Below are 57,122 nucleotides of genomic sequence, written 5' to 3'. Positions count from 1 at the left end.
TCAGCGCGTGGATCTCTCCGGACTCGACGGTCAGGTCGACCCCGCGAAGAATGCGTTCGCCGTCCTCTTCAGCTACCCGCGCGTGGAGATCGTTGATTTCGAGAGTTGCCATATGTATTCTCGTGCCTCGTGTCCGTACACTGGTCTCTCGGCGGGTTAATGGTTACGCATCTCCCGTAGAATATCCCGAAATCGAAAAGAAATTTTCTCAACGATCGAAAAGCGGTTTCAAGAACTCGGGCCCGCCGCCGTTCCGGCTCACATGAACGATCCGAGCCCGGTCTGCTCTTGGCCCGTCTTCACTTCCTCCCACGACATCCCGAGCGCCTCGATGACGCGCTCGATCGGTCCCTGAAGCGTCTTGTCCAACATCTTCTCCCAGTCGACCTCGAACTCGTCGGGGACCTGATCGGCGTACTCGAAGCAGATCACGTCCGGATCGCGTTTGAACTCCCCGTACAGGTGGTCGCGCTGCGGGTCGAGCCCCTCCTCCGCTTCCATCCGCGCCCAGAAGTCGGGGTGGACCTTCTCGATGTAGAGCCGCTTCGGCTTCGACCCGCTGCCGAAGTTGGTCCCGAGCATGAGGTTGGCGTACTTCGCGCCGCGCACCTGTGCGGTCGGCGTCTCGTAGGCGTCGAGCTTCTTGCCGATCCCGCCGGGAATGCCGATCTCCTCGACGTCCACGTCGCCGTCGAGCACCCGCGCGATCACGTCCACCAGGTACGACTTCACCTCCTCGAGGTCCTCGTCGATGTCGTCGCCCGTGACGATCGTCTCGATGACGTTCTGCTGGACCTCCTTGGTGATCCCGGCGATGTCCGACCGCTTGTACTCGAACCCGGTGATGTCGATGTCGTCGACGTCTTTCCCCTCTTTCCAGACGATGTGGCCCGCGTACCGCTTCTTCTTGCCCGCCTGGAAGAAGCGCCGGTAGAGCTTCTCGAACTCGATCTGGAAGCGGTGATCCTCGGCGTTCAGCTCCTCGCGCGCGAAGTCGTCGTAGCGGTCGTTGATGTGGTCCTCTATCTCGAAGGAGGTGTCGATGGCCTCTTCTTTCGACAAATCACCGAGAGAGAGCATGACGCTGTCAGTATCTCCATATGTAACTTCCCTGTCAAGTTCGTCGGTCACGTCCGCGGTGAACGCGATCACCTCGCGGTTGGTGGAGGTGACGCCCGCGCTCATTTCGCGGTCGTACAGGCGGAATCGATCCCACCCGAACACGCCGTACAAACTGTTCATCAGAACCTTGACAGCTCCCTGCTGCCGGTCGTACTGTTCGTACGCTTCCGTCCCCGGATCGTGCTCGTTTCGGAGCGCCTTCTTCTCCTCGCGCTCGTCGAGCAGCTCGTTCACCATCTCCCGGATGATCCCGTCGGGCTCCTTCCGGAAGTGGACGCCCGTCGGGGTCCGGTACGTCTCGCCGTCGTACTCCTCGGGGTCGACCTTCGTCTCCGGCGAGGCGTTGATCGTCACCATCGACATGGGGTAGAGGCTCTTCAGGTCGAGCACGCTCACCATCTCGCGGACGCCGGAGATCGGGTCGAACACCGCGCCGCCCTCGAACTCCTCGGCCTCTTGCTGGCCCTTCGAGGGGAGCGCGAAGTTGCCGTACGCCATGTGGAGCACGTACATGTCGACCGCGTCGCCGGGCGTCGTCGCGTCCTCCAGCTTGCAGCCGACGATCTTCCGGGCGTCGTCCCAGAAGGCGATCACGTCCTGCGCGCGGTCGATCTCGACGCACAGCTCCACGTCGCGGATGCTGTACTCCAGCAGCCGCTCGGGGTCTTGCTCCCAGAGGTCGCCGATGTCGCCCGTGTAACGCTCCTTGCCCACGCCCAGCTCGCGCTCGCCGACGGCGTCGAGCCGGTACGACTCCAGCTCCGTGAACATCGTGCGCTTGTAGGCGTACAGCAGGTCGAAGACGACCCGGCCCTTGATGTCCGGGCCGCCCCAGCCGGAGCGCCACACCTCGCCGATCCGGGAGAGCCGGTCGACGGAGAGGTCGTACTGGCTCCCGTCGTCGAGCACCTCCAGCCGGTCGAGGACGTACGGCGCGTCGAAGTCCTCGAAGTTCCACCCGGTCAGCAGGTCCGGGTCGGTCTCGTCGAGGTACGCGACGAACGCGTCGAGCATCGCGGCCTCCTCGTCGAAGGTCCGGACCTCGAAGTCGAGATTGGCGCCCTCGTCGACGATCCCCTCGTAGTCCGGGAGGTCCTCGGGCGGCGGAATCTCGGCCTCCGGCGCGTCGTACAGCCAGACGACGTACTCGTCGTCGTAGGAGTCGTGGCTGGTGAGACAGATGATCGGCTCCTCGCCGTCCTCGGGGAAGCCGCGTCGGTCGTCGACCTCGATGTCGAAGGTGTTCACCCGCATCTCGGCGTCGACCGCGGCGGGTTCGAGCATCCCCTCGTGGACCTGGATCGTCCCGTCCCCGTCGTCGAGCCGGCGCTCCTCCACGCGGATGCCCCCGTTGAGCCCGTTGTCGATCAGAAAGCGGTTCGGGAACAGGATGTCCGCCTCGAACGTCGTCGCGAAGTCGTCGCGGATGCTCCCCACGTCGCGGGGGGTTCGGGTGACGATCCGGGTGAGCGGCTCGCCGCGGATGCTCTCGTACGGCTCGCCCTCGGCGTTCTCCTCGCGGGTGCCGATCACCACGTCGTACTCCTCGACCGGGTCGCGGTCGAGGTCGGCCGTGGGGACGTAGAAGTACGGCTCGACGCCGAGCACGCGGAGGTGTTCGACGGTGTCGTGGTCGGCCCCCTCGGCGTTCTCCGCCGGCCGCCGGCCGAACACGTGCACGACCGGGTACTCGTCGTTCCCGTACCCCTCGACGGCGTAGTCGATCTGGGTGATCATCAGCTCGACGGTCCCGGTCGACTCCGGGAACTTCGCCTCGTCGACGTCGACCACGTCGCTGACGTGGCCGCGCCCGCCGCCGGCGACGACGGCCGCCTCCTGTGCGGCCAGCTCCTCCCGTTCGGCTTCCGTGCCGTCCTCCGCCCCGTCGCCCGACTCTCCGGACGACGAGAAGTCAGACAGCCCCGACTGAGTCATACCAGTGCTTCGGCGCACCCGGCTAAAAAACTCGGCTTTCGGGTGCGGCGAGGTCTCCCGCCACGGAAAGGCATATAATGTGTGATGACTTACCACGGTCCATGCCTTCGGACCCACGTTCCGAACCCCAGGTGGCTCGCCCGGCCGATCGCGACGAGGTCGACGCCGAGGTGGAGGTGTACGAAGACGACGGGAACGTGGTGCTTTTCGACGCCGCGAACCCCCTCGCGTGGGTCGAGGCGAGCCGAACGGTGCGGCTCGCCGACGCGCTCTGAGGCGGCGGTTCCTTCCGTTCCGTTTCCCGCAGCTCCGTAGCCGCCGCTCGCGGATCGGGCGGGACGGAACCCCTTTGCCCCGCCCCCTCGTACGTGCGGGCGTGTTCAGCCTCGACGAGGACGACGAGGGCGAGATCTCCGTCGGCGAGAGCTCCGACGCCGAGCGGGAGATGACGCCCGACATCCCGAAGGCGCCCTCGGTGAAGCGGTTCGACGACGACGGCGACTTCGAGGGCGCGAGCGACGTCGACTCGGGGACGCTCCGCGCGTTCGTCGTCGCGGTCATCTACGCCAACGCCGCCGTGCTCCTCGTCGCGCTCGGCCCGATGCTGTGGTTCTTCGAAGGCCGGTCGCGACTCGGTCCGGCCCTGTTCGTCGCCGGCCTCCTCGCGGGTGTCCGGACCTACCAGACGTATCGGTCGTGGGAGCGATCGCGGGACGACGAGGAGTCGGATTCCGACGACGACGGGGACGAATCGTCCTCCGCCGCCGAAGCCGGACCCGACGACCCTGAGTCCGACGCCGACCCCGAGTCCGACGCCGAGCCCCCGGAAGCGTAATGGCCCCGCGACCGCTCTCTCCGATCCATGCAGACGGTTCGTGACGCGGCCGGCGAGACGTACCTCCTCGTGAAACGCTCCGCGGAGTCGAGTCGGGTGCGCGATCCGGCCACCGGCGAGGAGCGGTACGTCGACAACGAGGAGCTCTCGGTCGTCGACGGCGAGTCGCCGCTCGCGACCGCGGCCTCGGGGGTTCCGGCGCCGGTCCGCCGGACCCTCGGCGCGGTCCGCGACGACCGGTCGCTCGGCCTCCTCGCCGTGGTCGTCGACGAGGGGCCGATCGCCGCGATCGACCTCCTCGACGCGACCGACATGTGCGAGTCCGACATCCACGGCGCGATCACCGAGTTCCGGGCCGCCGGCCTGATCGACGAGGTCGATGTCGCGGGGCGGCGCGGCTACGAGGCGACTCCGGTCGCGGTCGACGCGATGGAGCTGTTGCGTGCCGGGACTACAGACGGCGAGTAATTGGGCAGTAAGCGCGCTCCGCAGTCTTCGCGGCCCTTCGCATCTCACACCCCCAATCTACCGAGCGTGTGCCTCGCGCCTCCCCATCCTCGTCGGTCGCCTTCCGCGTTGCTCCAGGCGACCGACTCCAGCGAGAATCGGAGATTCTCTGGCAGCCGGCGGCAGAGCCGCCGGCGACCTCGCGGGCGCGCCGACGCGGACTGTCGGGTCCACAAATGGCGCCGGTGAAGCGGTCGCCCGATCAGTCGTCGGCGAGTTCAGCGACGTCGAGCGCGGCGGCGTCCTCCCGACGCACCGTCGACCGGTTCGAGCGCGGGTCCTTCTCGACGGTCACCAGCTCGTCGGCCGCGCCCACCAGCTCGTCGTCGTGGCTGACGATGAGGATCTGGCGCACGCCGAACCCGCGCATCTCCTCGACGAGCCGGACGAGCCGGGAGACGTGGCCCGAGTCGAGGAAGACGGTCGGCTCGTCGAGGATGAGCGGCGGGGTCGGCGCCGCGCCCTCGATCCCCTCGGAGAGCAGCCGGTAGATCGCACACCGCAGCGAGAGGTTGAACAGGGCGCGCTCGCCGCCGGAGAGCTGCTCGGGGTCGAGCGGCTCGCCGTCCTTCTGGTAGACGGTGAGGACGTACTCGCCGTCGAGCTCGATGTGCGAGTAGGCATCGTTGCCGTAGACGAGCTCGAACGTCTCGTTGAGGGTGCGCTCCAGCTCGGCGACGTTGCGCTGGCGGAGCTCCGCCCGGAGATCGCCGTACATCGCCTCCAGCTCGCTCGTCTCCTCGTGGAGGTCTTCGAGCGCCGCGACCGTATCGGCCAGCTCGTCTCGCTCTTCGCGGAGGTTCTCTAACTCCCGGATCTCGCCGTTGACTCCCCCGATCGCGTTCTGGAGCTCCGTCTGCCGCTCCGCGAGCCGGTCGAGCTCGTCCTCGACTTTCTCGAGATACTCCTCGGCCCGCTCCTTCTTCGCTCTCGCCTCCTCGACCGCGTCCTCGTCGACGGCGTCGGCGAGATCGTCGCGCCGCTCGCGCTTGTCGGCCAGCCGGTCGCGCCGCTCGTCGTTCACCTCCGCCAGATTCTCCCGCTTCTCGCGGCGCCGTTCGATATCGTCTTCCGCGTCCGCGATCGCCGATAGTCGCTCCTCGATCGCGGTCACCGCCTCCCGCGCGTCCTCGACCCCCGCGAGCGCGTCTTCCAGCTCCTCCACGCGCGCTGCGGCCGCCTCGGCCTCCTCGCGCTTCTGGGCGGCGACCTCGCGCGTCTCCTCGGCCTCCTCGCGGAGATCGGCGGCCCGCTCGCGCTTCTCCGCCGCCGCCTCCCGCTTCCGCTCCGCCTCCGTGCGCTGCTCTTCGGCCCGCTCTTCGAGGGCCTCGATCCGCTCGTCGATCTCGTCGAGCCGGTCCGCCGCGCTCGCGAGCTCGTCCAGCTCCGCGATCCGGTCGTCGAGGTCGCTCTCGCGCTCCCGGGCGTCCGAGAGCTCCGTCTCCAGCTCGGCGACGCGCTCGCGGTCCTCCTCGATCCCGCTCGCGTGCGGGGAGTCCTCGACCGGCTGGCCGCACTCGGGACACTTCCCCGCCGCGAGCAGCTCCTCGGCCTCCTCGACGCGCTCGCGGGCGTTCTTCAGCTCCGCGGACAGCTCCGCGATCCGCTCGCGGACCTCGCCGCGCCGCTCGCGGAGCGCCTCTCGCTCGTCCGCCGCGCCGTCGCGGTCGACATCGGCGTCCGCGGCCGCGAACCGCTCGCGCAGGCCCTCGGCCTCCTCGCGGAGCTCCTCGATCGAGGACTCGCGCTCTTCGGCCCCGTCTTCGGCCGCCTCGGCCTCGTCGGCGAGATCGTCGGCCTCCGCCTCGACCTCCGCGGCGCGCTCGATCCGGTCGTCGGCCTTCCCGGCGAGGTTCGTCGCCTGGTTGCGGAACGCCTCGGCGCTCACCCGCTCGTCGTCGAGCTCCTCGCGGATCTCGCTCTCCCGGTCGTCAAGCTCGGCGCGCCGGGTCGCGATGGCCTCGTCGCTCGCCGCGTCGAGTCCGGCGTCGTCGAGCCGCTCGTCGATTCGGGACTCTATCTCCGCGATCCGCTCGCGGGCCTCCCGGATCGCGTCGCGGTGGTCGTCGCGCTCGCGCTCGGTCCCGCGGATCGCTTCCTCGATCTCGTCGATCTCCGACTCGACCGACTCCAGCCGCTCGCGTTTCTCCGCGTGGGTCGTCAGCGTCTCCGCGGCGGCCTGGCGGGTCTCCTTCGCCTGCTCCCGCTGCGCCTCGTAGCGGTCGATCTCGTCTTCGACCTCCGAGAGGTCGCTTTCCAGCGCGTTGAGCCGGTCGTGGAGGTCCTTTTCCTCCTTCTCCGCGATCTGGTCATCGAGCTGGTCGAACCGCCCGCGGCGGTTCTCCAGCACGTCCTCGACGCCGAGCCGCGCGTCGCCGGCGCGCTCGCGGTACTCCTCGAGCTTCCCGAGCTGGAGCAGGTCGTCGATCGTGTCCTGTCGCTCGCGCGGCGTGGCGTTGATCAGCTTGTTCACCTCCCCCTGCCGGACGTACGCGCAGTTGACGAACGCCTCGGCGTCCATCCGGAGGAGCTCGGTGACGAACTCCCGCACCGCCCGGGCGCCGTCGCGGGTCACGTCGCTGCCGTCCGTCGCCTCGAGCGTGCACTGGTGGTCGATCCGCCCGTCGTACTCCTTGAGGCGTCGCTCGACGTGGTAGGAGACGCCGTCGTGGGTGAACCACAGGTCGACTTCGGTCTCCTCCTCGCCGTTCGTGATCACGTCTCCGAGGGTGCCGTCGAGCGCCTTCGACCCGTAGAGCGCGAAGAAGCAGGCCTCCAACAGCGAGGACTTCCCGCTGCCGTTGAGCCCGTGGATGACCGTGACGCCCTCGGTCAGTCGGAGGTCGGCGTCGCCGTACGGCTTGAAGTTCGTGAGCCGGATGCGGTCGAAGTTCACAGGTAGTCCTCCATGGAGACCTGTCCGTCGGTCTCGTCGTCGGTCGTTTCGTCGCCGGTCCCGTCACCAGTCGCTTCGCCGTCTGCCACCTCGTCGTCTGCGCCTCCGGATTCGCTGTCGTCGTCGGCTTCGGACTCGGTCTCCTCGGCTTCCCGGTCACCCGCGTCGTCGCCGCCGGCCGCGCCTCCGGCCTCGCCCGGGTCAAACGCGCCGAGGTCGTCGAGGTCGTCCACCCGCTCCTCGATCCGGCGCTTCACGGTCTCCCTGACGTTCGTGTCGGGGATCGTGTCGGCGCGGACCGCCTCCTCGACGTCGAGCGCGGCCTCCGAGAGCCCCATCTCCTCGACGCGCTCCCGGACCGCGTCCTCGGGGTCCGCGAAGCTCACGTCGACCTCGGCGTCCGTCTCCACCTCGCGGCGGTCGGTCACGCGGGCGATCAGGGCCCCCTGGTCGGTCGCGAACTCCTCGATCGCGGCCGGCGTGACGGGATCGCCCTCGCCGGTCACGTCGACGAGGACGACGGCGTCGTCGAGGTCGTGCTGGCGGACCGCCTCGCGCACCCGCGCCGCGCCCTCGCCCTCGCGGAGGTCGGCCTCAACGAAGACGAACGGGCGGGTGTCGAGCGCGCGTCGCCGGATCTCCACGCGGTCGTCGCCGCCGGCGGCGTCGGCGTCGAAGGTGACGAGGTTGTACCCGCGCCCCTCGCGCTCGCTCGCGCTCGCGCGCTCGGTCGAGCCCGGGTACGTGACCCACGTGCCCGCGACCTCGGCGGAGTCCGGGGTGTGGTTGTCGCCGAGGAGCATCGCGTCGAACGCCACGTCGCTCTCCGCGAGCACCTCCTCCGTGTCCCAGTCCGCGTAGCCGAACGGCTCGAAGAGGCCGTGCGCGACGAGCGCGGCGTACTCCGCGTCGTGCTCGGCGAACGCGTAGTCGAGGTCGTCGCGGCGCGAGACGGGCACGTGATCGAGCCCGTAGAAGGAGGTGTCGCCGACGACGGTCGGCTCGTCGTCGAGCCGCGTCGCGAGCCCGAGCCGCTCGAACAGGTCGAGCCACTGGCCGCCCCGGGTCGACTCGTGGTTCCCGACCACGGCGAGGAAGGGGATCCCGGCGTCGTCGAGCCGGCGGAGGACCGAGATCGTTCCCATCAGGTCGTCGAGTTCCGGCCGCCGGTCGTGGAAGAGGTCGCCGGCGTGGACCACCGCGTCGACCTCCCCGTCGATCGCGTCGTCGATCACGGCCGCGAACGCGTCGAGGAAGTCCTGCCGTCGGACCGGCGAGTGGTACTGCGCGTACCCCACGTGGGTGTCGCCGGTGTGGATCACCCGTGTCATCTGGCCGGGTCTTGGCCGGTATCGGGTTTAGGGGTTCCGGGGGCGGGGCGGAAGTGGTCCGGCGGGTTACTCGGTGGTGTCGCCAGCGACGCCGGCGGCTCGCCCGTCGCCACCCTCGCCCGAGCCGCCGTCGGCGGCCGCCTCGCGGAACCGTCGGAACGCCGCGCGCGCCTCCCGCCCGCGCTCAGCGACGGCCTCGTCGCCGTCGCGCTCGGCGGCGGCGATCGCGTCGTCCAGTCGGTCGAGGCCGTCGGCGTCGACGAACGCCGCGGCCCGCCGGAGGTCGGCGCGCGCGGCGTCCGCCTCGTCGATCACGGCGACGGACGGTCGGGTCGCGGTGTCGGTGCGGCTCGCCAGCGCGGAGAGCGCCCGCTTGACGGCGACGGTCGAGACCATGGGCGGGCTGGGGTCGCTATCGCTGATAAGCGGTGGCTCCGCGGAGGGAGAGAAAACGAGGGGGACGTGACGGCTTCGGCCCGGAGTCTACACCGAGAGGGTGTACAGCCGCTTCCGAGCGTCGGCGAAGGAGAACCGGGAGTCGACGACGTCCTCTTCCTCCAGCCGCGAGAGCGCGTACCGGACGGTCCGGGGCGGGAGCAGGGTCTCCTCGGCCAGCTCGCTCTGCGTGAGCGTGTCGTTGTAGTCGAGGACCTTCGCGACGAGCTTCGCGCTCGGCGGCAGGTCTCGGACGGCGCTCCAGCGATCCGTGATGTCCTCGTCGGCGGTGACGGCGTCGGTGGCACTCATGCGTGGTTCCTCCTTATTCATGCCGTTAGATAATATTTACTATCCTGTTTTATTACTACTAGGTATCAAGTAGACGCATGCACCCCGGTATCTCTCCCCCACCCGAAACCTCTTACCCGCGAGACGCTTTATTACGCACAATGACAGACACCGTCGACGACGTCGAGCTGCCCTACGACGAGGGGTCGGCGTCGAGACAGGAGAAGATCGAGTCTCTCCAGGAAGAGCTCGACGAGCTCGAGTCCCAAAACGAGGAGATGCGCGACAAGCTCCTCGACGCGAACGCCGAGAACAACAAGTACCAGCAGAAGCTCGAACGGCTCACCCACGAGAACAAGAAGCTGAAGCAGTCCCCGCTGTTCGTGGCGACGGTCCAGGAGATCACGCCCGACGGCGCCGTCATCAAACAGCACGGGAACAACCAGGAGGCGCTCACGGAGATCACCGCCGAGATGCGCGAGAAGCTCGACCCGGACGACCGGGTCGCGGTGAACAACTCGCTGTCCGTCGTCAAGAAGCTGGAGAAGGAGACGGACGTGCGCGCCCGCGTGATGCAGGTCGAGCACTCCCCCGACGTCACGTACGCCGACATCGGCGGGCTCGAAGACCAGATGCAGGAGGTTCGCGAGACCGTCGAGATGCCGCTCGAACACCCCGACATGTTCGAGGACGTGGGCATCCAGCCGCCGAGCGGCGTCCTGCTGTACGGGCCGCCGGGCACCGGGAAGACGATGCTCGCGAAGGCGGTCGCCAACGAGACGGACGCCACCTTCATCAAGATGGCCGGCTCCGAGCTCGTCCACAAGTTCATCGGCGAGGGCGCGAAGCTGGTCCGGGACCTGTTCGAGGTCGCGCGCGAGAACCAGCCCGCGGTCCTCTTCATCGACGAGATCGACGCGATCGCCTCGAAGCGGACGGACTCGAAGACCTCGGGCGACGCCGAGGTCCAGCGGACGATGATGCAGCTGCTCTCCGAGATGGACGGCTTCGACGAGCGCGGCGAGGTCCGGATCATCGCCGCGACCAACCGCTTCGACATGCTCGATCCCGCCATCCTCCGCCCGGGCCGCTTCGACCGCCTCATCGAGGTGCCCAAGCCGAACACCGAGGGCCGCGAGATCATCTTCCAGATCCACACCCGGAAGATGAACCTCGCGAGCGACATCGACTTCACCGAGCTCGCCGAGATGACCCCGGACGCCTCCGGCGCCGACATCAAGGCCATCTGCACGGAGGCCGGGATGTTCGCGATCCGCGACGACCGCACCGAGGTCACCCTCGACGACTTCCTCGGCGCCCACGAGAAGCTCCAGACGGACGACGAGTCCGGCGCCGACGACTCGCTGGCGTTCGCCTGACGCGGCCCGTCGTCCCCGACCTCCGAGTTACCGGGTTTTGATTTTCTGCGCGTTCGCCGGTCGTTCGAACTCGTCGCTAATCGCCAGTCACTACAGCGCTCGCAGCACCAGGTACGGCGCGACGAAGAGCAGCGCGAAGATCAGTCCGGTCGCGATCGCGTAGCCGACGCCGACGCCGGCGAGCGCGCGCCAGCCGTCGTCGGTGGGTAGGTTCCGGAGCGGGATGTCGGGGCTCATACCCGTGGCTTCGCCGCCGTCGACTTAACTTTCGGTGGCCGATCCGTCGGATCGCTCCTGTCCGATCGGCTGCCCGCCGGTTACACGTCGCCCGCCGGTCACACGTCGCCCGCCATCGCGCTGAACAGGTCGTCGGCGAGCGCGTCGCGGTCCACGCTCTCCGGTCCCTCCTCGCCGGTCGGGTCGATCGTCGGACCGATCGTCCCGCCCCCCATGCGCGAGTGGCCGCCGCCGTTGCCGTTGTCGCGGTCGGAGAGGACGGCGTCGATGGCGTTGCCCATGTGGACGCGGTCGTCCCGCGACCGACCGGAGAGGTGGATCGTCCCGTCGCGCTCCCCGATCACCACAACGGCGCTGACCCCCTCCAGCTGGATCAGCTCGTCGGCCGCTTGGGGGATCGCGTCGACGTTGTTCACGCCGCCCACGTCGGCCACCGCGAACGACCCCTCGACCCGACGGCCGGCGATGGCCCGCGCCTTCACCTCCAACACCTCCGCGTCGACCGCGGGGTTGGCGATCCGGTCGAGCCGGTCCTGGTCGACGCCGGGGTAGACGTACGCCGCGGCCGCGAAGTCGGGCTCGCTCGCGCCGACGGTGAGGTGTTTGGTGTCGGTGAGGATCCCGTACAAGAGCCCGGTCGCCGTGTCGGTCGGAAGCGTGAGGTCGCTGTCCGTCTCGCTCGCGTGCTTGTCCGGTGGGACCGGCGTGGCGTCGTTCTGCTGGAAGTACTCCGCGACCACCGAGGCGGTCGCGCCGTAGTCGGTCCGCACGTCGGTGAACGCCTCCCCGGCGCCGTCGCCGGGGTGGTGGTCGATGACCGCAAGCGGGAGCACGCCGTCGGCGCCGGCGAACCCCCGCGGCTCGTTGTGGTCGACGAGCACGACCGACTCGGCGGCCAGATCCGTCACGTGTTCGATCGGGTCCAGCTCCAGGTCGAGCACCGTGCGGAACGCCCGGTTCTCCTGGTGGCGGATCTGCCCCGGGTACTGGACCGTCGCCTCGACGTCGAGCTGCTCCGCGAGCGAGGCGACGCCGAGCGCCGCCGACATCGCGTCCGGGTCCGGGTTCGGGTGCATCAACACCGCGATCTCGTCGCGGTCGGCCAGCAGCCGTCGGAACCTGACGCCGGGCGTCCTGCGCGCGCGGAACAGCACGTACGCGCCGACGGCCGCGACCAGCGCGACGATCGCGGCCACGACGGCGAGCTCCGGATTCTCCCGGGCCAGCGCCTCGGCCTGCGAGAGCCGGTCGTCGGCCACGCTCAGGGACCACATACGTGCCGGTCGACTCGCTCCCGGTACATCAAGGTTCGTTACCGTTCCGTCCCGGCGACAACGACGCGTCGGACATCTCCCGACCGATCCGGATCGGCGGCGACCTCACTCGCTCGTCGCCCGAAACGCCCGCACTGCGTCGCGATACCCCTCGCGAAAGGTCGGGTAGGCGAACGCGTAGCCGAGCGCCCGCAGGCGGTCGTTCGAGCAGCGCTTGCTGGTCCGGATCCGGCGTTCGGCCGCCGCGGAGAGGTCGCCGGCCGCGATCCGGTCGGCCTTCGACCGCTTCTCCGGACGCGGCACGCCGCATGCGTCGGCCAGCCAGTCGGCGAACGCGTGCTTATCGACCGGCTCGTCGTCAACGACGAGAACGGCCTCGCTGCGGGCGCGGTCGGCTTCGAGGAGGTACCGCACCGCCCCGGCGGCGTCGTCGCGGTGGACCATGTTGAGATAGCCGGCCGTGACCGGGCCCGCCAGGTAGCGGTCGAGTCGGTAGCGATCCGGGCCGTACAGCCCTGCGAAGCGCGCGACCGTCCCGTCGATCCCGAACTCCGCCGCCGTCTCCAGCGCGGTCCGCTCCGCCTCGGCGAGGACGCGGGTCTTCTCGGTCGTGGGCTCGATCGGCGTCTCCTCGTCGACCCACGCGCCGTCGTGGTCGCCGTACACGCCCGTCGACGAGGTGTAGACGAGCCTGTCCGGCGTCGCCGTCCGCGAGCCGTACGCCTCGATCACGTTCCGGAGCCCGTCGACGTACACCTCGCGGGCGGCCGCGGCGCCGCGGCCGCCGGAGCTGGCCGCGAACACGACCGCGTCCGCGTCGGGGAGCGCGTCGAGCGACGCCGGCTCCGTCGCGTCCGCGCGGACCGCGTCCACCTTGCCGTCAGAGATCCCTTCCCCGACCGACTCGATCGCGTCCAGTCCCGCGTCGGACCGCCGCACTCCCGTCACGTCGTGGCCGCGCTCGGCGAGCTGGCGGGCGAGTTCGAGGCCGACGTAACCGCAGCCGACGACGACGACCCTCATGGTTTCCGCCGCTCGATGACCGCCATGATCTCCGCGAGCTGGCCGAGCGTCATCGGCGCGCGCCCCTCCAGGGCCTGCTGGACCTCCTGTCCCGTGAGGTCCGCGTCGATCGCGGCGGCGATCGCGTCGACGTCGAGCACCGCGGTCGCCATCCCCATCAGCAGGTGGTCGCGGACCTCGGCGACGACGGCGTCGCCGCCGCGGTCGGTCGGGACGGCGACGATCGCGGCCCCGTCCTCGAGCCGGATCCCCGCTGCGTTGCCGTCGGCGACGGCGTCGAGGACGGCGCCGTCGACCCCGGTCTCCTCGGTGATCCGATCTCGTCCGACCTCGGCGAGCGCCTCGCTCACCAGCGCGTCGAACGACGCCAGCAGCGCCGCCGCGGTCACCTCGTCCGCGTCGCGTTCGGCTCCCGTCGCGCCGTCGGCGACGACCTCGTGAAACATGGTCGCCCTCGGTCGCGGCGTCTCAAAACGGCTGCGGTCGGGTCACGATTCTCGACACTCGCCCTCGCCGCCCGCGGTCGCTTCCCCCATCGCACCGGGGCACGGCCAGCCGCCGGACCGCTCGTCGCGGGTCCCGTCCACGTCGCCGACGCCGGGCGGTCCGGCCGGGACCGCGACGGCGACCACCGTCTCGGTCTCGAACGCCACCGGTTCGGTCTCGCCCAGCCGCACTGTCTCCCCGCCGACGCCGACGGTCACGTCGCCCTCGCTCCGGACGTACGCGAAGCGCTCTCCGGGCGCGCCGATGTCGGCCCGTAGCGCGAACCGCGGATACTCCCCCCGGACCTGCACGCGCCAGGCGTTCACCGTCGTCACCCAGTACCCCGGCACGGGCGCGACCGGGAGCCCCGCGCCGACCGTTCGGGCGGGCTTCAGCGACCACTTCTCGCCCAGCTCCTCGACCGCCTTCTCGCTCGCTCTCCCGGCGGCCTTCTCGCCCGCCCGCGCCGCCTCCCTCTCGATCGCCTTCTCCATCCGGTCTCTGAGCAGCACTCGCGCGCCGCTCGTCGTCTCGTCGACGAACCGGGTCGGAACCCGTACCGCGTCCCGCCCGGCCGCCGACCGGGTCGCGACGCGCAGGTTCGCGGCGAGCGCCTCCTCGGTCGCCCGCGACAGCGACCCGACGGCCGCGGCCTCGGCGGCGACTCGATCGGGATAGGACCCGTTCCCGACGGCGACCGCGCGTTCGCCGGTCGAGCCGTAGCTCGCGGCGGCCTCGTCGAGCGCCCTGCGTCGCTCGTCGCGCGACAGCGAAGTCCGGACGCGGAGCGTCGATCGGAGCTCCCGGTCGACCTCGTCCAGCGATCCACTCACCTGTCGGGCGAGCGCGTCTCGGTCCGCCCGCAGGTCCGGATCGTCGCCGGCCCCCAGCGCGTCGTTCGCCACCAGGAGCGACCGACCGGCGGTGCCGACCCGCACCGTGTCTTCGGTGCCGAGGATCCGATCGACGACGCCGCTGGACACCTCGCCGTACGGCACGGTGACGTAGTTCACGTTCCGGACCGCGAGCGGGCGGGTCGTCGTTCCGTCCACCCCGTCGACGGTCTCGCCGTCGACGGTCGTCCGCGGGAGGTACCCCGGGGAGCCGTTCGGCGCGAACGTCACTTCGCCGCCGGGGCCGTCCTCGCCGACCGCGTACGTCCCGGAGTCGCGAGCGGCCTCGCGACTGGCGAGCGCGTCGCCCACGTCTGGCCCATCGAACGCGCCGTTCACGCGGTCGAGGAATCCGTCGGTCGCGCGCTCACGGTCGTCTGCGGCCCCTTCGAGTTCGTCGATCACGGCGTCGAGGTACGCGGCACGGGCGGCGGTGCCGGCCCGATCGACGGCACCGTCGTACGTCCGCGGTGCGTCGACGAGTTCCGCGCGCCGATCGCGGATCGCGTCCGCGAGGTCGACGTACGGTTCCGCCTCGCCGACTGCGGCATCCTCCATCGACGCCTCGGTCTCGATGTCGCGCACGTCGCTCGCGAGCGCGGCCACGTCGGCCGCGACGGCGTCTCGATCGCCGGACGAGCGGGACCCCACGACGGTCGTCGACTCGCGAACGTCGCCGCCGCCGACCGCGTCCGCGGCGATCCGGTCGACGCCGCCCTCGGTGTCGACGCCCAGATCGCTCCGAGCGGCCGGCGGCGCGTCGCGCAGGTCGGGGCCGTCGGCCGCGTCGCCCGCGCCGAACGTCGCGGCGGCTCGGTCGGGCGCCTCGTCGGTCGGCGCGTGCTCCCCCGACACCGACAGCCGCACCCGGTAGCGGTCGGTCACCGCGTCGCGCGTGGTCGTCCGGAGGACCCGTTCGTCGACGACGCTCCCGTTCGGCCCCCGCTCGACGAACACCCGCTCCCACTCCGCGACCGCGACGCGCTCGACGGTCGCCTCGCGTGTCGCGCCGCCGAACGAGACGCGCTCACCGGGATCGACCGTCCCGGACGGAACGCCCTCAGGCACGCCGGACCCGCTGACGACCGGTGACCGCTCCGTCCGCGTCAGGTCGACGCGCTCCCAGTCGCCGGTGGTGGTGAACTCCGAAGGAGCGGGCGTCGGGGGCGTCGGGCGCCCGCCGTCGTGGATCCGCGTCGTCGAGGTCTCGACGCTCGCCTCGACTCGGTACGCGTCCTCGAGGATCGCGTCCAGATCGTCGTAGACGCGCGTCGCTCCCTCGTCGGCCGCACGGCCGATCGGGACCGGCGTTTGCTCCTCCGTCGGGCCCTCGTCTCGGAACGCGGCGTCCTCGCTCGCTCGGCCGCCCGGACCGTTTCCTTCGTCCGGACTATCTCTTTCGTCCGGACCATCCCTTTCGTCCGGGCCGTCCGCCTCCCCCGGCGTCGGCGCGTCGAGCACGGCCTTCGTCCACGACCCCTCGTCGACACCGGTCGGTTCGAGCAGGTCCGTGGCTCCGGTCTGCGCCGTCGCGCGTGCCACTCCGCCGCGCGCGTTCGGGTCGCTCGCGCCGAACACGTCCCGCTGCGTCCGGACGATCCCCGCGTTGGTCGACAGCTCCACGTGGCGGTTCGCGAGGACGTTCTCGACCGGTGCGCCGGCGTACTGGGCGTACCCCCGTGCCCACGTCATCGGGTAGAGGCTCGCGGTGAGCTGGCGGCCCAGCCCCGGTCCCTCGGTCGGTCCCCGACCGAGCCGGTCCTCGAACCGCTCCGTCCGCTCGTGCGCCGCGAGCGTCGGCACGGCCACCACCACCGTCCGGTCCTCCGTTCGCTCCACGACCGTGCGTCCGTTCCGCGTCGCGGTCGTGTCCACCCCCTCGAACGTCACGCGCGTCGCCGTTCCGTTCGCGGCGGGCTCGACGCGGACCCGGTCGCGCGCCGCCGCCAGCTCGCTCGGGTCGTCCACCGCCGGGAGCGACGCCGTCGCCGTCACGCCGCCGACATCGGCGTCGACGGCCGACAGCGCTTCGGCGCCGGCGATGGCGAGTCGGATCCGGAACGCGTCTTCGAAGGCGGACTCGTCTCTGACCGCGGTCGCGGCGTGTCCGCCTCCCGGATCGCTGGCCGTCTCGGTCGGTGCCCGCGTCACCGGCTCCGCGGCGGCGTCGTGCGCCGCCCGACGCGCCGCGGCCCTGAGCGCGGCGGTCGAATCGGCGTCAACCCGCTCGACGGCGCGCTCCACGCTCCGGTCTTCGCCGACGAGCCCCTGATCGGCGATCCCCGCGGCGTACGTCGAACTCGTCACCAGCAGGAGCACGCCGATCAGCGCGAACGGGACCCGAGCGCGCTCGTCGACGGTGAAGGATCGACACCGCGATCCGCAGTCTGGCGCGGCTCCGGTCGGCGACCGGTCTCGCACGCTCACCACCTCCTGACCACGATCCTGACCGTTCCGGTCGAATCCGAGCCGTTCGGCCCCGGATGCGTGATCACGGCGACGGTGACGTCGGCGCCCCGCGGCGGCTCGCTCCCGACGGCGATCGGCTCCGGGGGCTCGGCCCCGGTCCCCCGCCCCTCCGCTTCGGAGCTCTCGTCGCCGTCGTCCTCCCGATCGAGCCGCCACGGAACGCCAGTGCCGGCCGCTCCGGCCGGATCTCGACCGATTCCGTCCGAACCGACCTCCCACGCTCCGGGTCCGGCCGGCAGCGCGGATTCGTTCGGATTCCGGCGCGGCGCTCCGGCCGCGGCGTCCGACGGGAGTTCCTCCGCTCCGCCGCCGCTCTCATTCGCGTCCCGATTCGGCTCCCGGACCTCCGCGTCGATCCGCGTCCGCGGTCCGATACCGCGTTCGACGGCCGCCAGCGTTTCGGACTCGAACGCTGCTCTCGCGGCGTGTCCCTCACCGTCCCGTCCGCCTCCGGCCGCTACCAGTCCCAACAGCTCGGCGCGGGTCGCGTGGACCGTCCGGATCCCGTTCGGCGCCTCGGTCGACGCGTACGTCACCGTCACCGTCTCCGTCGCGACCAGATCGGCGACCTCGGCGGCCTCGGTTCCCGCCGCCGCGCGGTCGTCACCGGCCGCACCGAGCGCGACGACGCTCGCTGAGACGCAGAGGAGCAGCACCGTCACGTCGAGCACGGTGCTAGTCACCGGGCCACCACCGCCCGAAGCGTTCCGCGGACGTTCCGTCCCGGCCCGACCTCGACCGTCACCGGGCGCTCGGCGACCGCGACCGCGTCTCGGGCGCTCGCCGCCTCCGGCGCGCCGTCGCCGGACCGGACCGCCCACCGCTCGCCGTCGGCCTCGATCGCGACGGTCGCGCCGGACCGGGGCGCGTCGAGGCTTCCCAGCCGCTCCGGATCGACGACGCCGCCCGTCGTCACCGCCGGCTCGACCCGATCGAGCGTCGCTTCGGCGATCGGGCGCTCCCGGTCCGGCGCCGCGTCGTCGAGCGCGGCCGCGTACAGCCCGAGCGCCGCGCCGACGGCGAGCACGGCGACGAGGGCGGCGATCGGCTCGACCGCCGCGCGGCTCTCGCTCCCCTCGCCGCGGAGGAACTCCTCACCCGACGAGCGTGACATGGACCCCTCCGTAGTGAACGCGTCTCACCGTCAGCCGATCCGGAGCCGGGCGCCACTCGCGGTCTCCCGACCGGGCGCGCTCGGCGGCGGCTTCGAACGTCTCGGGATCGTCGAACGCCGCGTCCGCCGGAACCCCGCCGAGCACTCGGCGGAGCCCGCCGGCGTCGGCGGTCCCGCCCCGAGGGGTCGGCACGGGAGTTATCCGCGGCGCTCGGAGCGCCGCCCGCGCGGTTCCGCCGCCGCCGTCGAGCGCGACCGATCGGCTCGTGAGGCGAATGCGGTCCGCGGCCAGTCCGTGCTCCGCCGTCGCGGGATGCTCGCCGTCGGCGACCGAGTCGATCGTGTGGGCGACGCCGCTCGCGTCCGGCGGTGGAGAGGCCGGGAGCGCGGCGGCGACGCCGACGGTCGCGACGCTCACCAGCGCCAGGCCGAGCCACGCGTACGTGGCGTCGAGGTGGGTCTCGAACACGGGGCGGCTGGCCGCGGCTTCGCACTTAAAGGATCGCCCCGAGAGACGGTCGGAGATCCCCCTCGCCTCGCTACAGCAGCGCTCCCGCACCGAGGAACGCGACGAGGTAGGTCGCGGTCGCAGTGGGGAGCGCGATCCCGACCCGATAGGCGACGAGCGTCCGGTCGAACCCGCGTTCGAGGCCGGTCGCCAACGCGGTGAGCAGCGCCGCGAGGATCAGCACGTACGCGCCGACGATCCGGCCGAGCACCGGTATCGAGAGCGCTCCGCCGGCCGATCCCGATGACGATTCCGTGGCTGTTCCGGCGGTCCCGGCGCTGGAAGCGCCGGTGTCGCCGACACCGCCGACGCCGAGCGCGTCCGCACCGGCGGTCGCTCCGGCGCCGAGCCCCCCGGCGTCGACCGCGTCGATGCCGGTGGCGAGCGCGACCGTCGCCCCGCCGACGAGCGGCGCGAACACCGCCGCGGTGTTCGTCAGCGTCCCCGTCACGGTCGCGAGCTGTCGCCGCGCGTCGCCCTCGAGCTCGCGGAGGTCCTCCAGCTGGTCGGCGAGCTCGAGCAGCACGTCGCCCGCCGGCCGCCCCTCTCGCGCGGCGACGGAGAGCAGCGCGACGGCGCCTCGCACCCGCGGCGACGGCACCGGAACCGCCGGCCCGCCACGCCCGAGGAACGCCTCGCGGACGCCGACGCGGAGCGTGTCGCTCCGGCGCCCGGCGAGTTCGAACAGCTCCCCGGTGGCGCCGTCGAGCCGCTCGCCGGCGTTCGCGATCGCCGTCTCGACGGCGACGCCCTCGGCCACGTCGCCGCCGATCACCGTCATCGCATCGGGAAGGGTGCGCTCGACGTCGCGGACGTTCGACAGCACGGCTCTGCGGTGTCGGACGGCGACGAGCAGCGCGACGCCGGCGCCGACTCCGATTCCCGCGACCGGCGCGGCCCACCCGGCGACGAACCGCGCCGCGACGGCGGCGGCGACGGCCCCGGTCCCCAGTCCGGCGCCTGCGGCGTGAACTCTCCGCTCCGGAACATTCGGGTGGTCTCCGTCGATGTTCGGCGGCGCGAACGCGACCGGACGGCGGGAGAGCAGCCACGCCGACGCCGCGAGCAACCCCGCCGGGAGCACCCCGAGGTACAGCGCCGCGACGACGCCGGGACCGATCGGGACACCGGCCGCGGCGGCCGCCGGCAGGAGGGCGATGAGCGCGAGCGGAAGCAGTACCCCGAAGGCGTACAGCGCCGAGACGGGACCGCGGACCTCGCCGACGAAGGCGGCGAGCCGGTCGGTCGTTCCGGCGATCGTCGCATCGAGCGCGCGGTCCAGACACCGTCCCCGGCGTTCCGGCGGCGCCGACGCCGCCGTTCGGACGAGCGCCGCCGCCCGGTCGATCGCCGGGAACCACGGCCGCCACTCGCGGGCGAACTCCCGGAGGCCGCTGGTCGGCCCGTCGGCGTTCGCCCGCTCGCGCCGCGCGAGGCCGTCGGCGAGGGGCCCGTCGCCGGTCCGCGCGGCGAACCGGACGGCCCGTTCCGTCGAGGGGTCCAACCGCATCCGCAACACCAGCCGGCCGACGAGTCCGGGCGCGGCCCCGAGGGCCCGAGTCCGCCGGAGCGAGGCGAGCCACACCGGTCCCCGATGGGCGGCGTGCGTGGCGCCCAGCCCGCCGGCCAGTCCGAACAGCACCCCTGGAACGGGTCCGGCGACGAACGCGGCGACGACGGCGCAGGCGAGGCCGACGCCCACGCCGACCCGGTATCCCGCTTCGATAACACGAGAGGCCGTCGCGTCCCAGCCGAGGAACGCGATCGCGCGCCGGAGCTCGTCCGACCCTTCATCGTCCGCGGTGCCGCCTCGCGGCGCCCCGCCGACATCCCCGTCCGGACCCGTCATCGGTCGGCACCGCCGAAGCCGTCGTTCCCCAGTCGACCGTCGCTCGTCTGCGAATCGCCGCCGTCGCAGTCGACGTAGCGCTCCGGCGAGATTCGACCGGATCTCGCGGCCGCAGCAATTCGCCTCCCGCGCCGATCGATGGCTTCGCGGACGGACGCGTACGCCTCACCGGTCTCCGCGAGCGACTCGACGAGCCGACTCTCGCCGCGGTCGATCCGCCCCGTGGGGACCAACCCGGACCCGGTCCGCTCGAACAGCGGCTCGAACGAGGACCCGCCGTCGTGCCCGACGACCTCGGCGATCGTCTCGACGCGGTGCTCGTCGAGCACGGCGATCAGGTCCGTCGCGGCGAACGAGGACGGAGAGACGCCGAGATCGCTGACGACACGCTCCCGGACCGCGTCGGGGTCCTCGCCGTGGATCGTCCCGAGGACTGCCTCGCCCGCCGCGCCGACGCGCATCGCCTCGTACAGCGCCGCCGCCTCCTCGCCGCGGACCTCCCCGACGACGATCGCGCCGCCGCCGAGCCGGAGCGCGGTCCGGACCGCCTCGCTCGGCGACGGCTCCGCGCCGTCGCCCACGCGGAGCCGCTGGACGTCTCGCCCGGCTTCGGTCACCGCCTCGGCCGGCAGCTCCGGCGTGTCCTCGATCAGGATCGAGCGCGTCTCGGCCGGTAGCTCCCAGAGGAGCGAGCCGAGCGCCGTCGTCTTCCCCGCGCCGCGGCCGCCGGCGACGAGCCCGGTCACGCCCCGCTCGACGGCCACCGAGAGGAGCCCGGCGGCCGCCGGCGTGACCGTCCCGACGTCCACGAGCCGTGCGAGGGTCCACGCGTCCGGATCGCCGCGGCGGAACGTAAAGGAGAGGCCGTCGCTGGCGGGGGCGGTCGTCGCGGCGACCCGAACGCGACCGGCTTCGGCCTCGATCGTCGCGTCGAGCGTCGGGCTCGCGCGGGAGAACCCCCGTCCGCTCGTCCGTCGGAGCCGCGACGCGAGCGTGGCCGCGCCTTCGGGCGGCAGCCTGACGTTCGTGCGACAGCGCTCCCCGTCGACGACGACCCGGAGCGGGTTCTCCGCCACGGGCGCCGACAGCGTCGCGTCGCTCACGCGGTCGTCCGCGAACACGTGTTCGAGCGCGCCGTACCCGCGGGTGTGTCGTCGGAGCACGTCGACCAGCGTCGAGACGGGGTCGCCCGCCGCGGCCACCGATCGCACCGCCCGCCCCGGCGCCCTGTCCCCGCCGGTCGGATCGTCGAGCAGCCGGTCTTTGGCCGCGGCGAGCCGCTCGACGGCCTCGTCGTCGAGCCGCGTCGACGGAGGCGTGAGGTGGTACGTCCGCAGCGGTCCCGCCCCCTCGTACAGCCGCACCGTCGCGCCGGTGTCGACCTCCCACCGGTCGACGAGGGCCGCGCCCGGCGGCGGTGACGACGCGACGCGCGTGGCCGCGATCGTCGGCCCGGCGTGCGCTCGGAGCACCTCGCCGGTCTCTCCCGCGTTCGCGACGGCCTCGGACAGCCCGGTCTCCACGGCGATCCGCTTCGGCGGTCCCTCGCGGCCGCCGGCCTCTCGCGCCGCCGCGATCGGCTCTCGGGTCACGCGGTCCGCGAGTCGCGTCTCGTGGAACTCAACCTGTTCGCGGAACCGCCCGGCGGCTATCAGACACGCGGCGGCCCGCCCGGCGTAGGTCCGCTCTCGGCCCGCGTGGCGGGTCCGGACCACGTCGGCGTCGCGCTCCGTCAGCGCCTCCACGACCGTCGCGAGACAGGGGGGACTCGCAGCGAGGTCCCCGCGCCCGGGGCAGTCGCCGGCGTCGACCGCGAGGACCACGCGGTCGTCGACGCCGGTGCCGACCGGCTCTCTGAACGACGGGTCACACCGGCAGTCGCCGGCGTCGCCGTCGACCCACGGGAGCGAGCGCAGCGCCGTGTCGTCGGCCCCGAGCGACGACAGCGAGGGGAGATCGAAGCTCATGGCGGGCGTGGCCGCGGTATCGCATATAAACCCTCACCCGACCCGCGAGACCTCGACGGTCGGGCCGCCGTCGTCGACGAGACGGAGCTCCAGACGGCTCTCGCCGCGCGTCCGGAGCTCGATCGGCCCGTCGACGACCTCGACGGTCGCGGCCGTCGCCCCGGGAGCGATCGGGACGGTTCGGTCGTGGCCGCCGGCGATCCGGTACCGGAGCGCGGCGCCGGACGCGTTTTCGGAGCGTTCCGGCTCGACGAGCGCGAGCCGGTCGATCCGCGCGGCCGTGACCCCGCTCGGCGCGTGGATCGTCACGGTCGTTCGCGCGGCGAGCGAGGGGTCCGACACGCTCATCGACCCGGCTGCGAGCCCGCCGATCGCCCGCTCGACGCGCTCGGACTCGGTCCCGAGCCGCTCGTCGGTCGTCGCGGCGCGGGCGTCCTCCAGCGCCGGCATCGAGGCCGCGAGGAGCGCGACGGCGACGAGGACCGTGAGGACGACGCGGATCACGCCTCGTCCCCCGTGACACGGCGTCGGTTACAGCGAGTCACGGAGCCGATCCAGCGCGCCGGCGCGCCACGAGCCGTCGGCGTTCTCGCCGTCCGCTCTCGAACCGTCCCTCTCAGAATGGTCGACCGCCGATCCGGACGGCGGCTCCGCGCCGTTCCCTCGGCGCCGATCCGCCGGAACCGCGGCGTCGAGGTCGGCCTCGCTCGGCACGCCGGCGTCGGGCGAACCGCCGGCGGTCGCGCCGCCAACCGGATCTTCGCCCGCGGACCCGCCGTCTCTCGCTGTCGACCCGTCGTCCGCGGCCGAGCCGGCGTTCTCGGTCGCCTTCGCGAGCGCGAGGTCGGCGCGGCGCTCGACCGCCTCGTTCACCGACCGGATCGATCCGACGTACCCCCTGATCGCCTGGGTCGCCGCCTCCAGCTCCTCGACCCGCGCTTCGAGGTCGTCGAGCCGCGTCGACAGCGCCTCGCGCTCCGCGCTCGCGCTCGCTTCGTCGCCGAGGTCGGCGACGGCGTCGTCGGTTCCGGTCAGCGCCCGCTCGACCGCGCGGAGTCGCGCTTCGACTCGGTCGTCGCTCTGGCCGACGTTCGGAGCGGGCCCCCGTTCGCCGCTTCGTTCGGTGTTCGAGGAGGTCCTCCGTTCGGCGTCCGGCTCGGCGTTCGCGTCTTCGGTCGACGTTCCGTTCCGATCGGTTACGGTCGAACGCCCCGTCCCCGACCCCGTCGGTTCGGTCGTTCCGGCGGTTCCGGCTGGCGAGCGGCCGGCCCGCCCGAACGGGGATGCCTCTCCCGGGCTGCCGTCGCTCGTCCTCTCGATCGGCTCCCCGCCGCCGGCGAACGGTCGGTCGCGGTCGCGAGTGTCGTCGGTCACGCGGCCGAGTGGCCCCGGTTCCGCACTTAAACCTCGGGGGAAAAGGTATTACCACCGGATCGGTTATCTAACGATCATGAAAGCGGTCCTCCTCGGCGTCGGACAGGCGGGCGGGAAGCTCACGACCGCGCTCGCCGAGTTCGACGCCGACGCCGGCTACGGTGCGGTGCTCGACGCGCTCGCGGTGAACACCGCGTCGGCGGACTTAGAGCCCCTCCCGCTCGACACGGTCCTCGTCGGACAGTCTCGGGTGAACGGCCACGGCGTCGGCGGCGACAACGAGCTCGGCGCCGAGGTGATGGAAGAGGACGCCGTCGAGGTGTTGGACGCGCTCGCGTCGAAGATAACCGCCGACGCGGAGGCGATCTTCGTGGTCGCGGGGCTCGGCGGCGGCACCGGCTCCGGCGGCGCGCCGATCCTCGTCCGCGAGCTGAGCCGCGTGTACGACGTGCCCGTGTACGCGCTCGGGGTCCTCCCCGGCCGCGACGAGGGGGCGATGTATCAGGTAAACGCCGGCCGCTCGCTGAAGACGCTCGTCCGCGAGGCCGACGCGACGGTCCTGCTCGATAACGACGCGTGGCGCTCCTCCGGCGAGTCGGTCGAGGGCGGCTTCGCGGCGATCAACGCCTCGATGGCCAAGCGGGTCGGCCTCCTGCTCGCGGCCGGCGAGTCGGTCGAGGGGGTCGCGGAGTCGGTCGTCGACACGAGCGAGGTGATCAACACGCTGCGTGCCGGCGGAATGGCCGCGGTCGGGTTCGCGTCCGCGCCCGCCGCCGAAGACCCCGAGGAGAACGTCACGACCGTGATGAGCACGGTTCGGAGCGCGGTGATGACCGGGATGTCGCTCCCGAACGCGACCGAGGCGGACGCGGCCCTCGTCGCCATTGCGGGCGACCCCGACCGGATCTCCCGGAAGGGCGCGGAGAAGGCGCGCAAGTGGCTGCAGGAGGAGACCGGCTCGATGCAGGTGCGCGGCGGGGACTTCCCGCTGGACTCCGAGCGGGTCGCGGCGCTCGTCCTCCTCGGCGGCGTCGAGCGCTCGCGCCGCGTCGAGGAGTTCCTCGAACGCGCGCGGCAGGCGGTCCGGGACGAACCGGAGGAGCAGCCCGACCCCGCCGACGCGTTCCAGAACGACGAGATCGACGACCTGCTGTAGGCGCCGAGACCGACGACCTGCTGTAGGCGCCGTCTCCGCGGCCCGGGCGCCGGCGAGACAGGTTCCGCACCTTTTTGGTTCCCGCCGGTGGAGTCGCTTCCGATGAACAACCCGTGGGACGACTGGGACCACGTCCTGAAGGTCGACCCCGACAAGGAGCTGTACGGGGACGACACCTTCGAGGACGTCTGCCGGACCGGAACCGACGCGATCGAGATCGGCGGGACCCTCGACGTCACCGCGGAGAAGATGACCCGCGTCGTCGACGCCGCCGCCGAGTACGACGTGCCGCTCTACCAGGAGCCGTCGAACCCGGGCGTCGTCATCGACTCGCCCGCCCTCGACGGCTACCTGATCCCGACCGTGTTCAACGCCGGCGGCCCGTTCTGGATCACCGGCGCGCACAAGGAGTGGGTCCGCATCGACGACCTCGACTGGGGCCGGACGCACACCGAGGCGTACATCGTGATGAACCCCGATGCGTCGGTCGCCCAGCTGACCGAGGCCGACTGCGACCTCAGCGCCGACGACGTGGGGGCCTACGCGAAGGTGGCGGAGCGCATGTTCGGTCAGGAGATCGTCTACGTCGAGTACTCCGGCACCTTCGGCGACACGGAGAAGGTCGCCGCCGCCCACGACGCGCTCGACGAGGCCACCCTCTTCTACGGCGGCGGGATCCACGGCTACGAGTCGGCCAACGAGATGGCCGCGCACAGCGACGTGATCGTCGTCGGCGACCTGCTCCACGACGAGGGCGTCGACGCGGTCCGCGAGACGGTGAAGGGCGCGAAGGACGCCTGATTCGCGGAACGCGGCCGACCGACCGCTTGCGGCCGCTTCTCTCTGTCTCGTAATTTCTCCGCTCTCGCCTACTCGGTGAGCGGGAGGAAGACCCCGAAGACGAACGGCGTGACGAGCGCGATCGCGGTGCCGAGGAACTCCAGATCGAGGAGGAGCTGCTCCTCCCAGCCGGGCACCTGCGCGCCCGTCATGTGGATGTACGCCTCGCCGACGGCCCCGATCAGGAACAGCCCGAGTCCGAGCAGGACGCCGCGTTTCGTGATCGTCGGGTAGTCTAGGTTGCCGTACCGACCAGCCATGGACGACGGTTTCGCCGAGAATCTGATAAGGATTGCTGTTCGGGGGTTCCGGACCGGCGTTGAAGGCTCCCCCTACGCCAGCCCGCCGACGGTGAACACCGCGTAGCAGATCGCCACGAGCAGCCCGGAGTGGAACAGCGCGGCGTAGCGCCCCCGGGAGGCGGTGCCGGCGAACCACCCCGACGCGAGCATCGTCGCCTGCGTGACGGCGTACAGCCGGAACCGTTCGAGGTCGGGGAGCACGGTCTCCGGCTCGGTCACGAGGTCGGTGGCGCCCGCGAGGGAGGCGAGCCGCGCGGCGTCGATCACCTGCGTGTTGACGACGGCGACGACCGCCGCGACCAGCGCGGCCGCCGCCCAGCCGACCGCGACGTACGGGTGCATCGACGAGCGGAGCGCGCGCTGCTCGCTGTAGAGCCGCCCCACCTCGATCCGGAGCGTCTCGAAGACGGCGTCGGCGTCGTTCCCGGCGTTGAGCGCGTCGGTGACGAGCCCGAGCGTCCCTTCTGCCAGCGGGGTCCCGACCCGGTCGACGAACCGGTCGATCGCGGCGGCGCGAACGTCCGCCGCGCCCTCGGTCTCTCCGCCGGACCGCTCCGCCGCCGTCGTCGACCGGAGCGCGAACGCGAGGTCGGCCACGTCGTCGTCGAGGACGCCGAGGTCCGCGTCGCGCGCGACCGCCTCGACCGCCGCGGGGAAGGGCCGCCCCTGCGCGACGTGGCCCGAGACGGCGTGGACGAAGTCGGCCAGCTCGCGGTCCTTCGCGTCGTCGATCCGCGTGCGCCTCCCCGCGACGGCGCCGACGGGCACCGCGAACGCCGCGTACGAGAGGAGCCCCACGTTGACGAGGGTGTACCCCGCGACCGCGAGCCCGGCGGCGAGCGCCGCCGCTGGGGGCGCGCAGACGACCGCGGCGCTCGCCGGGTTGCGCCCGGCGGAGGCGACGATTCCGCGGGGCGTCGCCGGCAGGTCGTAGCTCGCGCGCTGGCTCGGCGGCCGGAGCGTGCCGACCGCGACGGCGCCGGCGAGGCCGATGGCGACGAGGAAGGCGACGGCGCCGTAGAGCACGACCGCCCGCGTCGGCACCACGCCGACCGGGGTGTCGACCGGCGGGAGGAGCTCGGGGACGACGACCGTGAGCGCGGTCGCCGCGATGACGAGCAGCGCCGGCAACACCAGCACGGCGACGAACAGCTCCGTGAGAAGTTTGAAAATAGATTATCTGATCATAATCTTGATGTAAAACGGTGGTAATATGTATGAATATATTAACACTAAAATAATGTCTTCGTTACGAGATATCGCCCGTTTGATCGGTGTATATATACTGCCAGCCTCGGGGATTTTGATCCTTATTTTATCATTATCTGATATTGTATTTTATGGTGGCGATATCTTTGTTACGGCTGTGCTGGCCACAGCAGACGAAAACCAATCGTCATTGTCTGTGATCATATCTGGTCTATTATTATTTGCTTACATCTTACAGTTTCAGTCACAAAATCTACAAAGAAAAATAATGTCTAGGCAAGAAAATCTCATGAATGCCGGGTTTACTCCGATCTTGGGTGTTTCAGATCTGAAATATGGTCATGAGCTAGAAGATAATACCCCCCAGCCAAAGGATAAAAATCGACTATATCTAGATATAGTGAACAACGGAAACGCAGCAGCACGGGATTTGCGAATTTTGTTCGGCATCTCCTACGACACAGATCTGAGAACAGGCTCTATAATCCAGTCATGTGAAGTCCCGTTAACACGTGAAGATGAAGGATCTTGGTGGCCCGTTGGTACGGGAGGCGCACTGACACCCTCTTCAGGAGAAACCACACGGTTTGTCTGTGACCCAAAACTGAATTACCGAACTACCTGCCTTCCTGAATTTCTCACTTCTAACAAATATGATGAAAGGTTGATGCATACGGCACTAAATAATCTGGAAGATAACGGAATCACTGACATTAAAATATCAATAATATTGAAATATAAAACTTCTGTCGGTAATGAGGAAGAGATTCCGCTTACTGGATTGAAAGGTGACCTGGATAAGCTCGATCGGCCACCAATGCTTCACACCATCCCTGACCATGGGAGTGAGGTTATAGAATACATGAAAAGCATGAGATAGTCTCTTGTGATAACTAGGGAAAGATTATTGAATCTTGACTGTATTATATTTAATAACTAGCCGTAATTGTAATCATGAAATTCGATCATCTAGAAGACCCAGACAACGATGATCTGTATGAGCAATTTATTGCTCATGTTTCAAAGACAGATCAAGACCTCGCAAAAGAAGCGAAGACCGGAAAAAAATCAACTACGGAGCTTAAGCTCTTCGTTGCAAAAAATAATGGATTTTCCTCATCAGATCTGCCGGATATAATCGATGATATACTTACGAGTGATGATACAAATCAAAGGCCTCGTGACTTCTTTGAGGAACACCACTTTGACATCTCTATTCTGAACGAGGATTGTGCACATCTGATAATAAAAACCCCGAAATATGAGAGAAAAGACGACTTTCTAATCGTAGATTCTGGTGGATATACAAAATTCTTAACGGCAATTAGGCGTAAATGGAGCAAAAAAACAGTTGAAAAGTTGATTCAATATTTTGATACACTAGAGAGACTCTTCATAACCTCTGACGACTTAGAAGGAATCGTTGACAATACCTCAAATAGGAACTTAACCGGATTCACTGCTAAATATAAACCATTTTACAAAGAGGAAAGAGTAAGTGTACAAGTTCACGGTGGAACAGAGAAGCACCTCGAAAATGTTGAATCGGAATTTAGTGCTCGGCCAAAGAGGATTGAATTTGGTCAAGAAGCCGATCTGGATGATTCAAGTCAGAATCCTATCAGACAAGACGGTGGCGCGACCAATTCTACAAGCAACGTAGTCGATGCTGCGATACGCCAAGATGGGTATGCTTCTGTTCCACAAGTTAGGTCTGGTTCCGAGGATGTGGGTGTATCTACTATTAAGGACGTAATGTCTAGTTATGAACAGGTTGACCAAGAGAAGTTCAATGTAGACCATCGTCCAGAACGAATTAAACCGGGAGAGAGGTATTTCATTTCTCAACTTGATTTAGACGAGTTTGAGGTTGATGATAGTGAAAAACAACCAGATGGTGGGCTACCTGACGAATTAAGAACCCTTGATCAGGGCAGCGTAATGGAAGGGGTAACTATATGGCATTTTGAGGAGCAAATGCCCGGAAAAAACTATCCGGGCGAGCAAGCAGTTGCAGAAGATCTCGAAAGAGAGATCTTCGACTACAAGGATAGATATTCTTATTCCAAACTACAAAAATGCAATTTCCTTGTGTATGACCGAGAACATGGTGAATCATTTGAAATAATCATATCGGGACAGAACATCCGAGTTTATGCAAAATCTAATACTACCAGTTCTAGTTTCAGGGAATTTTATAATATACTAGACACAGACTTCAATTCCACGTACGGATTTGAAAAAGAAAGTGCACAACTGAGGGCATAATAATGGAGTGGGAACAACAGGAGGCGTATTTAAAAATACACAACTTATTCTACTCAGCCGTCCACGGAGAAGTTGATCAGGGACTAGTGGATTACGGATATCGTGTCCCTGGTGAATTTACTATCGCTGAGAATAGAAAGAAAGGTGTCCGATGTCAACCACCATTCACTCTGTATGATAATAACAATCTCATATTTGTGGATATAGTAAAACCCGGAAGAATTACTGCAGATACGGTAACACGGCTTAGTAAATACAACAATTTAGATCGAGAATCTGTCGAGAATTACCTTGATCGATGTGATCTGTCAAGTTCTGGCTACAGTAAAAATGAATTGGATAACTTCGACTCCTGTTACGTAATGTCAAAAAGACAATACGAATCTCATCTATCTGGAGGCCCCGAATTACAAGAAAGGCTAGACGATCTAAAAACAGAAGGCTCAATTATTACGGCATCTCCGGGAGGAAAGTTAATTAAGGAGAATGGTGGTATACATGACAGTAAAATTGATCAAATACTAAGTCAAGGCATCTCTATTCCTAATAGAACTGGAAAATTCGTACATCTACCACGTACAGTATATCCAGAGTCACTTACAGTTGCAATTTGTGAGGAAATCGTTGCGGGTAGTGACCTGAGTGAGACTGGTATCAAGTTACGCGGATCAACTGTGGGGGACCATTTTGGAAGGGAAATTGAGACAGATCTAGGACATCGTGTACTGGAATACCTACGCAAAATCAATGCTTGTCGAGTCAAACAAGGTGAGTCGGAATATACATTTACGAAATACAATTTAGATGTTGTTCTCTCAATAAGGAAACGACTAGCTACGGATCCCATCGAGGAAACTCTATCAGACGACGTAGGTGGTTCGTCAAGTCAGGATATGTCGCTTTCTGACTTTACTAGTTCCAATTGAAACTCTACTGTAGCTATAGAGATTACTCAGAAACTCTTAATCAGACGTTAATCACCCTCAAGACCGCGATCTGACTCCTCAATTATCACATCACAGCTCAGTCAGCGCCGTATTTTAACTATTCATCTTCGGACCTGTTACCGTCCTTTTAGTACGTAAAACGACGGCGACGGCGGCAGCGTCCGACGGTTCCCGGCGCTAGTGACTCCATACGCCGTCGTCGAAGTCCACGGCGTCGTTCCACTTGCCGACCACGGTCGCGACCGCCAGGTCGCCGGTGACGTTGTTCATCGTCGCGATGCGCCCGAGGATGGGGTCGACGCCGGCGACGAAGCCGACGACCGCGAGCGGCAGGCCGACCTGACTCAACACGACGGTCAGCATGACGAGCCCGGCGCCCGGGACGCCGGCGGTCCCGATGCTGATCAGCACGGCCACGACCAGCACGAGGAGCTGCTCGGTGATCGCGAGGGGCTGGCCCACGGCGTTGGCCGCGAACATCACGGTGATCGCCTGTCGGATCGCGGCGCCGTCCATGTTGGCGGTGGCGCCGACGGGGAGCGCGAACGAGTACACCCGCTCTTCGATCCGGAGGTCCTCCTCGGCGTTCGTCATCGTCACGGGGAGCGTCCCGCTGGAGGAGCGCGTCGCGAACGCGGTGAGCATCGCGTCCTTCGCGCCCTTGAGGAACGCGATCGGGGAGACGCCGACCACGACGCGCATGAGCACGAACAGGTACGTGAACGCGATGTGGACGACCACCGCGACGGCGACCGCCAACACGAGCTCGCCGAGCGAGGAGAACACGCCGACGCCCTCGGTGCCGATGCCGACCGCCATGAGCGCGAACACGCCGACGACCCCGTACTCCAACACGCCGCGGACGACGACGAACATCGCCTCGGCGCCCGTCTCGAACGCCGCGAAGATGCCGTCGACCCGCTCTCCGAGCTCCGGCTGCTGCGCCCGGACGTAGGTGAGCGCGATGCCGAACACGATCACGAAGAAGACGGTCGCGAGCAGGTTCCCGTCGGCCATCGCGGCCACCGGGTTGCTCGGAACGATCCCGAGGACGACCTCGGTCAGCGACGGCGGCGCCTGCGACTGCGCCTCGCCGCCCGTGAACTCCACGCCGCGCCCGGGCTGGAGCAGGTTCGCGACCGCGAGCCCGATCACGCCGGCGATCGTCGTCGTCGCGGCGTAGAGCCCGACGGTCGCGCCGCCGATCTTCCCGAGCTTCGCCGGCGAGAGCTGTCTGATCCCGGTCAAAAGCGTGAAGACGATGATCGGGACGACGAGCATGTTGAGCAGCCGCAAGAAGAGGTCGCCGAACGGCTCGACGACCGCCATCCGTTCCCCGAAGACCGCACCGGCGAGTGATCCGAGGAGGAACGCGACCGCGATGCGGTAGATGAGCGGTACCGACCGATACCGACGCCACAGTGATCCGATGAGGCTGGCCATATCGACGGGTGTGAATCCGCGGGGGAAACGCCTCCGTTACGGACCACAGTTGAAGCGATCTGTGACGCGGCGGTCTCCCCAAACCCGTCTTCCGCCCGTCGACGCGAATCGGACTGTCGGCGGCCAGCGCTCCGACAGCGGCGCGAGCGACCGCGGTAGCGGCGGAGCGAGCGAGCCGTCGGCCGCGCTTCGAGGGCGGATCGGCGAAGCGACGGCGTGTCGCCGATACCGGCAAGGGCGACTCCGGCCGCGTCCCGCTTCGTCGAGGCGCGGCTCCGATCAGCCGCCCGTCGCCACGGAGTTCTCCGAGTTGATACCGAGCCGCGAACCGTTAAATCCCGCCGACGGCGACCGACCAACAGATGCGGACGACACGGATCCGGACCGCCGCCGAGCTGGGGCTGCTCGCGGCCGTCGGCCTCGTTCCCCTCGGACACCACCTGACCTCGCTGTCGGCGATGAGCGACCCGGTCGCGATCGTGAGCGGGGCGCTCGTCCCGATCGCGTGTAGCGCGCTCGTCGTCGCCGCGACGGTGCCGGTCGCCCGGTCTCCCCTCTCGCCGACGTACACTCTCCGTATCACCGGTTGGAGCGCGCTCGGCGCGCTGACGCTCGCCGCGGTCGCGCTGCTTTTCGTCGCCTACGAGACGAGTCAGGGGCCGCCGCCGGAGGGGCTGCTCGTCGCCATCGCCGGCGCGGCGTCGGTCGGGTCGGTGTTCGGGCTCGCGTTCGGGCTGACCGACGCGCGACAGCAGCGCACGCAGGACCAGCTCGAACGCTCGAACGCCCAGCTCACCGTGTTGAACCGCGTGCTCCGACACAACATCCGGAACGCGATGACGGTCGTCAGCGGACGGGTCGAGATGCTCCGCGAGCGCGCCGACGGCGGCGACGAGAACGCCGCCGTCGTCGAAGAGAACGTCGACCGGCTGCTGTCCGTGAGCGACCACGCCCGTCACATCGGCGCAGTGATCGGCGACGACGGCGCCGACGAGGGGGTCGAGGCGGTCGTGGACCTGGTCGAGGTCGTCGACGGCGTGATCGAGCGACTGCGTGCCGAACACCCGGACGCGGCGTTCGACGCGCCCGCCGCGGAGGTCTGTCGGGTCCGGGCGCATCCCCTCACCGAGGTCGTCGTCTCGGAGGTGATCGAGAACGCCGTGGTGCACAACGAGGGCGACGCGCGGCGGGTCTCGGTCTCGGTCCGCCGCGTCGGCGGCGGCGCCGCGCTCCGCGTCGCCGACGACGGCCCGGGGATCCCCGATGAGACGGTCGAGACGATCCGCCGCGGCTACGAGACGTCGATGCGCCACACGGACGGGCTGGGCCTGTGGCTCGTGCAGTGGGTCGTCGACCGCTCCGACGCCGACCTCGCGTTCGAGTCGACCGGAGCGGGGCAGGTGGTCCGGCTCCGGTTCGAGCGCGTCGAGGGGACGGAAGGCGTGCCCGAGGGCGACGCGCTTGCGGAAGCCGACGGCGACACCGAAGGCGACGATCCCCGCTGAGAGACAGACGGAGAACGTTGCCCGAACTACAGGCCCTTTCAACGGCTCGGGCGAACGCGGACGAGATGAGCACGCTGGACCGGCTCGAACGGGTTGGACAGGTCACGAGCAAGTACTTCGTCCTCTGGGTCCTCGTCGCCTCCGCGGCCGCGCTGTACGCGCCGACGGCGTTCACACCGATCGCCGAGTTCATCACGCCCCTCCTGGGGATCATCATGCTCGGGATGGGACTGACGCTCACGCCCGACGACTTCAAGCGCATCGTCGAGCGCCCGCGCGACGTCGCCATCGGCGCGGCGGCGCAGTGGCTCGTGATGCCGACGCTCGCGTACGCGCTCGTCGTCGCGCTCGGGCTCCCGTGGGAGGTCGGGATCGGGCTGATCCTCGTCGGTGCGGCGCCGGGCGGCACCGCCTCGAACGTGATGACGTACCTCGGCCGCGGCGACGTGGCGCTGTCGGTGACGATCACGACCGTCACCACGATCGCCGCCCCGCTCGTGATGCCGGCGTGGATCGTCGCCCTGGCGGGCGAGCAGATCTCCGTCACCTTCGCGCAGCTCTCCGAGACGATCGTCTGGGTCGTCTTAGTGCCAGTCGTGGCGGGGCTCGCGCTCCGGCTCCTGCTCGACCGCTACGCGCCGACCGTGGCGAAGGTCGGGCTCTCGGTGTTCCCCGCGGTCAGCGTCGTCGCCATCGTCGCCATCGTGGCCGCGGTCGTCGGCCTCAACGTCGAGAACATCCTCACCGCCGGCGCGCTGGTCGTCGTCGCCGTCGTGCTGCACAACGGGCTCGGCCTCGGCGCCGGCTACGGGGTCGGGAAGCTGACCGGGATGGCCGAGGACCGGGCGCGGGCGTGCGCCTTCGAGGTCGGCCTCCAGAACAGCGGGCTCGCCGTCGCGCTCGCCACGGCCTTCTTCGACCCCATCGCGGCGCTGATCCCCGCGCTGTTCAGCGTCTGGCACAACGTCTCGGGGCCGGCGCTGGCGACCCTCTTCACCCGGATCGACGGCGAGCCGGTCTCCGAGTACGAGCCGGCGGTCGGCGCCGACTGAGTCGCGTCTCCCGCCGCGCGAGCCCAGACCGGGACCCACGTCGAGAGGCTCAGCCGTCCGATTCGGGACTCGCGGCGAGACGCTCACCCGTCTGATCCGACGCCCACGTCGAGGGGGCCTCCCTCGTCGCCCTCGAACCGAACGGCCCTGGTCGGCAGCCCCATCTCGACGCCCGCCTCGTCGAGCGCCGCCTGGAGGTCGCGGTTGACGGCGTCCCGTACCTCCTTCCAGCGCTCGCGGTCCGCGATGTGGTATTCGACCCGAACGCGCAGCGCGGCGTCCTCGTACCCCCAGAACCAGGCGCCGGTCTGCTCGGTGTCGACGCCGTCGACGGCGTTTATCGTCTCGGTGATCAGATCGAGGGCCGCGTCCATCTCCTCGGGGGTCGTCTCGTAGGTCAGGCGGAGATACGTCACGGTCCGCCGGGTCGGCTCCGAGGAGATGTTCGTCACCTCGGCGTCGGCGATGGTGGCGTTCGGGACCGTGACGATCCGCCCGTCGAAGTCGCGTATCTGGGTCGACCGGAGGCCGATCTCCTCGACGGTCCCCTCGACGTCGCCGACGGCGACGGTGTCGTCGACGAGGAACGGCTTGGTGGTGAGGATGTGCGCCCCGCCGAAGATGTCCGCGGCGGTCTTTCGGGAGGCGAACGCGAGCGCCACGCCGCCGACGCCGATGGAGGCGATGACGGTCGTCACGTCGTAGCCGATCGTGTCCAGCATGACCACGAGGGCGATGGAGACGATGGCGATGTTGGTGACCCGGCTGACGATGGGCACGAGCTCGTCGTCGAGCTTGGACTCGGTCCGCTCGGCGTACTCCACCATGTACGTCTCGATGAGGCCGTCGGTGAGCCGGACGGCGACCCAGGCCATGGCCGCGATGGCGGGAATCTCGACCGACGCGTTCACCACCGACCGGAGCGGTTCGACCGGCGTCAACACCTCTCGGCCGACCGCGGCGGCCAGCACCACTCCCAGGAGGACGACTGGCCGCCCGAGCGCGTGGGCGATGATGTCGTCGATCTCGGTCTCGGTCGCCTCGGTCTTCGCCTTCAGCCGGCGGCGGTAGACGAACCCCAGCGACCGACCCAGCAGCGCCCCCACCCCGAGGATCGCGAAAAACAGGAGATATTGGGGGATCGTACTCCCCAGGTACGGTTCCGACAACACCGATCCTCCCAGCATACACTCCACCTATTGGTCAGACGACATAACTCTGGTGTCGGACCGCGCCGTCGGAGCGCGGCTCCGAGCCCGGTATCAGGTCCCGTCGCGGGGTGAACGCACCGGACGCGTCCGACTGTCGTAGCTGCGTGGGGACGCGGGCCCGGGCGTGACGCGCCCTCGATCCGATCGCGGGAACCCGAACCGATCGGACCGCGTTCCCGCACGGCCCTACCGCGTTCCCGCACGACCCCGCCGCGACCCCCGTCCTTTTGTCCCGCCCGTCGGTAGCGATCGTATGCGCGCAGCCATTTTCAACGGCCCCGGCGACATCGGCGTCGAAGAGCGACCACGCCCCGAGATCGAGGCCCCGACCGACGCGATTGTCCGCGTGACCCACACCGCGATCTGCGGCTCCGACCTGTGGTTCTACCGCGGCGACAGCGACCGCGAGGAGGGATCCCCGGTCGGTCACGAACCCATGGGGATCGTCGAGGAGGTCGGTGACGATGTGACCTCCGTCGACCCCGGCGACCGCGTGCTCGCCCCCTTCGCCATCTCCTGTGGCGAGTGCGAGTTCTGTCGGAAGGGGCTCCACACCTCCTGCGAGAACGGCGACTCGTGGGGCGGCGACAACGGCGGCGGCCAGGGCGAGTACGTCCGGTCGACCCACGCCGACGGGACCCTCGTCCGGGTCCCCGACCGGTTCGCCGACGACGAGGACGCGCTCCGGTCGCTGCTCCCGTTGACCGACGTGATGGGCACCGGCCACCACGCGGCCGTGAGCGCGGGCGTCGAGGCCGGCTCGACGGTCGCGGTGATCGGCGACGGCGCGGTCGGCCTCTGCGGCGTCCTCGCGGCCCGCCGGCTCGGCGCCGAGCGGATCGTCGCGGTGGGCCACCACGAGGACCGGCTCGACCTCGCCGCGGAGTTCGGCGCCACCGAGACCGTCTCGGAGCGCGGCGAGGCCGCGGTCGATCGGATCCGCGAGCTCACCAACGGCGGGCCGAACCACGTGATGGAGTGCGTCGGCGCCGCGAGCGCGATGAACACCGCGATCGACGCCGTCCGTCCCGGCGGCACAGTCGGCTACGTCGGCGTCCCCTACGGCGTCGACGACGAGGGGCTCGACGTGTTCGGCATGTTCGGCGACAACGTCACCCTCGCCGGCGGCGTCGCCCCCGTCCGCGCCTACGCCGAGGAGCTGATGGCCGACGTACTGCAGGGCACGCTCGATCCCGCGCCGATCTTCACCGAGACGATCGGACTCGACGAGGTCGCCGAGGGGTACCGCATGATGGACGAACGCGAAGCGATCAAGGTTCTGGTGAAGCCGTAACCCCGCTCTGCGGCCGTCCTCCCTCCGATATCGGCGCAATGCTTATCAGTCGACACTCCGTGCTAACTGTTGTCATGTGCCACCACTACACAGAGGCGCGTTCGATCGAGGCGATCCGACGGCGCCACCGGTCCGAGGAGGCGGACGAACGGCTCGACGAGACGCCCGACGCCGAGGCCGTCGACGACCGGGGGAACGGACCCGAGGAGCGCGAACCTCCCGCCGAACCGCGGACCCCGGCCGACGACTGACGCGCCCGGAGACGGCTCCGCCTCGAACCCCGACAGTTTTTCAAAATGTGGGTTCAGAACCTCCGTAGGCTCGCGTAGCGGAGTCTCTATGATTGTTTCAGGAACTACCTGAATAGTTCTGTGAGGGGTCGATCCGTTTTCAGTGGACACAATACTACAACGGTCCCGGAGCTTGTGATCATATTCCGACGTAGAAACAAAAACGATTTCACAGACACAGCGACCTCATGAACATCAAACACGTGCTTGGAATGGCCACGCTGATCGTGTTAGTGGCAACGGCCGTCGCCGCCGGCGGAGTTGTCGACGGCGCGGCGGCACAGGATGAGCTGGCCTCCACGCCTTCGGCGTCCTCCGGGCAAGCAATCCTGACCGACGGCCAATTGGTCGACGGTGTCATGATCACGTCGATCGGCGCAGTGGTCGGGGCCCTCCTGCTCGCGCTGCTCGTCGTGGCCGCGGTCCGGCGCGTGGACCGCTGAACGCGGGGGCGAAACGCGCCCGCTCTCGGTTCGCGTTTACTCGATTCCGACTCAGAGAAAATACCCCCGCGTAAGGTATCTTTATCTTCAGGGATAAGCATGATAGACTCGTACATGTCAGACGTTACACTGCGGCGGACGCAGTTGGCGACGCCGGCGAGCGACGAGAAGATGATGCACTCGGCGGCCGACAGCGACGCCGACGAGGTGTTCCTCGACTTGGAGGACTCGGTGGCGCCGAACGCGAAGCCGGACGCGCGCGAACCCCTGATCAAGGCCGCCCGCGAGGAGGACTGGAGCGACAAGGTCCTCAGCTTCCGGATGAACGGGATCGACACGAAGTGGTGGTACGACGACCTGATCACGGTCGTCGGCGAGGCCGGCGAGTTCATCGACGACATCATCGTTCCGAAGGTCAAGTCCGCCAGCGACGTGCACACGGTCGAGAACCTGCTCGCGCAGGTCGAGGAGAACAACGGGTTGGAGGTCGGCGCCATCGGCCTCGAACCCCAGATCGAGGACGGCGAGGGGATCCACAACGTCCACGACATCGCGCACGCCTCCGACCGGCTCTCGTCGATCATCTTCGGTCCGGGCGACTACTCCGCGGCGATGGGCACGCCCGGCCTCGACATCGGCCAGTTCCCCGAGTATCCGGGCCACTACTGGCACCACGCCCTCTCAGAGTGTAACTCCGCGGCGAAGTCGGCCGGGCTCCCGTGTCTCGACGGCCCCTACGCCGACATCGAGGACCCCGAAGGGTTCCGCGAGTCCGCCGAGAACGCCAACATGATCGGCTGCGACGGCAAGTGGGCGATCCACCCCTCGCAGATCGAGATCGGTAACGAGGTCTTCGCCCCCGACCCGGAGACCGCCGAGCGCGCCAAGCGCATCGTCGACGCCTACGCCGAAGCGATGGAGGAGGGCAAAGGCGCCGTGAGCGTCGACGGCCAGATGGTCGACGAGGCCACCAACAAGATGGCCCAGGACATCGTCGAGACCGCCGAGGCCGCCGGCATCCTGTAGTCGGCCAGTCGAGCGCTCGACTCGAATCCCTTCGACACACCGACTTTTTACCGTCGACCGCGCCTTGGAACGGGAGTGCTCTGAACGAGAGGGGGTGTGGGTGTTGCAGATCGGCGGTGGTGATAGAGTATTTAAACAGGCGTGACCGACGGCGACAACCGTTTATAAACCGGTGCGGTGGCGCGTGCCTCCGAGGCCGCTTCGCGGCCGAGGAGCACGCGCGAGGGACGCCGCGACGCGACGGGGCGACCGAAGGGAGCCCCGAGCGAGCGGCGAGGCTGGGGAGGCGTGAGGCTGTGGTCTGCGGTTGGGTGGGACTCAAAGGGGCAGTCGCTGTGGGCGGCGCAGGCGACGGAAGCACTGGAAGGAGGGGACGCTAGCGACCGACTGAAGCGCGTGGTTCGAGAGAGCAAATCTCTCTCGTCATCGCCAGAAATCACCGATTTCTGGCTAGCAGTCAGAACGCAAAGCGTTCTGACGACATCACGAAAGGCGCTTCGCGCCTTTCGAACGACAGCGAGCGTGCGCCGCCCACAGCGACTGGGGCTTTGAAGCTCTTCACCGCAACATCGTCGATCACTTATAAATAGCCACCAGCAACACCACAATTCTACTTATAAACGACCGACCCATCGTAATGATTCACGTACTCCCGAAATCCCTCGCAGCTCGTTTGTTCCATTTATAACGGCTCGATCAGCTCGACGGCGTGCCCGTCGGGGTCCTTCACGAACGCGGTTCGCGCCCCGGCCTCGGGCTGATCGCCCGGCTCTTTGACGACGCCGTGGTGGTCGATCGCCTCGAACGTCGCGTCCACGTCGTCGACGCCGACGGCGATGTGGTCGTAGCGGTCGCCGTCAGCGCTCGGCGCCTCGCCGTCCGTGTCGGACAGCTGGAACTCGACGCCGGCGTCGTCGGCGACGTACACGTTGCGCGTGTCGCCGTCGGCGGTCGTGAACTCCCACGAGCGCTCGAATCCCAGCTGCTCGACGTACCAGTCTGCGGTGCGGTCGGCGTCCTCGACGTTGAGACACGTGTGGAGTATCTCCATGCGCCGAAGTCTCACCCGGACCCAATAAATCCCGGCGAGCGGCGACGACCGGCCCGAGAACTGTCATTAACAAAGGTTTTATTCGCTTTTCGACCCGGAGTAAAGTCATGGCAACAGAGCCCACGCAGGGGAGTGACACGCCCGACCCGGACACGTCGGCGGCCGCGCTGGGCCACGACCGGCCGGACGTGCCCGCGTACCGGGCGCTGGCGGAGGACCTCCGTGATCGCGTCGCCGGCGACGTGCAGTTCGACGAGTACGCGCAGGTGCTGTACGCCACCGACGGGAGCATCTATCAGGCGCGGCCGGCCGGGGTCGTGATCCCGCGGTCGGTCGAAGACGTGCAGGCCACGATGGAGGTCGCGGCCGAGCACGAAGTACCCGTCATCCCCCGCGGAACCGGCTCCTCACTGGCCGGGCAGAGCGTCGGCCCGGGCTGTGTCGTCCTCGACTTCTCGACGTACATGGACGAGATCGTCGAGGTCCGGCCCGACGATCGCCGGGCGGTGGTCCAGCCCGGCGTCGTCCAGGACCACCTCGACGACCGGTTGGCCGAGGACGGGCTCAAGTTCGCGCCCGACCCGGCCTCCTCCGCGCGGGCCACCGTCGTCGGCGGCATCGGCAACAACTCCACGGGCGCGCACTCGGTGCGGTACGGGATCACCGACGCCTACACCGAGGAACTCAAAGTCGTCCTCGCAGACGGCTCGCTGATCCACACTCGGGAGGTCGTCCTCGACTCGCCGGAGTACGAGGAGATCGTCTCCAGAGACGACCGGGAGGCCGCGCTCTACGAGACCGCCCGGAAGCTGGTCGAGGAGAACCAGGCCGAGATCGACGAGAAGTACCCGAACCTCAAGCGCTCCGTGTCGGGCTATAACCTCCACAAGGTGATCTACGAGAACGACGACGGCGAGGAGGTGATCAACCTCTCGAAGCTGTTCGTCGGCGCCGAGGGCACGCTCGGCACGATCGTCGAGGCGGAGGTGTCGCTCGTCACCCGCCCCGAGGAGACGGCGCTCGCGCTGTACACGTTCGACTCGCTGGTCGACGCGATGAAGGCCGTCCCGGAGGCCCTGGAGTTCCCGGTGAGCGCGGTCGAGCTGATGGACGACGAGGTGTTCGCGCTCGCCGCGAACTCCCAGGAGTTCGCCCAGTACGCCGAGCCGATCCCGGACCGGGCCACGGCGGCGCTCATGCTGGAGTGGGACTCGGAGCTCGTCGACGACTTCGAGGCCGCGATCGCGGACACGAACGCCCACTTCGTCGACGAGGGCGACGCCTTCGACGTGTTGGAGGCGTACACCCCGGAGGCCCAGGCCGACCTCTGGAACCTCCGGAAGGCGGCCATTCCCCTCCTGATGAGCATGCGGGGCGACCCGAAACCGTATCCGTTCATCGAGGACGCCACCGTCCCGCCCGAGGAGCTCGCCGAGTACGTCGGCCAGTTCGAGGACGTGTTGGACGCCCACGACACCTCCGCGGCGTACTTCGCGCACGCCGGCTCGGGAACGCTCCACATCCGTCCCATTCTGTCGCTCAAAGAGGAGGAGGGCGTCGAGAAGATGCACTCGATCGCCGACGACGTCACCGACCTCGTGATCGAGCACCACGGCGCGTTCTCGGGCGAGCACGGCGACGGCCTCGCGCGCACCGAGTTCAACCCCAAGATGTACGGCGAGGCGCTCTGGGGCGCGTTCCAAGAGCTGAAGTCGACGTTCGACCCCGAGTGGCGGATGAACCCCGGGAAGGTGGTGTACGTCGACGGCGACACCGCGGCCGAGCGGGGGTACCCGGACACCGCCGCCGACACGGACATGCGCGAAAACCTCCGCTACGGACCGCAGTACCAGTCGATCGAACCCCAGACCGAACTCGACTTCGAAGATGAGGGCGGGTTCTCACACCTCGTCGAACTCTGTAACGGCTGTGGCACCTGCCGAGAGACCGACTCGGGCGTGATGTGTCCGACCTACCGCGCCTCGGAGGAGGAGATCCAGGCGACGCGCGGCCGGGCGAACATGCTCCGCGCCGCGATCAGCGGCGAGCTCGACGACGACGAGATCCACTCCGACCGCTTCCAGGAGGAGGTGCTCGGGCTCTGTGTGGGCTGTAAGGGGTGTCAGAGCGACTGTCCGACCGGCGTCGACCTCGCGAAGCTGAAGGCCGAGGTGAAACACGAGCACCACGAGAAAGAGGGCGCGGGGCTCCGCGAGCGGATCTTCCGCGACATCGACCGGTTCTCGGCGCTCGGGAGCGCGTTCGCGCCGGTGTCGAACGCGGCGACGAAGATCCCGGGCGCCCGGAAGGTGATGGACGCGGTCGCGGGGATCGCGCCCGACCGGGAGCTGCCGACGTTCCGCTCGGAGAGCTTCGAGGAGTGGTTCGAGGCCCGCGGCGGGTCGACGGTCGCCCCCGGGGAGGCGGTCGACACGGTCGCGCTGTTCCCCGACACCTACACCAACTACAGCTACCCGGAGGCCGGCAAAGCGGCGGTCGAGGTGTTGGAGGCCGCGAACGTCCGCGTGGAGGTTCCCGGTGACCTCGCACCGTCGGGCCGCGCGGCGTTCTCGACGGGCTTTCTGGACGACGCTCGTGAGCGCGCGGCGACCAACGTCGAGCGGCTCGCCCCGCGCGTCCGCGAGGGCCAGTCCGTGGTCTTCGTCGAGCCGTCGGACGCGGTGATGTTCCAGGACGAGTACCTCGACCTGCTGGACGGCGAGGAGGTCGAGGCGGTGTCGGCGGCGGCGTACGGCGTGTTGGAGTACCTCGACGCCGGCCGCGTCGACGAGCGGCTGGCGTTCGACGCGCCTGCGGAGTCGCTCACCTACCACGGCCACTGCAACCAGAAGGCGACGAAGAAGGACCACCACGCGGTCGGCGTGCTCCGGCGCGCCGGCTACGACGTGGACCCGCTGGACTCGTCGTGTTGCGGGATGGCGGGCTCGTTCGGCTACGAGTCGGAGCACTACGACCTCTCGAAGGCGATCGGCCGGATCCTCTTCGATCAGGTCGACGAGAGCGACGGGGAGACCGTCACCGCGCCCGGCGCGTCCTGCCGCTCCCAGCTCGGCGACCGCGACGCCGACGCGGAGAACCCCCCGCACCCGATCGAGAAGGTCGCCCGCGCCGTGACCGGCCCCGACCCCGACGACGTCGCCGACGCGGGCGCCGCCGAGGCGACCGGACCGGCGGCCGCCGACGACTGAACCGACCCCCGGGCGCTCGCAACGCGAACGACGCCGTCACCCACGCGGGGGTTCCGGGTCGATCGCGCCGGTCGCTCGAAGGAGGCGGAGCCGCGCCTGAACCTTCACGAAAGTCGCGGACAGATAATTGATGCATAATGAACTATTCTCCACGATACGGTACGATTCCGAGCTGCTTATCCGCGTATGGCCACGATCAGTCATTGTTATGGCAGAGAGCAAAACGATCCTCGAAAACGACGCCGCGCGACTGAAAGACACCCCGCGCCCCGAAGACCTCGAGGCGACGACCAGCCCGGCCGCGCGCCTGCTGGCGTGGCTGCGCGCCTGAGCGACGCTCACTTTTGAACCGGTAGCCGATTCGATTCGCTCGCCCACCGCCGACCGCACCGTTCCCCGACCACCGGCCGCACCGCTCGCCGGTCGCCGTCGACGCTTATAAAGAGACCGCGCAGCGGTGCGGCTCCCGCGCTCAGAACACGCCGGGGAACAGCACGTAGCTGAACAGCAGGCAGAGCAGTCCCACGCCGGTCGCGTAGTACAGCAGCGGGATGAGGTTGAGCCGCATCACCCGCCCCTCCTGTCCGAGGAGGCCCACCGTCGCCAGCGCGGCGACGAGGTTGTGGATCGCGACCAGGTTCCCGATCGCGCCGCCGACGGCCTGCGCGCCGACGATGATCGTCCGCGGGAGCCCGAGCTGCGTCGCCGCCTCGAACTGGAACGCGCCGAAGGTGATGTTCGAGACGGTGTTCGAACCGGCCATCGCGGCGCCCAGCGCGCCGATCAGCGAGGCGAACGCGGGGTAGGCGACGCCGAGGATGTCGGCGGTCGTCTGCGCGAGCAGGACGATCATGCTGCCGACCTCGGGCGCGCCCGGATGCGCGCCGGACTGGAGCATCACCTGCACCATGGCGATGACGAAGACGAGGGCGATGAACGGCGAGACGATCTTCCGGCCGGCCTCCTTCCAGGCGTCACCGACCTCTTTTCCGGACATCCCGAAGATCGGGATCGCGAGCACGGCGCTCACGAGCAGCCAGAAGCCCGGCACGTTCATCCACGCGACGCTCCCGCCGAGCGTGGTCCCGAGGATGTCGCTCCAGCTGACGATGAAGATGTCGCGGTTGATGAAATCGGAGATCGGTCCGACCGCGCGGGTCACGACCAGCAGGACCACGAGCAGGACGTACGGCGACCACGCCTTCAGGAGCGACATCTCCTCGCCGCCGCTGAGGTCGGTCGACTCGGTCTCCGGCGAGACGCCGCCGCGGCTCTCCGCGCCGCCGGCGTTCGACCCGTTCGACTGCCCGGGCTCGATCGAGCCGACCCAGTGGTCCTCCCAGCGGTCGCGCTCGGGGAAGTCCCACTCCTCGTCGGGCAGGAGGTACCCCGCACGCAGGATGCTCAGGATGATCGCGCCGCCGACCATCGAGCCGATGAGCGCCGGGAACTCGGCCGTGAGGTACCACGCCGAGACCCAGTACGGGACCGCGAACGCGATCCCCGAGGCGATACACAGCGGCGCGACCTCCCAGGCCGGCGCCAGCGAGCGCTCGTCGGGGTCGCCGAAGAAGTACACGACCATGCCGACCGCGAACAGCGGCATCACGAACCCGACCAACGCGTGATACGTCGCGGCCCACGCCGCCACCTCGACCGAGAAGTCCTGGACGGTCATGCCGCCGGCCTCGATCGCGTCGCGGGTGAACGCGACGTCCTCCAACGGGCTCTGGATCCCGACCACGATCGGCGTCCCCACCGCGCCGTACGTGACCGCGATAATGTGTCCGATGATCGCCGCGACGACCGCCGCGAGCGCCGGGAAGCCGAGCCCCAAGAGCAGCGGCGCCACGACGGCGGCGGGCGTCCCGAAGCCGGCGGCCCCCTCGATGAACGTCGCCATGAAGAAGGCGATCAACACGATCTGTACGCGCCGGTCGTCGCTGACCGTCGCGAACCCGCGGTTGATCCGGTCGAACGCGCCGGCCTCCATCAGGGTGTACAGGAGGACGAGCGCACCGAAGACGATCCAGAGGATCTCGATCGCCGTCATCACGCCGACCGCGGACGCCGCGGCCAGCCAGTTCACCGGCATGCTCCACGCGGTGTACCCGATCACCAGCGCGGCGACCCACGCCAGCGGCATCGCTCGCGTCGCCGGCCAGAGGAACCCGACCAGCAGCACGCCGGCGAGAAGCAGCGGGACCGCGGCCACCGCCACGTCGATCCCGGTCGTCATCGTTCCTCCCCCTCGTTATGATTGACTACTCGATTCCGTCCCCGACTCATGTGACAGGTTACCACCCACATGCGACGCGAGGTACATCACGGTCATTGGTTATAAAATGTAAGTTTCATATCGTCTCCGTCTGCGATCGATTCTCCGGACCCGTCCGGGCGTCTGAGACCGTCCCGCCCCGGGACCTTCCCGAGCGCGGATATATCCGCGCTCGGCACGTACCGTCCCGTGATGGCACGCAGCGCGGCGAGCGAACGCGGTGGTCCCCGCGGGCGCGACGAGTCCCGGTTCGACGAGTCCCGGTCCAACGACGAGCAGGCGGACGCCTCCCCGCCGGCGCTGGCGATCGAGGGCGTCTCGAAGCGGTTCGGCGACGGCGACGACTCGGTCCTCGCCGTCGACGACGTCAGCCTGACCGTCGAGCGCGGCTCGATCGTCGGCCTGCTCGGCCCGAACGGGGCCGGCAAGACGACCCTGATCAAGTGCGCGCTCGGGATCGTCCTCCCCGACGCCGGCTCGGTCCGGGTGTTCGGCGCCGACGTCGGCGACGGGCGCCGGGCCGCCTACGCGAACGTCGACGCGATGTTGGAGGGCGCCCGTAATGACTACTGGCGGCTCACCGTCCGCGAGAACCTGCGGTACTTCGCGACGATCGCCGGCGTCGACCCGGACTCGGTCCGGGCCCGGCACGACCGGCTGCTCGACCGGCTCGAGCTGACCGAGAAGGCCGACACGCCGGTCCGAGAGCTCTCGCGGGGGATGAAACAGAAGGTGTCGCTGGCGAGCGTGCTCGCGGGCGGCGCGGAGCTCGTCTTCCTCGACGAGCCGACGCTCGGGCTCGACGTCGAGAGCTCGCGGACGCTCCGACGGGAGCTCCGGCGACTCGCCCGCGAGGAAGGACTCACCATCGTCCTCAGCAGCCACGACATGGGCGTCATCGAGGACGTCTGCGACCGGGTGGTGATGATGGCGAACGGACGGATCGTCGCCGACGACACCGTCGCGGCGCTCCTCACGGGGACCGACCGCGACGTCGTCCGCGTCGTCAGCGCCGACATCGACGACGCCCTCGCGGCGAGCCTCCGCGAGCGGTTCGACGTGCGGGGCGTCGAGACCGGTCTCGGTGAGGGCGGACGAGACCGACCCGGCTCGACGGCCGTCGAGGTCGCCGCCGCGGGCGACGCCCTGTACGAGCTGATGGACGCGCTCCGCGAGGCGGGGGTCACGGTGGAGGCGATCGAGACCGTTCGTCCCGAACTGGAGGACGTGTTCGTCGATCTCACCGGGACGGAGCCGGGCGCGGAGCCGCGGGGGCGGTCGCCGTGAGCCGCGACGGCTCAGCCGCGTCCGGGTCCGAGCGCGCCCGGTCTTCGGCTCCCGCCGACCCCGCCGACCCCGTCGACGACCCGCGGCCGGCCACGTACTCCCACCTCGCGCGGGCCGTCCTCTACCGTGAGTACCTGATCTTCGTCCGGTACCCGGCGAACGCGATCGGCGGGATCGTCGTCGCGCTGTTCTTCTTCGGCGTCCTCTTCTACGGCGGGCGGCTGCTGGCCGGGCAGGCGCTGACGGACTCGCTGTCCGGGATCATCGTCGGCTACTTCCTGTGGACGCTCTCCGTCGGCGCGTACTCGTCGGTGTCGAACGACATCGGCAGTGAGGTGCAGTGGGGGACCTTGGAGCGACACATCACCACGCCGTTCGGGTTCGCGCCGGTCGCCCTGCTGAAGGGGGTCGCGAAGGTGGTCCGGACGTTCCTCACCTCGGCGGTCGTGCTCGCCGTCATGCTTTTACTCACCGGGACCCGGCTCAGCCTCGACCCGATCACGGTCGTCCCCGTTGCCGGGCTCGCGATCACGTCGGTGCTGGGGCTGGGGTTCGCCGCCGGCGGCGTGACGGTGCTGTACAAGCGGATCGGCAACTGGCTGAACCTGCTGCAGTTCGGGTTCATCGCGCTGATATCGGCACCGGTCCTCGACGCGCCGTGGACGCGGTTCCTCCCGCTGGCGCACGGGAGCGCCATGCTCCAGCGCGCGATGGTCGACGGCGTGCGGCTGTGGGAGTTCGGGCTCGCCGACCTCGCGCTCCTCGTCGCCGTCGCCGTCGGCTACCTCCTCGGCGGCTACGTGGTCTTCCACTACGCCACGCGGCGGGCGCGGCGGCTGGGCGTCTTGGGGGACTACTGACCGCGGCGGTGCTCCGCCGGGAGGGCTGTCCTCAGCGGTCCCCGTCCGGCTCGGCCGCGAGCGCGGCGTCGCGCAGCTCCCGGCAGCGCTCGCCCTCCACCGTCAGCTCCGGAACCGGCGTCGGGTCCCCGTCGGCGTCGACCGCGACGAACACGAAGTACGACTCCGTCGTCAGCTCGCGGTCGCCGGTCCGGGGGGACTCGCGGAACGCGCGGATCCGCGTCCGGAGGCTCGTCCGCCCGACCGCGTACACGTACGACTCGACGATGCAGGTGTCGCCCTGGGGGACCGGCCGCTTGAAGTCGAGCCCGTTGATCTTGGCCGTGACGCAGGTCTCCCCGGCGGCGCGCATCGCAGACATCGCGCCGATCTCGTCCATCCACTTGACGACGTTGCCCCCGTGGGCCGACTCGTAGTTGTTGGTGTGGGTCGGCTGGACCCGCTGGCGGTTCTCCATGTAGGTGTCGCTGACGGTCGGCATGCCGGCCCCCACACGCCCGGACGTGAAAGGGGCGTCGCAGAAGGACGTCGCCGCCGCGGAGACGGGGCCGCCGCCGCAGGTGGGTGTCGGTTCGCGGGATAGCTTTTGCACAGTTCTGTCGTCGATCGTCGATCGTTCGTTGCCGTTTTCGCAGATTGATAGAGCCACAACAAGATATTTATACTCGCGTGGCATTCACTAGCATGCATGTCTAGTAGTGCACCCAGCGCGGACGACGACGTGTTCGACGAGTTCCTGTCCGATCGCGGCCACGAGACGGAGATCGTACGCTGGGAGCGATCCTATAACAAGCTTCAGTGTCCGGAATGCGGTGCGCTACACCCCGAGGGAACCGCGCAGTGCGACGTGTGCGACTGGCGTCCGACCTGACGCCGACGGCGTCGCACGACCGGTTAGCGGTTTTCTTTCGACGATAGTCGGCGGCAGTATTATGTGGTATCAATCGATAGTGGCGAGTATGCCGACCTGCCAGAACTGCGGTTCGTTCGTCACGACCGACTACGTTCGGGTGTTCACGCCGAACGAGGTCGATCGGCCCAGAGTCTGCCCCGCCTGCGAGGACCTCGTCCGCGACGGCGCCGACGTGCGAGAGGCGCGGGCGACGCGGAGCAACTGAGCGCGCCGGCGACCGACTGAGCCCATGTCGACCCCCCGACGGAAGACGGCGAGACGGCCCGACGCGGCGTTCCCTCCGGAACGGGCCGAGCCACGGCGTTTAAGGAGAGTCGGACTCTGGAGTAGACAATGACCGATCCCACGGTGACGCGACTGTTCGGCGGTCCGGGCAGCGGGAAGACCACGGCGCTTCTGGACCGCGTCGAGGGGATCCTCGAGGACGAGGACGCCGACGTCCGCGACGTGCTCGTCGTCTCGTACACGCGCGCGGCCGCCGCCGAGATCCGCGAGCGCCTCGCCGAGCGCCTCGACATCTCCCCCCGCACCCTCCAGGGGAACGTCTGTACCATGCACGCGAAGGCGTACGAGCTGCTCGACCTCTCACGCGGCGACGTGGTCGGCGAGGACGACAAGGAGGCGTTCTGCGAGGAGTACGGCATCGAGTTCGAGGACCAGCATGGCGGCGCCGGCCGCCGGACCGCGCGGTCGACGACCATCGGCAACAAGATCATCGCCACCTCGCAGTGGCTCCAGCGCACCGAGCGCGACGTGGCCGACTGGTACGACGTGCCCTTCCAGTGGAACGTCGAGGAGGTCCGGCTCCCGCCCGAGGAGGACCCCAACGCCCAGCAGGGGAACAAGTACACGCCAACCTGGCCTTCCGACGACGACCGGATCGACATCCCCGAGACGATCCGCGCGTGGCGCGGCTACAAGGGCGACCACGACCTGGTCGGCTTCGCGGACATGCTCGAACGCGTCGCCCAGCGCTCGCTCGTCCCGAACGTCGAGTACCTGATCATCGACGAGTTCCAGGACATCACGACGCTGCAGTACAACGTCTTCGAGGAGTGGGAACCCCACATGCGGAAGGTGCTCATCGCCGGCGACGACGACCAGGTCGTCTACGCGTGGCAGGGCGCCGACCCCGACCTCCTCTTGGACACCGACGTCGACGAGGACGTGGTGCTCCCGAACTCCTACCGGCTCCCCTCCGAGATCCTCAACGTCGTCAACGCCGAGATCCGCCACATCGACAAGCGGCAGGAGAAGGACCTCCACCCCCGCAAGGAGGGCGGCACCGTCGAGGCGATCGAGTCGCCGTCGATGCTCGAGCTCGTCCGGAACGTCCGGTACACCGTCGAGGACGACGAAGGCAGCGTGATGTGCCTGTTCCGGGCGCGCTACCAGATGTTCGACTTCATCGACGAGTTCATCGACCACGGGATCCCCTTCACCATGCTGACCGACGGTCGGATGTGGACCGACCGCGTGCAAGACTACGTCAGCGCCATCGAGAAGGCCGACGCCGGCGACCCCGTGAACGGGCTCGAGGCCCGGCGCCTCGCCGACATGCTGCAGGACTCGGCGTTCGGCACCCACGAGCGCGACGAGTTCTACGACTTCCTCGACGACCGCGAGGAGGCGGCCGACGCCGACGACGTCGCCCAGATCGAGGTGACCGTCGACGAGCTCGACGAGTTCATCCCCTTCATGCCGGACGCGTCGAGCGCCGACGACATGGTCCGGAAGGTGACGAGCTTCCAGCGGAAGTCGATGGGCGCGTACTTCGGCGGCGACTACGAGGGGATGGACCCGACCCGCGTCCGCGTCGGCACCATCCACTCCGCGAAGGGCCGCGAGGCCGACCACGTGTTCGTCGCGACCGACCTCACCGAGAAGGTGGTCGAGCAGATGGCGGCCTCCATCGACGACCCGACCGACGTGGACGGCGTCGAGGAGTTCACGAAGACGACGAGCCCGGTCCCCGTCCTCACGGACAACGAGCGCCGCGTGTTCTACGTCGGGATGTCCCGCGCCCGCGAGCGGCTCGTGATCATGGAGAGCCTGATCAGCGGCGCCCCGACGCTCCCGATCAGCGTCCTCCTGTTCAACGAGCTCCGCGACGAGCCCCCGCAGGAGCTCGTCGAGGAGGTGCAGGCGGAGCTGGCCGTCCCCGAGCCCGAGCCGTGAGCGACGGGAGCGACGACGCGGGCGGGGGCTCGTCCGACTCCGACCGACTCTCCCCGCTCCGCACCGACCTCGCCCCGATCGCCGAGGCGGTCGCGGCCGCGGACGCCGCCGCCTTCGTCGCGGTCGGCGACCGGTTCGACGACGACCTTCGGTACCTCACGCGTTTTTCTGGACCGGACCGGGCGTACGCGCTGGTGATCGTTCCGGATGACGACCGCGACGCCGAGAGTGACGACCCTGATTCCGAGAGCGGCGACCGCGACGCCCACGCCGCCGGCCGCGCCGCCCTCTGTGCCCCCGCCCTGTTCCGCGAGCAGGCCCACCGGGAGTTCGTCGCCGGCGCGCGCACTCGAAACGGCGGTGAGGGCGCCGACGGCGCCGCGTTCCACGACGGCGTCGTCCGCGAGGTACGGACGGAGCGCGTCGGCGACCACGCGGGCGAGCGCGCTGCGGCCGCCGTGCGCGACCTGCTCGGGGACGGAGAAGGCGACGAGAACGACCGAGACGCCGCCACCGAACGAGACGACGACCCCACCCTCCTCGTTCCTCCGTCGATCCCCCACGACGCGGCGGTGTACCTCGAACGAGCCGGCAACGCGCTCGCGTCGACCGACGCGGTCGAGACTGCCAGAGCGCGGAAGACCGACCGCGAGATCGAGCGACTCCGGCGCGTCCAGCGCGCGGCGGTCGCCGGGATGGCCCGCGCCGAGACCGTGCTGGCCGAGAGCGCGGTCGTCGAGGGGGACGCCGATCCCGACGCGGACCAGGACGCGGACGCCGATCCCGACGCGGACCGCAGACCGCCCCTCCGCTGGGAGGGCGCGCCCCTGACGACCGAGCGCCTGCGCCGGGCCGTGAACGCGGCGCTCGCCGCCCGCGGCGTCCGGGACGCCGGCGACACCGCGATCGGTGCCGGGCCGTCGGCGGCCGACCTCCACTACGTCGGCGACGACCCGATCCGGCCGGGCGAGACCGTGCTGATCGACGTCTCGCCGCGCGGGCCCGACGGCTACCGCGGCGACCTCACCCGGACGTTCGTCGTCGACGGCGACGGCGGCTGGGAGCGGCGGGCTCACCTCGCGGTCGAGTCGGCCCGCGAGGTCGCGCTCGACGAGATCGAGCCGGGCGTGCCGGCCAAGACGGTCCACGGCGAGGCCGCCGCCGAGTTGGGCGCGTACGGGTTCGACCCGAACGCGGGGGAGGGCGAGGTCGGCTTCACCCACGGCACCGGCCACGGCGTGGGCGTGAGCCTCCACGAGTCGCCGTCGCTGTCGGGGGCCGGCGAACTGCGGCCGGGCCACGTCGTGACGGTCGAGCCGGGCGTGTACGACCCCGAGATCGGCGGCGTCCGGCTGGAGGACCTCGTCGCCGTCACCGAGGACGGGTACGAGGTGCTGGCCGAGTATCCGTTCGGGATCGCGCCGGCCGCGCGCGAGTGAAAGACGGCGCTCGCGCCTCCGGCGGAACCCTCACTTCTCGACCGCGGTCGCGTCCTCGGGCGTCGCCTCGGTCTGCTCTCCGTCGATCGAGTCCGCGTCGGACGGGCTCTTGTCCGCAGGGTCGAGGCCGGCGAGCCCGCGGAGCTGTCGGGGGAGGAGCCCCGCGAGCAGCCCCCGGACGATCCGCCCCGGGTCGAGGAAGTACTGCGGGAGCACGACCATCGCGGCGGCGACGACGAGCAGGCCGACGCCGAGCGCCACCTCGCCGGCGAACAGCCGGATGACCGCGTAGTTCGCGAGCGGGATGGCGAAGATCAGCGACGCCGCCAGCCCGATCATGTCGGTCAGTCCGAGCCTCATTGCGACCGGATTGGCTCCCGGGGGTCAAAAGGGGCGCGGCGTCGGCGGAGCGCGTCCGCGTCGCGGTCGGCGGCGATCGCTCCGACCGAACACCGAACCGATAATGTGTCGCGCGCGCCCAGATCCGGTATGTTCACCGGCATCGTCGAGGACACCGGAACCGTCCGCGAGCGGACCGCGACCGACGACGGCCTCCGGCTCCGGATCGCCGTCGACGGGGTCGAGGGGTTCGACGACCTCCACCACGGCCAGTCGATCAGCGTCAGCGGCGTCTGTCTCACGGTCGAGGAGTACGGCCACGGCGGCGAGGGTGACGGCGAGGAGGGTGACGGCGCCTCGAACGACGCCGACTGGTTCGAGGTGTTCCTCGCGAGCGAGACCGTCGCGAAGACCTACCTCGGCGACGTCCGCGAGGGCGACGCGGTCAACGTCGAGCGCGCGATGCCCGCCGACGGCCGGTTCGACGGCCACGTCGTGCAGGGTCACGTCGACACGGTCGCAGAGGTGACCGCGATCGAGCGCGTCGGCGAGGACTGGCGGTTCAGCTTCTCTATCCCCGAGGGCCACGCCGACTACCTCGTCGACAAGGGGTCCGTGACGCTCGACGGCATCTCGCTGACGGTCGCCGAGAAGCGGGACGGAGCGTTCGACGTGGCCGTCATCCCGACGACCTACCGGCTGACGACGCTCTCGCAGAAGTCGGTCGGCGACCCCGTGCACCTCGAAGTGGACGTGATCGCGAAGTACGTCGAGAACATGGTCGACGGGTACGTCTAGGCGCCGTCTCGGTCGGAGAGGACGACGAGATGCGCCGCGCCGAAGATCGTGAGCCACCTCGCCGCGAGTCCGGCATCCCGATCAGTTAAAGTCCGGTTGTGCTAATCAACCGCTAGTGGTTGTTATCGATAGGGCGGACGACGGACGCGATCGGTCGGACGGGACCGCCGACCGACTGAGGCGACGGGGCGGTGGTGTCGCGTGACGGACGCGATCCTCGCGGTCGTCGCGGGAACGACCGCAACCGCCGCGATCGACGGAATTAGCGCCGCGGGCGCCGACCCCGAACTGCGGAGACACACGCCCAGCGCGGACCTCGAGATCGTCGCTGACGGGCGACCGGCCCCGAGTTCGGTCGTCCCGGTGAGTCCCTCGGGTTGCCCGACGCCGGCGGTCGTCACCCGCGCCGTGCGGGAGGTCGTCGGGTTCGACTTCGTCGGGGTCGACGCCGGGCTCGCGGTCCCGACGGCGCCGACCGAGGCACCCGTGCTCGACGCGGGCGCCGCGCCCGGCGGCGACGTGCGGAACGCGGAGCCGGTTCCGGACGCCGCGGCCGTCTTCGAGGCGGCGCGCGGGCTGGTGCCGGAGGTGGTGGGGGGACAGACGGACGCGGGCGACGGTGACAACGACACCACCGACCCCGAGCTCCTCGTCGCCGAGACGATCCCCGGCGGCACGACGACCGCGCTCGGCGTGCTCACCGCGCTCGGGGAGCGCCCGGCGGTCTCCTCATCGCTGGCGGCGAACCCCCTCGAGACCAAGCGCGCGGTCGTCGAGGAGGGGCTGGCCGAAAGCGGGATCGCCGCGGGCGACGCCGCGGGCGACCCCCTCGACGCGCTCCGGCTGATGGGCGACCCCGTGCTCGCCGCGGCCGCCGGCCTCGCGGTCGGGGCGGTCGAGCGCGGCGTGCCGGTCACGCTCGCGGGCGGGACCCAGCTGGCGGCGGTCGCCGCGCTCGCGCGACACGCGGGCGTCGAGCGCCGCCTCCCGCTCGCGACCACCTCGTTCGTCGCCGACGACCCCTCCGCGGACGTGGCGGCGCTCGCGGACGACCTCGACCTGCGGCTGGCCGCGACCGACCCGGCGTTCGGCGAGGGCGACCACCCGGCGACGGCGGCGTACGCCCGCGGCGAGGCGAAGGAGGGCGTCGGGATGGGGGGCGCGCTGGCGCTCTCAGAGCGCGCCGGCGTCCCCGCGAGCGACGTGCGGGACCGCGTGGTCGCGCTCACCGACCGCCTGCTGGCCGAGAAGGGGGCCCAGCCGTGAGGGGCCTCGTCCTCGGCGGCACCGCCTCCGGCGTCGGCAAGACGGTCGCGACGCTCGCGACGATCCGGGCGCTGGAAGCCGCCGGGCACGCGGTGCAGCCGGCGAAGGCCGGCCCCGACTTCATCGACCCGAGCCACCACGAGCGCGTGGCGGGGCGCCCGTCGCGCACGCTCGACCTGTGGCTCCAGGGCGAGGGCGGCCTCCGCCGGAACTACGCCCGCGGCGAGGGCGACGTCTGCGTCGTCGAGGGCGTGATGGGGCTGTACGACGGCGACGGGTCGAGCACCGCCGCGGTCGCCGAGGCGCTCGACCTCCCGGTCGTCCTCGTGGTCGACGCGAGCGCCGGCATGGAGAGCGTCGCGGCGACCGCGCTCGGTTTCCGGACCTACGCCGACCGGATCGGCCGGGACATCGACGTGGCCGGGGTGATCGCCCAGCGCGCGCACGGCGGGCGACACGCCGAGGGGATCCGCGACGCGCTCCCGGACGACCTCGCGTACTTCGGTCGGATCCCGCCGAACGACGACCTGACGGTCCCCGACCGCCACCTCGGGCTCCAGATGGGCGACGAGTCGCCCCTGCCCGACGACGCGCTCGACGCGGCCGCGGAGGGGCTCCGGACCGACCGGCTCGTCGATCTCGCCCGGGAGCCGGCGGGCGGGGCGGAGCCGAACGGCGCGCGGAGCACGGCCAAGGCGCCCGACGCCCGCCCCCGCGTCGCGGTCGCCCGCGACGACGCGTTCCGGTTCGCGTACCCGGCGACGATCGAACGCCTGCGCGAGCGGGCGACCGTCGAGACGTTCGCCCCGGTCGCGGGCGACCCCCTCCCGCCCTGCGACGGCGTCTACCTCCCCGGCGGCTATCCGGAACTGCACGCCGCGGAGCTGGCCGAAAGCCCGGCGCTCGACGAGATCGCGAGCGCGGCCGCCGAGGGGACCCCCGTGCTCGGCGAGTGCGGCGGGCTGATGGCGCTCGCCGAGTCGGTGACGACCGTCGCGGGCGAGACGCACGCGATGGCGGGCGTCCTCCCGGCGGACGTGGCCATGCGCGACCGGTATCAGGCGCTCGACCACGTCGAGCTGCGGGCGCGGCGGGACGCGCCGACGGCCTCCGCGGGCGCGACCCTGCGGGGCCACGAGTTCCACTACTCGGAGGCCGACGCCGCGAGCGACGCCCGGTTTGCCTTCGACGTGGAGCGCGGGACCGGGATCGACGGGGAACACGACGGACTGACCGAACACCGAACGCTCGGAACGTACTGTCACGTCCACCCGGAGAGCGGGGCGTTCGACGCGTTCCTCGACGGGCTGTGACCGCGATGGCGACCGCGCTCCCGCTCCTCGGCTCCGCAACTCCTCTCGGCCCCGCGCTCCCGTCCCTCGCCGCGCTGGCGATCGCGGTCGCCCTCGACCTCGCGCTCGCGGAGCCGCCGACGCAGCTCCACCCCGTCGCGCTGTTCGGGTCGGTCGTGGGTCGCTTCGACCGGACGTGGTCGCATCCTCGGCTCGTCGGACTCGCAGTCGCAGTCGGGCTCCCCCTCGCCGCCGCGGCGGTCGCGGGCGTGACCGTCGCGGCCGCGGGCGGTCTCCCCGCCGCGGGGGGGTTCCCCGTCTCCCCCGTCCTCGTCGCCGGTGCGCTCCTCTTCGCGAGCGTCAGCCTCCGGATGCTGCTTGAGACGACCGCGGAGGTCGTCGAGCTGACCGAGACCGATCCCGACGCGGCCCGGGAGTCGCTCCGGGCGCTCGCGGGCCGGGACGCGACCGACCTCTCGCCGGCCGACCTCCGGAGCGCGGCCGTCGAGAGCGCCGCCGAGAACCTCGCCGACGGCTTCGTCGCGCCCTTGGGCGGATTCGCGCTCGGAGCGGCGGTCGGACTCGCGGCGGGGGCGATGGCGGGGTCCGCCGCCCCCGTGGCGCCCTCTGGATCCGCCCTCCCGCTCGCCGCGGGGACCGCCGGCGCGGTATGGGTGAAGGCCGTCAACACCCTCGACTCGATGCTCGGCTACCGCTCGAAGCCGGTCGGCTGGGCGAGCGCGCGCCTCGACGACGCGATCATGTTCCTCCCGGCCCGCGCGACCGCCGGGTGTCTGGCGCTCGCGGCCGGCTCTCTCGACGCGCTCCGCCGAGGGACCTCGTGGGCGGAGGAGCCGTCGTCGCCGAACTCCGGGTGGCCGATGGCGACCGCGGCGGCCGCGCTCGACGCCCGGCTGGAGAAGCCCGGCCACTACGTCCTCAACCCGGACGCGAGCCCGCCGAGCGTCGCCGACGCGGAGCGGGCGGTCCGGCTCGTCGGCGTCGCCGGCGCGGTCGCGGTCGCGCTCGCGGCGGGGTGGTTGGCGGCGGTTGGATGGATCCTGTCCCCATCAGGGGTGGTCGGATGGCCCTGACCGCGCTCCGGGGGGCTGTCGGCTTCCTCACCCGGATCCCGGTCGGCCGCGACGAGGCGGCGTGGGACGCGTTCGCGCGCTCGCCGTGGGCGTTCCCGGTCGTCGGGTATCTCGTCGGCGGGCTCGTCGCCCTGCCGCTGCTGCTCGCCTCGCCGCCCGCGTCCGTCCCCGCTCCCACGGTCGCGCTCGCGTTCGTGCTCGCCGTCT

Annotated in this window: 53 protein-coding genes and 1 pseudogene (2 of these 54 only partly in view); 28 read left to right on the top strand and 26 right to left on the bottom strand. The window is 69.4% G+C overall.

The annotated features are described in order from the left end of the window. Both CK500_RS01790 and CK500_RS01785 read right to left on the bottom strand, forming a co-directional pair. A protein-coding gene (locus CK500_RS01790; RefSeq protein WP_095635543.1) for an ABC transporter ATP-binding protein crosses the window boundary here: on the bottom strand, positions 1-112 show its beginning. 812 nt of this gene lie to the left of the window's left edge; only the first 112 of its 924 coding nucleotides appear in the window; it begins with the start codon at positions 110-112; the stop codon falls past the left edge of the window. A 146-nt stretch (positions 113-258) separates the two neighbouring features. Then, positions 259-3,057: a DNA-directed DNA polymerase gene (locus tag CK500_RS01785; protein ID WP_095635542.1), complete on the bottom strand. Its 2,799-nt coding sequence runs from the start codon at positions 3,055-3,057 to the stop codon at positions 259-261. Positions 3,058-3,158: 101 nt separating this feature from the next. Here CK500_RS01785 and CK500_RS17290 point away from each other — a divergent pair, with 101 nt between their 5' ends. The 3 genes from CK500_RS17290 to CK500_RS01775 all read left to right on the top strand — a co-directional run bounded on the left by CK500_RS17290 (position 3,159) and on the right by CK500_RS01775 (position 4,360). Continuing rightward, entirely contained in the window at positions 3,159-3,332 is a 174-nt protein-coding gene (locus CK500_RS17290) for a DUF7331 family protein (RefSeq protein ID WP_198951481.1), read from the top strand. Positions 3,333-3,433: 101 nt separating this feature from the next. After that, positions 3,434-3,892 carry a DUF7322 domain-containing protein gene (locus CK500_RS01780; protein WP_095635541.1) on the top strand — a complete coding sequence of 153 codons (459 nt, stop codon included), beginning with the start codon at positions 3,434-3,436 and terminating at the stop codon, positions 3,890-3,892. 27 nt (positions 3,893-3,919) lie between these two features. Further along, positions 3,920-4,360, top strand: coding sequence for a DUF7346 family protein (locus CK500_RS01775; RefSeq protein ID WP_095635540.1), 441 nt, complete (start codon positions 3,920-3,922; stop codon positions 4,358-4,360). Between the two features lie 241 nt (positions 4,361-4,601). Here CK500_RS01775 and rad50 read toward each other — a convergent pair whose 3' ends face one another. The 4 genes from rad50 to CK500_RS01755 all read right to left on the bottom strand — a co-directional run bounded on the left by rad50 (position 4,602) and on the right by CK500_RS01755 (position 9,373). Continuing rightward, a complete protein-coding gene (rad50, locus tag CK500_RS01770) occupies positions 4,602-7,295 on the bottom strand; it encodes a DNA double-strand break repair ATPase Rad50 (protein ID WP_095635539.1) in 2,694 nt (897 codons plus the stop codon). After that, positions 7,292-8,626, bottom strand: coding sequence for a DNA double-strand break repair protein Mre11 (mre11, locus tag CK500_RS01765; RefSeq protein WP_095635538.1), 1,335 nt, complete (start codon positions 8,624-8,626; stop codon positions 7,292-7,294). The genes rad50 and mre11 overlap by 4 nt, the downstream gene beginning before the upstream one ends. Positions 8,627-8,692: 66 nt before the next feature. Then, entirely contained in the window at positions 8,693-9,022 is a 330-nt protein-coding gene (locus tag CK500_RS01760) for a hypothetical protein (protein WP_095635537.1), read from the bottom strand. 87 nt (positions 9,023-9,109) lie between these two features. Then, positions 9,110-9,373 (bottom strand): MarR family transcriptional regulator, encoded by a 264-nt coding sequence (locus tag CK500_RS01755; RefSeq protein ID WP_095635536.1) that lies wholly within the window; start codon positions 9,371-9,373, stop codon positions 9,110-9,112. A 140-nt stretch (positions 9,374-9,513) separates the two neighbouring features. Between CK500_RS01755 and pan1 the strand changes: the two genes are divergently transcribed. Further along, positions 9,514-10,731 carry a proteasome-activating nucleotidase Pan1 gene (gene pan1 / locus CK500_RS01750; protein WP_095635535.1) on the top strand — a complete coding sequence of 406 codons (1,218 nt, stop codon included), beginning with the start codon at positions 9,514-9,516 and terminating at the stop codon, positions 10,729-10,731. 90 nt (positions 10,732-10,821) lie between these two features. On the opposite strand, the gene CK500_RS17285 is transcribed toward pan1, so the two are convergent. The 12 genes from CK500_RS17285 to CK500_RS01695 form a co-directional block, all read right to left on the bottom strand. Next, positions 10,822-10,968 carry a hypothetical protein gene (locus tag CK500_RS17285; RefSeq protein ID WP_198951480.1) on the bottom strand — a complete coding sequence of 49 codons (147 nt, stop codon included), beginning with the start codon at positions 10,966-10,968 and terminating at the stop codon, positions 10,822-10,824. Positions 10,969-11,066: 98 nt separating this feature from the next. Continuing rightward, positions 11,067-12,242, bottom strand: a complete 1,176-nt coding sequence (locus CK500_RS01745) for a DHH family phosphoesterase (protein ID WP_095635534.1) — start codon at positions 12,240-12,242, stop codon at positions 11,067-11,069. 105 nt (positions 12,243-12,347) lie between these two features. Continuing rightward, positions 12,348-13,265: an NAD-dependent epimerase/dehydratase family protein gene (locus CK500_RS01740; RefSeq protein WP_095635533.1), complete on the bottom strand. Its 918-nt coding sequence runs from the start codon at positions 13,263-13,265 to the stop codon at positions 12,348-12,350. Then, a complete protein-coding gene (locus CK500_RS01735) occupies positions 13,262-13,711 on the bottom strand; it encodes a DUF5791 family protein (RefSeq protein ID WP_095635532.1) in 450 nt (149 codons plus the stop codon). Before CK500_RS01735 ends, CK500_RS01740 begins: the two co-directional genes overlap by 4 nt. 42 nt (positions 13,712-13,753) lie before the next feature. After that, positions 13,754-17,074: a DUF7286 family protein gene (locus tag CK500_RS01730; RefSeq protein WP_095635531.1), complete on the bottom strand. Its 3,321-nt coding sequence runs from the start codon at positions 17,072-17,074 to the stop codon at positions 13,754-13,756. Beyond that, positions 17,068-17,796, bottom strand: coding sequence for a DUF7284 family protein (locus tag CK500_RS01725; RefSeq protein WP_095635530.1), 729 nt, complete (start codon positions 17,794-17,796; stop codon positions 17,068-17,070). The genes CK500_RS01730 and CK500_RS01725 overlap by 7 nt, the downstream gene beginning before the upstream one ends. Further along, entirely contained in the window at positions 17,793-18,227 is a 435-nt protein-coding gene (locus tag CK500_RS01720) for a DUF7285 family protein (RefSeq protein WP_095635529.1), read from the bottom strand. The genes CK500_RS01725 and CK500_RS01720 overlap by 4 nt, the downstream gene beginning before the upstream one ends. Beyond that, positions 18,208-18,696 carry a DUF7283 family protein gene (locus CK500_RS01715; RefSeq protein WP_095635528.1) on the bottom strand — a complete coding sequence of 163 codons (489 nt, stop codon included), beginning with the start codon at positions 18,694-18,696 and terminating at the stop codon, positions 18,208-18,210. Before CK500_RS01715 ends, CK500_RS01720 begins: the two co-directional genes overlap by 20 nt. Before the next feature lie 70 nt (positions 18,697-18,766). Next, entirely contained in the window at positions 18,767-20,584 is a 1,818-nt protein-coding gene (locus tag CK500_RS01710; protein ID WP_095635527.1) for a type II secretion system protein, read from the bottom strand. Continuing rightward, positions 20,581-22,551 (bottom strand): ATPase, T2SS/T4P/T4SS family, encoded by a 1,971-nt coding sequence (locus CK500_RS01705; RefSeq protein WP_095635526.1) that lies wholly within the window; start codon positions 22,549-22,551, stop codon positions 20,581-20,583. The genes CK500_RS01710 and CK500_RS01705 overlap by 4 nt, the downstream gene beginning before the upstream one ends. A 33-nt stretch (positions 22,552-22,584) precedes the next feature. Beyond that, the gene (locus CK500_RS01700) at positions 22,585-23,055 is read right to left on the bottom strand and encodes a DUF7311 family protein (RefSeq protein WP_095635525.1); all 471 of its coding nucleotides are present in this window, start codon (positions 23,053-23,055) and stop codon (positions 22,585-22,587) included. Positions 23,056-23,082: 27 nt separating this feature from the next. Beyond that, positions 23,083-23,925: a DUF7310 family coiled-coil domain-containing protein gene (locus CK500_RS01695; RefSeq protein WP_095635524.1), complete on the bottom strand. Its 843-nt coding sequence runs from the start codon at positions 23,923-23,925 to the stop codon at positions 23,083-23,085. A 76-nt stretch (positions 23,926-24,001) separates the two neighbouring features. Here CK500_RS01695 and CK500_RS01690 point away from each other — a divergent pair, with 76 nt between their 5' ends. Together CK500_RS01690 and CK500_RS01685 are read left to right on the top strand one after the other, a co-directional pair. Beyond that, positions 24,002-25,081 (top strand): tubulin/FtsZ family protein, encoded by a 1,080-nt coding sequence (locus tag CK500_RS01690; protein WP_095635523.1) that lies wholly within the window; start codon positions 24,002-24,004, stop codon positions 25,079-25,081. Between the two features lie 102 nt (positions 25,082-25,183). Next, on the top strand, positions 25,184-25,882 hold the full coding sequence (locus CK500_RS01685) for a phosphoglycerol geranylgeranyltransferase (RefSeq protein WP_095635522.1): 699 nt from the start codon (positions 25,184-25,186) through the stop codon (positions 25,880-25,882). Positions 25,883-25,950: 68 nt separating this feature from the next. Here the strand turns inward: CK500_RS01685 and CK500_RS01680 are convergent, their stop codons facing one another. Together CK500_RS01680 and CK500_RS01675 are read right to left on the bottom strand one after the other, a co-directional pair. After that, a complete protein-coding gene (locus tag CK500_RS01680) occupies positions 25,951-26,181 on the bottom strand; it encodes a DUF7860 family protein (protein WP_095635521.1) in 231 nt (76 codons plus the stop codon). Between the two features lie 72 nt (positions 26,182-26,253). Next, positions 26,254-27,390 (bottom strand): annotated as a pseudogene (locus CK500_RS01675) (type II secretion system F family protein); the annotation flags it as partial. A 46-nt stretch (positions 27,391-27,436) separates the two neighbouring features. On the opposite strand from CK500_RS01675, the gene CK500_RS16740 reads away from it, so the two are divergent. The 3 genes from CK500_RS16740 to CK500_RS16730 all read left to right on the top strand — a co-directional run bounded on the left by CK500_RS16740 (position 27,437) and on the right by CK500_RS16730 (position 30,626). Then, positions 27,437-28,312 carry a hypothetical protein gene (locus CK500_RS16740; protein WP_144049508.1) on the top strand — a complete coding sequence of 292 codons (876 nt, stop codon included), beginning with the start codon at positions 27,437-27,439 and terminating at the stop codon, positions 28,310-28,312. Between the two features lie 74 nt (positions 28,313-28,386). Then, positions 28,387-29,700, top strand: a complete 1,314-nt coding sequence (locus CK500_RS16735; RefSeq protein ID WP_144049507.1) for a hypothetical protein — start codon at positions 28,387-28,389, stop codon at positions 29,698-29,700. Positions 29,701-29,702: 2 nt separating this feature from the next. Further along, positions 29,703-30,626 (top strand): hypothetical protein, encoded by a 924-nt coding sequence (locus CK500_RS16730; protein ID WP_144049506.1) that lies wholly within the window; start codon positions 29,703-29,705, stop codon positions 30,624-30,626. Positions 30,627-30,824: 198 nt separating this feature from the next. Here the strand turns inward: CK500_RS16730 and CK500_RS01670 are convergent, their stop codons facing one another. Beyond that, on the bottom strand, positions 30,825-32,090 hold the full coding sequence (locus tag CK500_RS01670) for a dicarboxylate/amino acid:cation symporter (protein ID WP_095635520.1): 1,266 nt from the start codon (positions 32,088-32,090) through the stop codon (positions 30,825-30,827). Between the two features lie 362 nt (positions 32,091-32,452). Here CK500_RS01670 and CK500_RS01665 point away from each other — a divergent pair, with 362 nt between their 5' ends. Next, the gene (locus CK500_RS01665) at positions 32,453-33,595 is read left to right on the top strand and encodes a sensor histidine kinase (protein WP_095635519.1); all 1,143 of its coding nucleotides are present in this window, start codon (positions 32,453-32,455) and stop codon (positions 33,593-33,595) included. Between the two features lie 65 nt (positions 33,596-33,660). After that, positions 33,661-34,647 (top strand): bile acid:sodium symporter family protein, encoded by a 987-nt coding sequence (locus CK500_RS01660; protein WP_095635518.1) that lies wholly within the window; start codon positions 33,661-33,663, stop codon positions 34,645-34,647. 83 nt (positions 34,648-34,730) lie between these two features. Here CK500_RS01660 and CK500_RS01655 read toward each other — a convergent pair whose 3' ends face one another. Then, positions 34,731-35,834, bottom strand: a complete 1,104-nt coding sequence (locus tag CK500_RS01655; protein WP_095635517.1) for a mechanosensitive ion channel family protein — start codon at positions 35,832-35,834, stop codon at positions 34,731-34,733. A gap of 277 nt (positions 35,835-36,111) precedes the next feature. Between CK500_RS01655 and CK500_RS01650 the strand changes: the two genes are divergently transcribed. The 4 genes from CK500_RS01650 (at position 36,112) to CK500_RS01640 (ending at position 38,911) form a co-directional block, all read left to right on the top strand. Then, entirely contained in the window at positions 36,112-37,152 is a 1,041-nt protein-coding gene (locus CK500_RS01650; RefSeq protein ID WP_095635516.1) for a zinc-dependent alcohol dehydrogenase family protein, read from the top strand. 74 nt (positions 37,153-37,226) lie between these two features. Continuing rightward, entirely contained in the window at positions 37,227-37,403 is a 177-nt protein-coding gene (locus CK500_RS17280) for a hypothetical protein (RefSeq protein WP_198951479.1), read from the top strand. A 227-nt stretch (positions 37,404-37,630) separates the two neighbouring features. Then, positions 37,631-37,885, top strand: a complete 255-nt coding sequence (locus CK500_RS01645; RefSeq protein ID WP_095635515.1) for a hypothetical protein — start codon at positions 37,631-37,633, stop codon at positions 37,883-37,885. 114 nt (positions 37,886-37,999) lie between these two features. Continuing rightward, on the top strand, positions 38,000-38,911 hold the full coding sequence (locus tag CK500_RS01640) for an HpcH/HpaI aldolase/citrate lyase family protein (RefSeq protein ID WP_095635514.1): 912 nt from the start codon (positions 38,000-38,002) through the stop codon (positions 38,909-38,911). 682 nt (positions 38,912-39,593) lie between these two features. Here CK500_RS01640 and CK500_RS01635 read toward each other — a convergent pair. Next, entirely contained in the window at positions 39,594-39,962 is a 369-nt protein-coding gene (locus CK500_RS01635; RefSeq protein WP_095635513.1) for a VOC family protein, read from the bottom strand. 107 nt (positions 39,963-40,069) lie between these two features. Between CK500_RS01635 and CK500_RS01630 the strand changes: the two genes are divergently transcribed. Together CK500_RS01630 and CK500_RS17715 are read left to right on the top strand one after the other, a co-directional pair. Then, positions 40,070-43,171, top strand: a complete 3,102-nt coding sequence (locus CK500_RS01630) for an FAD-binding and (Fe-S)-binding domain-containing protein (RefSeq protein ID WP_095635512.1) — start codon at positions 40,070-40,072, stop codon at positions 43,169-43,171. Positions 43,172-43,379: 208 nt separating this feature from the next. Beyond that, positions 43,380-43,502 (top strand): hypothetical protein, encoded by a 123-nt coding sequence (locus CK500_RS17715; RefSeq protein ID WP_255521201.1) that lies wholly within the window; start codon positions 43,380-43,382, stop codon positions 43,500-43,502. A 141-nt stretch (positions 43,503-43,643) separates the two neighbouring features. On the opposite strand, the gene CK500_RS01625 is transcribed toward CK500_RS17715, so the two are convergent. Then, positions 43,644-45,410, bottom strand: a complete 1,767-nt coding sequence (locus CK500_RS01625) for an L-lactate permease (protein ID WP_095635511.1) — start codon at positions 45,408-45,410, stop codon at positions 43,644-43,646. Positions 45,411-45,641: 231 nt separating this feature from the next. Between CK500_RS01625 and CK500_RS01620 the strand changes: the two genes are divergently transcribed. Further along, positions 45,642-46,736, top strand: coding sequence for an ABC transporter ATP-binding protein (locus CK500_RS01620; protein WP_095635510.1), 1,095 nt, complete (start codon positions 45,642-45,644; stop codon positions 46,734-46,736). Beyond that, positions 46,733-47,596, top strand: a complete 864-nt coding sequence (locus CK500_RS01615) for an ABC transporter permease (protein ID WP_095635509.1) — start codon at positions 46,733-46,735, stop codon at positions 47,594-47,596. Before CK500_RS01620 ends, CK500_RS01615 begins: the two co-directional genes overlap by 4 nt. 31 nt (positions 47,597-47,627) lie before the next feature. On the opposite strand, the gene CK500_RS01610 is transcribed toward CK500_RS01615, so the two are convergent. Next, positions 47,628-48,077 (bottom strand): acyl-CoA thioesterase, encoded by a 450-nt coding sequence (locus CK500_RS01610; RefSeq protein ID WP_095635508.1) that lies wholly within the window; start codon positions 48,075-48,077, stop codon positions 47,628-47,630. A gap of 207 nt (positions 48,078-48,284) precedes the next feature. Between CK500_RS01610 and CK500_RS01605 the strand changes: the two genes are divergently transcribed. The 4 genes from CK500_RS01605 to CK500_RS01595 all read left to right on the top strand — a co-directional run bounded on the left by CK500_RS01605 (position 48,285) and on the right by CK500_RS01595 (position 52,126). Continuing rightward, positions 48,285-48,467 carry an HVO_0416 family zinc finger protein gene (locus CK500_RS01605; RefSeq protein WP_095635507.1) on the top strand — a complete coding sequence of 61 codons (183 nt, stop codon included), beginning with the start codon at positions 48,285-48,287 and terminating at the stop codon, positions 48,465-48,467. 88 nt (positions 48,468-48,555) lie between these two features. Next, on the top strand, positions 48,556-48,714 hold the full coding sequence (locus tag CK500_RS17275) for a DUF7563 family protein (protein ID WP_008002314.1): 159 nt from the start codon (positions 48,556-48,558) through the stop codon (positions 48,712-48,714). Between the two features lie 128 nt (positions 48,715-48,842). Beyond that, complete coding sequence (locus CK500_RS01600; RefSeq protein WP_095635506.1) at positions 48,843-50,687, top strand: UvrD-helicase domain-containing protein; 1,845 nt, start codon at positions 48,843-48,845, stop codon at positions 50,685-50,687. Then, on the top strand, positions 50,684-52,126 hold the full coding sequence (locus CK500_RS01595; RefSeq protein ID WP_095635505.1) for a M24 family metallopeptidase: 1,443 nt from the start codon (positions 50,684-50,686) through the stop codon (positions 52,124-52,126). The genes CK500_RS01600 and CK500_RS01595 overlap by 4 nt, the downstream gene beginning before the upstream one ends. Before the next feature lie 30 nt (positions 52,127-52,156). On the opposite strand, the gene CK500_RS01590 is transcribed toward CK500_RS01595, so the two are convergent. Then, complete coding sequence (locus CK500_RS01590; RefSeq protein WP_095635504.1) at positions 52,157-52,486, bottom strand: DUF7533 family protein; 330 nt, start codon at positions 52,484-52,486, stop codon at positions 52,157-52,159. Between the two features lie 129 nt (positions 52,487-52,615). Between CK500_RS01590 and CK500_RS01585 the strand changes: the two genes are divergently transcribed. The 5 genes from CK500_RS01585 to cobS form a co-directional block, all read left to right on the top strand. After that, positions 52,616-53,263 (top strand): riboflavin synthase, encoded by a 648-nt coding sequence (locus CK500_RS01585; protein ID WP_095635503.1) that lies wholly within the window; start codon positions 52,616-52,618, stop codon positions 53,261-53,263. 201 nt (positions 53,264-53,464) lie between these two features. Beyond that, positions 53,465-54,529, top strand: a complete 1,065-nt coding sequence (locus tag CK500_RS01580; RefSeq protein WP_095635502.1) for a nicotinate-nucleotide--dimethylbenzimidazole phosphoribosyltransferase — start codon at positions 53,465-53,467, stop codon at positions 54,527-54,529. Then, positions 54,526-55,842: a cobyrinic acid a,c-diamide synthase gene (locus CK500_RS01575; RefSeq protein ID WP_095635501.1), complete on the top strand. Its 1,317-nt coding sequence runs from the start codon at positions 54,526-54,528 to the stop codon at positions 55,840-55,842. Before CK500_RS01580 ends, CK500_RS01575 begins: the two co-directional genes overlap by 4 nt. A gap of 5 nt (positions 55,843-55,847) precedes the next feature. Then, positions 55,848-56,915, top strand: a complete 1,068-nt coding sequence (locus tag CK500_RS01570; protein WP_095635500.1) for a CobD/CbiB family cobalamin biosynthesis protein — start codon at positions 55,848-55,850, stop codon at positions 56,913-56,915. Then, positions 56,906-57,122: the beginning of an adenosylcobinamide-GDP ribazoletransferase gene (gene cobS / locus CK500_RS01565; RefSeq protein ID WP_095635499.1), read on the top strand. Its footprint extends 569 nt past the window's final position; only the first 217 of its 786 coding nucleotides appear in the window; the start codon lies at positions 56,906-56,908; its stop codon lies beyond the right edge, outside the window. Before CK500_RS01570 ends, cobS begins: the two co-directional genes overlap by 10 nt.

The sequence above is a fragment of the Halorubrum salipaludis genome (assembly GCF_002286985.1).
Classification (GTDB): Archaea; Halobacteriota; Halobacteria; order Halobacteriales; family Haloferacaceae; genus Halorubrum; species Halorubrum salipaludis.
The sequence above is the reverse complement of the archived record's forward strand: the minus strand, read 5'-3'. Positions and strand labels throughout refer to the sequence as shown.

Coding starts and splice junctions, on each gene's coding strand:
- CK500_RS01785 (WP_095635542.1), bottom strand. CDS start 3,057: ATGACTCAGTCGGGGCTGTCTGACTTCTCGTCGTCCGGAGAGTCGGGC.
- CK500_RS17290 (WP_198951481.1), top strand. CDS start 3,159: ATGCCTTCGGACCCACGTTCCGAACCCCAGGTGGCTCGCCCGGCCGAT.
- CK500_RS01775 (WP_095635540.1), top strand. CDS start 3,920: ATGCAGACGGTTCGTGACGCGGCCGGCGAGACGTACCTCCTCGTGAAA.
- mre11 (WP_095635538.1), bottom strand. CDS start 8,626: ATGACACGGGTGATCCACACCGGCGACACCCACGTGGGGTACGCGCAG.
- CK500_RS01760 (WP_095635537.1), bottom strand. CDS start 9,022: ATGGTCTCGACCGTCGCCGTCAAGCGGGCGCTCTCCGCGCTGGCGAGC.
- CK500_RS01755 (WP_095635536.1), bottom strand. CDS start 9,373: ATGAGTGCCACCGACGCCGTCACCGCCGACGAGGACATCACGGATCGC.
- pan1 (WP_095635535.1), top strand. CDS start 9,514: ATGACAGACACCGTCGACGACGTCGAGCTGCCCTACGACGAGGGGTCG.
- CK500_RS17285 (WP_198951480.1), bottom strand. CDS start 10,968: ATGAGCCCCGACATCCCGCTCCGGAACCTACCCACCGACGACGGCTGG.
- CK500_RS01745 (WP_095635534.1), bottom strand. CDS start 12,242: ATGTGGTCCCTGAGCGTGGCCGACGACCGGCTCTCGCAGGCCGAGGCG.
- CK500_RS01740 (WP_095635533.1), bottom strand. CDS start 13,265: ATGAGGGTCGTCGTCGTCGGCTGCGGTTACGTCGGCCTCGAACTCGCC.
- CK500_RS01735 (WP_095635532.1), bottom strand. CDS start 13,711: ATGTTTCACGAGGTCGTCGCCGACGGCGCGACGGGAGCCGAACGCGAC.
- CK500_RS01720 (WP_095635529.1), bottom strand. CDS start 18,227: ATGTCACGCTCGTCGGGTGAGGAGTTCCTCCGCGGCGAGGGGAGCGAG.
- CK500_RS01710 (WP_095635527.1), bottom strand. CDS start 20,584: ATGACGGGTCCGGACGGGGATGTCGGCGGGGCGCCGCGAGGCGGCACC.
- CK500_RS01705 (WP_095635526.1), bottom strand. CDS start 22,551: ATGAGCTTCGATCTCCCCTCGCTGTCGTCGCTCGGGGCCGACGACACG.
- CK500_RS01690 (WP_095635523.1), top strand. CDS start 24,002: ATGAAAGCGGTCCTCCTCGGCGTCGGACAGGCGGGCGGGAAGCTCACG.
- CK500_RS01685 (WP_095635522.1), top strand. CDS start 25,184: ATGAACAACCCGTGGGACGACTGGGACCACGTCCTGAAGGTCGACCCC.
- CK500_RS01680 (WP_095635521.1), bottom strand. CDS start 26,181: ATGGCTGGTCGGTACGGCAACCTAGACTACCCGACGATCACGAAACGC.
- CK500_RS16740 (WP_144049508.1), top strand. CDS start 27,437: ATGTATGAATATATTAACACTAAAATAATGTCTTCGTTACGAGATATC.
- CK500_RS16735 (WP_144049507.1), top strand. CDS start 28,387: ATGAAATTCGATCATCTAGAAGACCCAGACAACGATGATCTGTATGAG.
- CK500_RS16730 (WP_144049506.1), top strand. CDS start 29,703: ATGGAGTGGGAACAACAGGAGGCGTATTTAAAAATACACAACTTATTC.
- CK500_RS01670 (WP_095635520.1), bottom strand. CDS start 32,090: ATGGCCAGCCTCATCGGATCACTGTGGCGTCGGTATCGGTCGGTACCG.
- CK500_RS01665 (WP_095635519.1), top strand. CDS start 32,453: ATGCGGACGACACGGATCCGGACCGCCGCCGAGCTGGGGCTGCTCGCG.
- CK500_RS01660 (WP_095635518.1), top strand. CDS start 33,661: ATGAGCACGCTGGACCGGCTCGAACGGGTTGGACAGGTCACGAGCAAG.
- CK500_RS01655 (WP_095635517.1), bottom strand. CDS start 35,834: ATGCTGGGAGGATCGGTGTTGTCGGAACCGTACCTGGGGAGTACGATC.
- CK500_RS01650 (WP_095635516.1), top strand. CDS start 36,112: ATGCGCGCAGCCATTTTCAACGGCCCCGGCGACATCGGCGTCGAAGAG.
- CK500_RS17280 (WP_198951479.1), top strand. CDS start 37,227: ATGTGCCACCACTACACAGAGGCGCGTTCGATCGAGGCGATCCGACGG.
- CK500_RS01645 (WP_095635515.1), top strand. CDS start 37,631: ATGAACATCAAACACGTGCTTGGAATGGCCACGCTGATCGTGTTAGTG.
- CK500_RS01640 (WP_095635514.1), top strand. CDS start 38,000: ATGTCAGACGTTACACTGCGGCGGACGCAGTTGGCGACGCCGGCGAGC.
- CK500_RS01635 (WP_095635513.1), bottom strand. CDS start 39,962: ATGGAGATACTCCACACGTGTCTCAACGTCGAGGACGCCGACCGCACC.
- CK500_RS01630 (WP_095635512.1), top strand. CDS start 40,070: ATGGCAACAGAGCCCACGCAGGGGAGTGACACGCCCGACCCGGACACG.
- CK500_RS17715 (WP_255521201.1), top strand. CDS start 43,380: ATGGCAGAGAGCAAAACGATCCTCGAAAACGACGCCGCGCGACTGAAA.
- CK500_RS01625 (WP_095635511.1), bottom strand. CDS start 45,410: ATGACGACCGGGATCGACGTGGCGGTGGCCGCGGTCCCGCTGCTTCTC.
- CK500_RS01620 (WP_095635510.1), top strand. CDS start 45,642: ATGGCACGCAGCGCGGCGAGCGAACGCGGTGGTCCCCGCGGGCGCGAC.
- CK500_RS01610 (WP_095635508.1), bottom strand. CDS start 48,077: ATGCCGACCGTCAGCGACACCTACATGGAGAACCGCCAGCGGGTCCAG.
- CK500_RS01605 (WP_095635507.1), top strand. CDS start 48,285: ATGTCTAGTAGTGCACCCAGCGCGGACGACGACGTGTTCGACGAGTTC.
- CK500_RS17275 (WP_008002314.1), top strand. CDS start 48,556: ATGCCGACCTGCCAGAACTGCGGTTCGTTCGTCACGACCGACTACGTT.
- CK500_RS01600 (WP_095635506.1), top strand. CDS start 48,843: ATGACCGATCCCACGGTGACGCGACTGTTCGGCGGTCCGGGCAGCGGG.
- CK500_RS01590 (WP_095635504.1), bottom strand. CDS start 52,486: ATGAGGCTCGGACTGACCGACATGATCGGGCTGGCGGCGTCGCTGATC.
- CK500_RS01585 (WP_095635503.1), top strand. CDS start 52,616: ATGTTCACCGGCATCGTCGAGGACACCGGAACCGTCCGCGAGCGGACC.
- CK500_RS01570 (WP_095635500.1), top strand. CDS start 55,848: ATGGCGACCGCGCTCCCGCTCCTCGGCTCCGCAACTCCTCTCGGCCCC.